Origin of the sequence: Nocardia sp. NPDC059177 (assembly GCF_042755165.1) — a bacterium.
Lineage (GTDB): Bacteria > Actinomycetota > Actinomycetes > Mycobacteriales > Mycobacteriaceae > Nocardia.
In genome coordinates this window covers 56795-102124 of record NZ_JBHZBX010000023.1, presented here as the reverse complement: position 1 = coordinate 102124, position 45330 = coordinate 56795, and the positions used below count along the sequence as shown (strand labels likewise).

Sequence of the window (45330 nt, the reverse complement as noted above, 5' to 3'; positions counted from 1 at the left end):
ACTGCTCACCGAACCGGTCCACATCCCCTGAAAACGACACGGTCGCCGCAACCTCTCAGATCGAGAGTGTTGCGACGACCGCGTGAACCCAAGCACGTCGCCGGGCCCGTTTCAGTGTTCACCGCACGGCTGCCCCGGAAAGCCCGAAGGCCCCGGTCCAATGGACCAGGGCCTTCGGTGTGGAACTGCTACCAGAATCAGGCGTTGCCGGAGAGCTTCTCCCGCAGAGCCGCGAGCTGGGCATCGCTGGCGAGCGAACCGCCGGCGGACTCGGCCGGGCCGGAGGAGGCCTGCGAGCTGCCGCTCTCGGAGGAGTAGTTGCCCGAGGTGGCACCGCCGTTGGCGGCCTCGGCGGCAGCGTCGGCTGCCATCTTCTCCATCTGCGCGGTGTGCATCTTGTGGCGACGCTCGGCCTCGGCGTAACGGCCTTCCCACTCTTCACGCTGCTTGTCGAAGCCTTCGAGCCACTCGTTGGTGTCGGGGTCGAAGCCCTCGGGGAAGATGTAGTTGCCCGCGTCGTCGTAGCTGTCGGCCATGCCGTACTTCGACGGGTCGAACTCGGCGTGGTAGTCCTCGTTCGCCTGCTTCAGCGACAGCGAGATCCGGCGACGCTCCAGGTCGATGTCGATGACCTTGACCATCGCGTCGTCGCCGACGGCAACGACCTGGTCCGGGACCTCGACGTGGCGCTCGGCCAGCTCGGAGATGTGCACCAGGCCCTCGATGCCCTCTTCGACGCGCACGAACGCACCGAACGGAACCAGCTTGGTGACCTTGCCCGGCACGATCTGACCGATCGCGTGGGTGCGGGCGAACTGACGCCACGGGTCTTCCTGGGTGGCCTTGAGCGAGAGGGAGACGCGCTCGCGGTCCAGGTCGACGTCGAGAACCTCGACGGTGACCTCGTTGCCGACCTCGACGACCTCGGACGGGTGGTCGATGTGCTTCCAGGACAGCTCGGAGACGTGCACCAGGCCGTCGACGCCACCCAGGTCCACGAAGGCACCGAAGTTGACGATCGAGGAGACCACACCCTTGCGGACCTGGCCCTTCTGCAGCTGGTGCAGGAACTCGGAGCGAACCTCGGACTGGGTCTGCTCGAGCCAGGCGCGACGCGACAGGACCACGTTGTTGCGGTTCTTGTCGAGCTCGATGATCTTGGCCTCGATCTCCTTGCCGACGTACGGCTGGAGGTCGCGGACACGACGCATCTCGACGAGCGAGGCGGGCAGGAAGCCACGGAGGCCGATGTCGAGGATCAGGCCGCCCTTGACGACCTCGATGACGGTGCCCTTGACGGCCTCGTCCTTCTCCTTGAGCTCCTCGATCGTGCCCCACGCGCGCTCGTACTGCGCCCGCTTCTTCGACAGGATCAGGCGGCCTTCCTTGTCCTCCTTGGTGAGAACCAGGGCCTCGACCTCATCGCCCACGGAAACGACCTCGTTGGGGTCGACATCGTGCTTGATGGAGAGCTCACGGGAGGGGATGACGCCTTCGGTCTTGTAACCGATGTCGAGCAGGACCTCGTCACGATCGACCTTGACGATGGTGCCTTCGACGATGTCGCCATCGTTGAAGTACTTGATCGTGGCGTCGATGGCGGCGAGGAAGTCCTCGGCGGAGCCGATGTCGTTGACGGCTACCTGCGGCGAGGTGACGGTGGTGGGCATATGTGGGTTTGCTCCGGACGGATTGTGGTCGGTTGCGGACATTGGAACTTTCGGTACGCTGCGAGATCACCGCGACGAGGCGACGAAGGATACTCGGAAAGTATCGCACGTCGCACTTGCTGATGATCGAACTCAGCACGGGCGACTCCGTCATCGGATACTGTACGCACGCGACTCGCGCGCCTACAGGCCCCTCGAAAGACACTCGCGTGCCTCAGCGTACGCGACCCGCACAGAGCCGGGCAAACCACCCCCCGCGCCGCGCCGATACCCTGATCGTCGTGTCCGACGACGAACGCCACGCGCAGGCGAACGCGCTGCTGGGAACCTCAGCGACCACCCGAACCAAGATCGATTCCGCCGACAGCGAGCGGGCCAGCAGGCGCTGGTGGGACGCCGACGCCGATCAGTATCACCAGACCCACGCCGACTTCCTCGGCGTCGACTCCCCCGGCGGCGAGTTCGTCTGGTGCCCCGAGGGCCTGCACGAGGGCGATATGCACTTCCTCGGCGAGCTCACCGGCCGGTCGGTGCTCGAGATCGGCTGCGGGTCGGCGCCGTGTTCGCGCTGGCTGGCCGGCCAGGGCGCGCATCCGGTCGGGCTGGATCTCTCGCGCGGCATGCTCGCGCGCGGGCAGGCGGCGATGGCGCGCGGCGGTCCGCGGGTGCCGCTGGTGCAGGCGGGCGCGGAGGCGCTGCCCTTCGCCGACGCGTCCTTCGATCTGGCCTGCTCGGCCTTCGGCGGGGTGCCGTTCGTGGCCGATTCGGCGCTGGTGATGCGCGAGGTCGCCCGGGTACTGCGGCCGGGCGGGCGCTGGGTGTTCTCGGTGAACCATCCGATGCGCTGGATCTTCCTCGACGATCCGGGCGAGAAGGGTCTGCTCGCCCAGATCTCCTATTTCGACCGCACGCCCTATGTGGAGGCCGACGACGAGGGTGTGGCGACCTATGTCGAGCACCATCGCACCATCGGTGACCGGGTCCGCGAGATCGTCGGCGCCGGCCTGACCCTGCTCGACATCGTCGAACCGGAGTGGCCGGAGTGGCTGGACCGGGAGTGGGGTCAGTGGTCACCGCTGCGCGGGGAGATCTTCCCCGGCACCGCGATCTTCGTCACCGAGAAGCCTGCTTAGAACGCGGGCAGCGCCGCGAACTCGGGGGCGACCCGCACCTTGGGCACGGTGTCGGCGATCCAGCGGCGGGCCCGGGTCAAGGCGTGCTCGGGGAACACGGGGTCGAACCGGACGTCGTCGGACAGCAGGTAGGGCAGCCGCCCACGCAGGCCCGGCGCGTACGGGTGCGGCGGGCACATCTCGCTGCGATGCACCTGGGCGCCGATGGTGGTCTCCCGCAGCCCCGGGATGCCGGTTTCCGGGCAGATGATCTGGAACACCGCCGAGCACCGGTCCTTGGGCACCACGATCGAGGCGGCGAAGACGAGCTCGCGGCGCGGACCCGACAGCTGGGTCTTCTCCACGCGCAGCAGTGCGGGCAGCTGGTCGACCCACACCACGAACGCCTCGATGAGACAGCCGGTGCGCGCGTGATGCTCGGCGAGGCGCTTGCGCAGCCGTGGCAGGTCGTGCAGCCGGGCGGGCAGGTCTGGTCTGCCGTTGACATAGGTCAACGCGACGACATCACGAGTGGCCGGATTCCCCCAGGTCGTGTTGTCCAACTGCTGCATTCCAGGAATGTCGAACGAGATGGGCACCGATCCAACTTACCGGCGCGGTCCACTTCGGTTGTCCCGGTGCGCGACAGAGCGCGTCGTCGCGGCGGAATCGCGCACACGCGCCGAAGTAGGCAGGCCAGGATTCGTGACCGATCACAAACGCCGGCCGTGGACGCCGGGCCCCTACTGCTGCTTGGGTTTTCGGCCCACCTGGGCGAGGGCCAGGCGCAGGGCGTATTCGATCTGGGAGTTGACGCTGCGCAGATCGTCGGCCGCCCACGTGGCGATTGCCTCGTGGACGGCCGGATCGAGCCGCAGCAGGACCTTCTTGGGTTCCTTCTTCTGCGCGGTCATGAAGCCTCAGGAGTAGAGGGATCCGGTGTTGACGACCGGCTGGATGGCCCGGTCACCGCAGAGCACGACCAGCAGGTTGGACACCATGGTGGCCTTGCGTTCCTCGTCGAGTTCGACGGTGCCCGCTTCGGCGAGCCGGTCCAGCGCCAATCCGACCATGCCGACCGCGCCTTCGACGATCCGGGTGCGGGCGGCCACCACCTGGTCGGCCTGCTGGCGCACCAGCATGGCCTGGGCGATCTCCGGGGCGTAGGCGAGGTGGGTGATCCGGGCCTCGATGACCTCGATCCCCGCGGTGAGCGTGCGTTCGCGCAGTTCCTCGGTGAGTTCCTCGGCCACTTCGGCACCGTCGCGCAGGCTGGTGCGGGCGGCGTCGTGGGCGTCGTAGGGGTGGGTGGTCGCCAGATGGCGTACGGCCGCCTCGGACTGGGTCTCGACGTACTCCTCGTAGTCGTCGACGGCGAAGGCGGCCTTGAAGCTGTCGACCACCTTGTAGACGACCACCGCCGCGATCTCGACCGGATTGCCGTCGGCGTCGTTGACCTTCAGCTTCTGGGTCTCGAAGTTACGCACCCGCAGCGAGATCGACTTACGGTCGGCCAGCGGCACCACCGAGTAGAAGCCCGGGTCGCTGACCGAGCCGATGTAGCGGCCGAAGAACGTGACGACCTTGGCCTCGTTGGGGTCGACGATGATCAGCCCCGTGGCGAGCAGCAGCACGATCAGCACCGCGAGCGTCGCGGCCGCCGCGCCCACCCAGGCCAGTGCTCCCCCGTCGTGCTGGGTGGCGGCGATGAAGGCGACGACGGCCGCCGCGGCGAAGGCCAGGGTGAACAGCAGCCACCCCAGCAGCACGACGAATCCGTTGACGCGGAATGCGGACCGCAGTTCCATGACATCCTCCCGATATCTGAGTGATATCACCAAGATAGTAGAAATCGGGCGAATCGACAAGGCGCGGGCCCCTGCGGCTACGCGGGCGCGAGAGTGCGGTTGAAGCGGAACATGTTGTGCGGGTCGTACTTCGCTTTCGCCGCGACCAGCCGGGCGTAGGTCTCGGGCGCGTATCCCGCTGCGGTCTGCGCCGCGTTCGCCGCCGCGCCCGCACCGTAGAGGAAGGCGAGGCTGTGCCCGGCAGTCCACGGCGCCAGGGCTTCTCGCACTGCGGCCAGTCCGGCGGGGGCGGCGTCACCCACTCCGGCATCGGTGATGACCCGCACGACGTAGCCGGCCTCCCGGTGATCGACCGCGACTCCCGTGCCCCGGCGCAATGCCCCGCCGAGGTGACGGATATCGACGACCGCCTCGACCGGCCCACCGGGCGCGGTCAGGTCGCGCAGCGCCGCGAGCCCGTCGGCGGTGAGTTCCGTGAGCAGTGCGTTGGTCGCGGCGTAGGCGTGCGGGAAGTCCGGGTCGCTGTGGATGGTGTGCGATGCGGTGTAGGGCATGGTGCGCAGGTCGTCGCGCAGCCGGTCGCCGATCGCCCGCAGCGGGGCCACCAGGCGCTCGCCGTCCTCGGCCGGGCCGTGGAAGGCGATCCGGATCGAGGCGACGTGCCTGCCGCGCAAGGGTTCCGGCACCGGCGGGATGTCCGGGTAGGTGACGACGGCGATCGTCGAGGTGAGCGTGTCCGGCAGCGTCGCGGTCCACTGCCGCCAGGTCTCGAGCGCGGTGTCGACCAGCGGGGTGTCGAAGATCAGCTGGCCGCCGTAGACCTCGGTGACGGGCACCAGGTCGAGCTCGAGGCCGGTCACCACGCCGAAGTTGCCACCGGAGCCGAGCACGACGCCGAACAGTTCGTCGGCCGGGGTGAGGGTGCGCATCCGGCCGTCGGCGGTCACCAGCTCGATCGAGCGCACATGGTCTGCGGCATAACCGAATTCGCGAGCCAGCAGGCCGAGGCCACCGCCGAGCACGTACCCGGCGACGCCGACCGACGGCGAGGAACCGTTGAGCGGAGCCAGGCCGTGCACGGCCGCGGCCTCGACCAGCGCGCCCGCGCGGACCCCGGCACCGATGCGGGCGGTGCGGGCTCGCGGGTCGATCGCGATGGCGTCCATGCGCCGGGTCGTGATCAGCACGCCACGATCCGCCGCCACCGAGAGGCCGTGCCCGGTCGCCTGCACCGCCACCGGAAGTCCCTGCCGGGCGGCGTATTCCACCGCCGACCTGACGTCCTCGGCGTGTACCGCGCCGACGACCAAGGCGGGGCGGTGGGTGTAGGCGGTCTGGAATCCGGCGACCTCCTCGGCATAACCCGCGTCGGCGGGTGTGAACACCGGGCCGGTGACACGGAGGGATTCGATGGTCTGCGATGCGTTCTCGGCCATGCCTTCGACTGTGCCGCCGCGCCGATCAGAAGTACAACAGATAGTTCTTCTCGCAGCGATAACAGATCATTATGGCAAGTAGCTAGAATTGCCGGATGGAACTGCGGCAACTCCGGTACTTCGTCACCGTGGTCGACGAGGGCGGCTTCACGCGGGCGGCCGAGCGGCTGCACCTGACGCAGCCGGGCCTGAGCGCCCAGATCAGGCAGCTCGAACGTGAGCTCGGCCAGCGCCTGCTCGACCGTGGCGCCCGCACGGTGACGCCCACCGAGGTCGGGACCGCCGTGCTCGAACACGCGCGGGCCGCCCTGGCGGCGGCCGACCGGATCGGCGAGACCGTGCAGGAATTCGCCGGACTGCTGCGCGGGCACGTGCGGCTCGGGGTGATCTCCGGTGCGGCCACCGAGGAATTCGATGTCGCCGGCGTGCTCGCCGATTTCCACCACGACCATCCACAGGTCGCCATCAGCCTCACCGAGGACACCGCCGAGCGGATGCTGGCCGCACTCGAACGCGGCGAGCTCGACATCGCCCTGGTCGGATTGACCGGCGCCGCACCGGATCCCGACATCGGCCTCGAGGTGATCCTGGAGACGCCCCTCGTCGCCGCCGTCGCGCTCGACGCACCGGCCGACCCCACCGAGTCGGCGGGCACGATCACCCTGGCGGCGTTGGCCGATCGGCGGCTCATCTGCCTGCCGGTCGGGACCGGACTGCGCGGGGTCTTCGAACGCTCGTGCGCCGCAGCCGGTTTCACCCCGCACATCGCCTTCGAGGCAGCCGCTCCCCCCTTGCTGCTCCGGCTGGCCGCCCGTGGTCTCGGCACCGCGATCGTCCCCGCCCTCCCGCCCGCCGAGGCGGCCGTGTTCGGCGTGCGCGCACTCACCATCGTCGAACCACGAATCCACGGCCGCCTCGCCATCGCCTGGCGCACCGACCGTCCCGGCGGCCCGGCGGCGAAGGTGCTGCTCGGCCAGCTGCGGATAGCGCTCGGGCAGCGGGCGACGACCCCGGACCGCTTCACCTAGGACCGGCGGAGGTGCCCGGTGGCCGCCGCGCAAGGTCGGTGAACGCGATGCTGGCGCCGGTGGCGAACGGGTGGGGGTTTCCGGGTAGGCGACGAGCCAACGCCGGTTCTGACGCCTCGGGCGGCTGTGCCGACGACAGCTTCCCCATGCCGGGCTCGGTCGAGTCCCTGCGGGCTACCGCTCGGCCAGACCGAGGGGGAACGTGACGCCGGTGAGCTCCTCGGAGACGGCCCACAGGCGCTGCTGGACCGCGTCGTCGTGGGAGTCGGGGCTGGAAGTGACCAGCTTCGGATACCCGCGGATCTCCAGGCGATCGCCGGGGCCATAGTACTGCCCACCGGTGACGGCCAAGTCGGTGGCTGCGCGCAGAGTGGGCAGGGCACCCATTTCGGCCTTCTGGGTGAGCAGCGGCGCGAGCCAGGTGACGGGCAGGCGCAGCGCGGCGGGCGTATTGCGCATGAGTTCGGTATTGGAGACCCCGGGATGGGCGGCGACTGCGACGGTAGCGCCGTGTGATGCGAGCCGGCGCTGCAGTTCGTAGGTGAACAGCAGGTTGGCGAGTTTGGACTGGCCGTAGGCGCGGACGCGACTGTACGAGCGCTCCCACTGCAGGTCGTCGAAGTGGATAGCAGCCTGGATGCGGTGGCCGGTGCTGCTGACCGTGACGATGCGGGAGCCGGGAACAGGCAGGATCCGGTCCAGCAGCAGGCCGGTGAGGGCGAAGTGACCGAGGTGATTGGTGCCGAACTGCAACTCGAAGCCGTCGGCGGTGCTCTGCCGAGGCGTGTACATCACCCCCGCATTGTTGATGAGGAGGTCGATGCGCGGGTGGGCGGCGCGTAGGTCTGCCGCCGCGGACCGGATCGAGTCCAGAGAGGTCAGGTCGAGGGCTTGGACGGTGACGTCGCCGGTGATGCGGGCGGCCGCCTGCCTGCCCTTGTCGATGTCGCGGACGGCCAGAACCACCCCCGCCCCGCGTTCGGCGAGCATTCGGGCGGTCTCGAAACCCAGCCCGGTGTTGGCGCCGGTCACGATCGCCACCCGTCCGTGCTGGTCGGGGATGTGCTGCTCGGTCCAGTTGCCGCTCATGACGTACTCCTCGTCGTTAAGAACCATCGGTCTCTTATGGAGACAACCATAAGAGACCGACGGTCTACTGTCAAGGGACCGGTGGTCTCCAAGCTAGAGTGAGGGCGTGAGCTTTCAACGGGCACGCAACAAGGAGCAGCGAGAGATCCGCCGCCGGGCAATCCTGGACACGGCGGCGGCGATGCTCGACGAGATGCCAGTGGCCGAGGTGACCCTCAATGAACTCAGCAGGCGGGTGGGCCTGGCCAAGTCGAACGTCCTGCGGTATTTCGAGTCGCGCGAGGCGGTGCTGCTCGAACTGCTCGACATCTTCCTCGAGAGCTGGCTCGCGCAGCTGGCGAACGAACTATCCGCAGGCGTCGAGGCGCAGGCGGCGCCGCAAGCGCGGGCCGGTCAGCTGGCCGAGATTCTCAGCCGGTCACTGGCGGAGCGGGTGGTGCTCTGCGACCTCTTCGGCGCGAAGGGCGGCATCCTCGAGCACAACATCTCGGTCGAGGTGGTCAAGCGGCACAAGCGTTCATCCCTCACGTTGCTCGCGACCATGTCCGATCTCGTGCGCCGTCACCTGCCGGAGCTCGGCGACGAGGCACCCCTGTTCTGCCTGATGAGCCTGGTCTCAGCGGGTGCGCTGTCGGCCTACGTCCCACCGCCACCCAGCGTCCTCGCCGCCTACGCGGACGAGCCCGCCCTCGGCGTGTTCCACATGGAGTTGCGCGACGCCCTGCGGCACTCCTTCACCGCGGCACTCGTCGGCATGCTGCCGCGCGACTGAACCTGGCAGGAACCCGCTGCCACGCCGAGTCAGCCTTCAGGCCACGACATTTCGTCGCGCGGCGGCGAGGTTGGCGATCAGCTCCGCACGAGTCTGGGACTCGTGCGCAACCCAAGCGGGCTGGCCGGGACCGCTGCGCCAGGATTCGCGCAGCGGGCTGTTGTCGACGGTGTCGAAGCCGAACTGGTCATACAGTCGCGTCACGAGATTCACGGCTTCGGGAAAGTCGCTCGAGGCCGACAACGCCAGCCGGCCCGGAGTCCCCGCCGGCCTCCCCGCGGTGGTGATGCGGGGAGCCTGGATGTGAGTGAAAGCCTTGACTACCTTGGATGTAGGTAGGTGATCCTGGCGCAGCTCGTGAACTGTCTTCTCGCCCGATTCGACAACCGAGAACCGGCCATCGCGCCAGGCCATGTAATTGTTCGTGTCGAGCACGATCTTTCCCACGAGCTGATCGACGGGCATATTGTTGATCAGCTCGAGCGGCACGGCCACCACGACGAAGTCACCGGCAGCCGCGGCCCCGGCCGCAGTCGCGGCGCGCGCCGATGGGCCTAGTTCGGCGATCAGGCCTTGGAGAGTTTCGGGTCCGCGCGAGTTGGCGATGACGACGTCGTAACCGGTCGCGATGGCCGCCCGAGCGATCTGGCTTCCGATCTCGCCCGCGCCGATGATGCCGATCGTTGTCATGGGTGTCTCCCCTGTGGATGGCGGCAGCGGCAGTGGTGGGTGGTCAGCGCGTGAAGGCGCGTTCGATCATCGTCAACGCGGCGGCCTTGGCGAGGTGCAGCTCGTCGGGGCCGATGCCTGACTTGTATAGGAATTCGATTCCCTGCATCACGGCGATCAGCGCGCGAGCGGTCTGCTCCGCGTCGATGCCGGCATCGACGTCACCGGCTTCCTTCGCCTGGTTGATCTGTCCCATGAACAGGTCGAGCGTTCCGAAGTAGGCCTGGCAGGCCAGGGCTCGGACCTGCTCGTCCTGGGAGCTCAGGGCCGCGGCACTGTTGGCCATCAGGCAGCCTTGCGGCGGCAGATCCAGGCGGCCACCGTCGTCGAAGGTGACCGCAGAGGTGAGCCCGTGCCATGGACTCGGGTCGGCGTCCAGGGCGGCCGCGAGGCCCGCGGACTGCCGGGCGCAGTAGCCCTCCAGGATCCGGATGAACAAGTCGTGCTTGTTGCCGAACGCCCCGTACAGGCTCTGTGTTCCGACTCCGGTCGCGTCAGTGAGGTCTTGGACCGAGGTCGCCGCGTACCCGTCGCGCCAGAACCGTGCTCGCGCGACGGTGAGCACAGCCTGCTCGTCGAACTTTCTGGGCCTGGCCATGTCTCGAACGTACCAGTTATGGAGGGAACACTCAAGAATTGACAAGACCACGACTCCTCTGCAATTTTTGAGGGACCACTCCATAACTCGACGCAAGGACGACGCAACATGGTGGCAGGACCTCTCGAAGGCAAGACCGCACTGGTGACAGGAGGATCCCGGGGCGTCGGCGCCGGAATCGTCGCCCGGCTGGCGGCCGACGGCGCGCGGGTGGCATTCACCTACGCGAACTCCGAAGAACGCGCACAGGACGTGTCCGCCGCCGCGGCCGCGACCGGAGGCATCGTCTACGCCATCCGCGCGGACAGCCTGGTCGAGGACGATGTCGTGTCCGCGGTCGCGCAGACCGTCGACCGGTTCGGTGGCCTCGACATCCTGGTCAACAACGCCGGTGTCGGAAGTTTCACCGAGATCACCGACCTGACGATGACAGAGATCGACGCGATGCTGACGGTGAACGTGCGCTCGGCCATCGTGGCCATCCGAGAATCACTGGCACACTTGGGCGATGGCGGTCGGATCGTCAATATCGGCAGCATCAACGCCGATCGCATGCCTTTCCCCGGCGGGTCGATCTATGCCATGACCAAGGGCGCGTTGGCCAGCCTGACCCGTGGGCTCGCACGTGAGCTCGCCCCGCGAGGCATCACCATCAACAACATCCAGCCAGGCCCGGTCGACACCGACGCCAACCCCGCCGACGGACCGGCCGCATCGGCCATGCTCGGCGTGATGGCGGTAGACCGATTCGCGACTACGGCGGAGGTCGGCGCTTTTGTATCCTTCCTCGCCGGGCCCGACGCCGCCTACATCACCGGTACCAGTTTGAACATCGACGGCGGATTCGGCGGCTGACGTCGAGTTCGTCCAGATTCTCGCGCAGCACCCCTGCCCAGTTCAGCGCCGCGGCCCCTGGAGATCAGCTGCGCAAGGAGGCCTTCGCCCAGTCGTTGAAGGCTGTCCGCGATACACCCAGGTCCGCGGCGAACTCCGGACGCGCAGGCGCGGGATGCGCGCTCATGTACTGCTGCGCCTGAAACAGCGCCGGGTGCAGGCCCTCCACCCGAACCTGTTCCGGGTCGGCGGGAAGCTCGATGTCTGTGTCGAGGACTTCGGACAGGATTTGCGCGGCGTCGCGGAAGGTCAGGACGTCACCGGCCAGTTCGAGTTCGATCCCATGGAAACGATCAGGCTCTGCGAAAGCCTCGGCGGCGGCCGCTCCGATGTCCGCTACCGCGACGAAGGGATGCGCAATATCGAGGTCGACGGCGACGAACAGCCGGTCCGAGGTCAGGGCGTCGAAGTAGATCGACGGCCGGACAAAGTTCTCCATGAACGTGGCCGGCCTCAAGATCGTCCACTGCGGGAAGCCCGCGGCGCGCACAAGAGCCTCGACCTCGGCCTTGCTGCGGTAGTAGTGCCGCGTGAAGGAACCCCATCGCTGCTCGTCGAAATGCTCGACGTCGACTGTGCCGGTGCCTGACACCGAGCTGTGCACGAAGTGCCCGATCCTCGCCGCCTGAGCGGCCGTGACCAGGTTGCGCCCGTGGCGGACTTCGGAGTCACCCGTCGGGTCGGTCATGTCCGGCGTCTGCACCGAGAACACCGCGTGAGCGCCGTCGAGGGCCGCCGTCAACGACGTCACGTCGTCGAAGTCGCCGCGTACCAGAGTGGCGCCGAGATCGTCGAGGGCGGCGGCGTGCTCGGAGTCGGTGTCTCGCACCAGGGCGCGGACCGCGATACCGGAGGCCAGCAGCGCGCGGGCCGCGGCACCTCCTTGCTTGCCGGTTGCGCCAGTGACCAGCACGAACGACGGTGATGTAGACACAGTGATCCTCCGTTAACGATAAATGGGGTAGTCCCCCATTTTGTCTTTGGCTACGATATGGGGTGATTCCCCATTTGTCTAATGAGAGGTACGTGCCGATGGCGACGAGTGGGCCGAGGCCGCAGCGGGCAGACTGGCAACGCAATCACGAGCAGCTCGTCGCGACGGCCACGAAGCTCATTGCCCGAAGCGGAGCTCAGGTCTCCTTCGAGGAAGTGGCCCGCAGGGCCGGTGTTGGTTCGGCCACCTTGCACCGGCACTTCCCCTCCCGGCGCGCGTTGCTCGAAGAGGTCTTCCACGATGTCGTCGAGCGCCTTCGCCGACGGGGAGACGAGTTGTCCGCCGGTGACCCCCGGACGGGACTGTTCACCTGGCTCGAAGAGCTGACCATCTCCGCCGCGGAAACCCGCGGCTTGACCGTGGCGCTGGAGGCATGTGCGGATGACGTCGCGTCACCCGGCGACAGCTGCCACGGCATGGTGCGCGAGGCGACGGTGAGCCTGATGGATCGAGCGCTCGCGGTGGACGCGCTCCGGCCCGAGGTCGCCCCGGATGATCTACTGACCCTGGTTACGGCCATTTCCCTGGTGGCCGAAGGTGATTCCGCAGCGGCACGCCGCCTGCTTCGCCTCGCTCTCGACGGCGTACGCCCCTGAGCATCCCAACGAGACCCGGCTCACCCAGATCATTCTGAGCCGGACACGAAAAGAGCCCGCACTCAGCGGGCCCTCTACGTAGGCAGATCGCGGCATTTCCCCGAAGGCGCGAAGACGACCGACAGCGGTCACCGCCGCATCGAGCACGTCGTGACCTCCCATACCCCCGCTGGCCGCGATCCTGTGCGCCGACGGCTACGACCTCGAACGGCTGGTTCTCATTCCTGGCTCGAGAGCAACTGGACTGGCGCGACTTCGGCCCCGCCGACGCACTTGCATTCCGCGGCTACCTCCGGAATCCGCCCTTGGGCGCGGGGGCCGTGATCGCGATGGTCGGGCAGATGCCGAGGACCGGACCGCATGGTGCTGACCGGATGCGGAGTTTCAGTGCTTCTCGCTGTCGTGCGTCACCCGTCGGCCAGGCGTTGGATGGTGACACTCAGCCAGGCTTGGAGGTCAGCGGGATCGTCGAGTTCGGAACGCAGGACCCGGCGACGGGTCGAGACGCCGAGCACAAAGGCATCGATCGCTGCGGCGCGGCTGCGGGCGTCCGTGTCCTCCAGGCCGCTGTCGCGCAGGTAGCGGTGCAACGGTTCCAGCGAGTTCGTGTCGAGGAAGGCAGCCAGCGCCTCCGCCGCCTCCGGGCGTTCGCCGGACGCGCGTTGCAGCACGAGCAGCGGATCCTGCCCGGGTGAACCGAACCAGCGCTGGACGATACTCGCCGCCAGGCGAGAACCCAGCGCGGAACGGTCGCCGCCGAAGGAGTCCGAGACCGGGATTTCCACCTGGGTCGCGGCTAGGAAAAGCCCATCCTTGCCGCCGAAATAGCGCGTGATGAGGTTGGGCGACACCCCGGCCGCATCCGACACGCCTTTCACTGTGATCGCCGCGTAGCCGCGCTCGGCGAACTGACGTTGGGCGTGCTCCAGGATTCGTTGCCTGGTGGCAGCCGCACTGCGCGAGGTCATGTGTACGATCATACACCTCATGTGTACGCTGATACACATGAGTGACGCGATACGGGACCGACTCCAGCGGACGCGGCGTGTCACGAGCCCGTGGAGTAGCGATGGGACGCGTGGCATCAGCGGCACCCACCTCGACGAACTGCTCGAACGCTGGGCGAACGGGTACGAGTGGGACGTACACGAGCGCCGCATCAGCGAGTTCCCTTGGGCGACAGTACAAGCGGGCGACACCGACCTGCGGGTGATCCACCAGCGGTCCGCGAATCCCGACGCTCCGGTTGTCGTGCTCCTACATGGCTGGCCGGATTCGGTGTTGCGGTTCGAGCGCGTCCTCCCCCTGCTCGCGGACCTACACGTGGTGGTGCCCGCGCTGCCGGGTTTCCCGTTCGCGGCTCCGGTGACCATGTCCGGCATGTCGGTCAACCGGATCGCCGGGATCGTCGCGGACGCTCTGGATGAGCTCGGTTACTTGCGGTACACGGTATCCGGCGGCGACGTAGGTGGCACCGTCGCGGAAATCCTCGCGGCCGAACATCCCGACCGCGTGGCTGCCCTGCACCTCACGAATATCGCCCCGCGGCGTGCGCTCACGGCGGACCCGGCGAATCTCGCACCCGACGCGGCGGCCTACCTCGACCGGGCGGCGCAGTGGTTCCGGACCGAGGGCGGGTACATCGCGGAGCAGTCGACGCGGCCGAACACGCTCGCCGCCGCCCTCGGCGACTCACCCGCCGGCCTCGCGGCGTGGATCGTCGAGAAACTGGAGTCCTGGTCCGACGAATCAGCCTTCACCACGGACGAGCTTCTCACCTGGGTCACCGCCTACTGGATCACCGGCACGATCGGCACCTCGTTCGCCACCTATGTCGAACCGGTCACCCTCCCTGACCGGATCGACACGCCGACCGTGCTCTCAGTGTTCCCGCGCGACATCAAACCCGAGCCGCGAAGCTACGCCGAGGCATTCCTGAACGTTTGCGACTATGTGGAACACCCTGCCGGCGGCCACTTCGCAGCCTGGGAACAGCCCGCCGCTTACACCCGCGACCTACGCCGCGCGGTCGAGGTGGGCGGCTGAAACCGAGGTTACGGAGACTTCACCGACACCGTGAACGTGCGTGGTCCCGGCGCTGGCCACACTGCCTCGACCACAGGAGACAAATCCCACAATGCCTCAACTCAACGAGACTGCCTCGGATTCAGCCACCCGCGCGTCTCCGATGGGATGGCCGAACCTGCCGGGCTCGTATTGTTCACTGCCCCATTCGATCTCGATCCGTCCTGCGATGGGTGCGCATCGGCCGAGGGTGATCAGTAGATTCGACTATGCTCGAACTTGTTCATCCGACCCTGCCCATCGGGCAGAAGGGTCTCGTCGTCGCCGCGCCGCCGACGAAGTAGCGGGCCATTGCGCCTGCTACTCGCTGCGTTCATCTGACAACGTCGTCACCTATGGTGTTGTCGGCGTTCCGGGCATCAGAGCGAGAAGGCTTTCGGGGATAGCATCGCCGAAGGTTTCCTCGAGGTGCTTGGCTGTCTCGGTATCGGCCTGGCTCATCCGGGTGAACATGGCCTGCTCGTAGGTGTCGAGGCTTGCCTCGATGTCGTCGGGGTGGGCCGCGAGGGCGTTGGCGAGCTCGGCGCCGTCGCACATGGCCCAGTTCGCTCCCTCACCGTTAGGGGCCTGTAGGTGGGCGGCGTCGCCGACCAGGGTCACCCCGGGCGTCCGCTGCCACTGATGCCTCTCGGGCAGGGCGTAGTGCGGGCGCAGGACCGGTGGTGTGTCGGAGTCGGTTATCAGCGCGGTCAGTTCGGGTGCCCAGCCGTCGAACTCGGACGCGACGCGGGCGGCAGCCGCGGCCGGATCGGAGAAGTCGATGCCGTCGAACCACTCCAGTGGCCTAGTGAGCGAGACGTAGGCGTGCAGGGTGTCACCGCGTTCACGGTGCGCGTTGATCCCTCTGTCCGGTGCCGGGGCGAACATCGAACCGCCGCCGACCGCCTTCGCGGTGGCGGGGTGCCGGGTGTCGGCGTGGAACAGGTATGTCTCCACGAAGGATGTGCCGGCGTAGGCGGGGATCGCCGCTGATAGCAGCGGGCGGATGCGCGACCAGGCGCCATCGGCGCCGACCAGCAGGCTCGTGGTCAGGGTGCTGCCGTCGGCGAACCTCACCTCATGGCGACCGTCGCCGAGGCTCCTGGCGCTGGTGGCCCTGCAGCCCCAGCGAACGGTACCTTCGGGCAGGGCGTGGAGGAGTATTCGGCGCAGGTCCGCGCGCTGAGTTTCCGGGCGGCCCCCGGTGCCGTCGTCGGCTTTCTCGAACAGGACGCTGCCGTCCTGTGCCAGGGCGCGCATCGCCTGGCGTCCTTCGAGAGTGATCGCGCGGAACTCGTCCACAAGGCCCGCCGCCTGGAGGGCGAGCTGCCCGTTGTAGTCGTGGATGTCGAGCATTCCGCCCTGGGCCCGCGCTTGCGGGGAGGCTTCGGCTTCGTAGACCTCGGCAACGATGCCGTGGACGTGCAGGACACGGGCCAGTGTCAGTCCGCCGAGTCCGGCGCCGATGATCGTGACAGTTTTCAAGGTGACTCCCTCATGAGCAGGGCGATGTGTTCGCCGACCCGTTTTGGTGCAGTGCGCCAAGATGGACGATGATACGCCAATTTGGTGCACTGCTCCAACTTGGCACATTGCACCAAATATGGCATCGTCGATGTATGCCAACGCGAGCAAGCCGGTCCGAGCGGCGTAATCAGGTGCTCTCCCGGGAGCAGATCATCGAGGCCGCAATCGAGCTGCTCGATGCGGGCGGAGAGGGCGCGCTGACCGTCCGGGCGCTGAGTGAGCGTCTGTCCACCGGATCCGGTGCTATCTCCTATCACGTGGGCAAGCGAGACGATCTCCTGGACACAGCGACCGAGACGATCGTCACGGCCGCTCTGGCGACCAAGCCTGCCCGGGCGGGAGCAGATCCGGCGGACGAGATCCGCGTCGTTGCGCTGGCCTTGTTCGATGCGATCGCGGAGCACCAGTGGCTCGCTACGCGGCTGACTCTCCAGATCATCCGCAACCCGGTCGGCCTGGTGACAGTGGAGGTCTTCGAGCGGATCGGCCGGCAGGTGGATGCTTTGGGCGTGCCGCGAGCCCACTGGTTCGACGCTGCCTCGACGCTCGTGCACTACATCCTCGGGGCGGTCAGCCAGAACGCCCGCATCGAAGGCGACACCTCAGCGATCGATCCCCAGGCCGACCGCGAGGACTTCTTCGACGCGACCTTCGCGGCATGGCAGCGACTCGACCCCGAGGACTACCCGTTCATCCACGCCATTGCCGGCCAGGCAAGAGAGCACGACGACCGCGAGCAGTTCCTCACCGGTATCGCCATCGTCGTCGACAGCCTCACCCGCCTGTGCTGACCCGCCGCATCGAGCCGGGCACCCCACGCCTTGGTTTCAGAAGGGAAATCTCATGCACGACGTAGTAATCGCGGGCGCAGGCCCGGCCGGCCTGTTCCTGGCGAACGAGCTGGCGCTGTCCGGCTGTTCGGTCCTCGTACTCGAGCGGGACCAAGACCCCAACCCGGCGTTGAAGGCGCTCCCGCTCGGATTGAGGGGCCTGAACGCCGGGTCCGCCGAGACGTTCTACCGCCGCGGGCTGCTGGAGACGATGGTGAAGGCTTCCGGCGTCACCCCGGACAAGGTTGGCGCGGATCCTGACGCGGTCGAGGCGCCGGCTCCGCGGGAGCTGAGCCATTTCGCGGGCATGACGCTCGATGTTGCCGATATCGACACGGCCGCCCTCCCGTTCCGGCTGCCCAGTCCGGCGATGGAAGGCTTCATGACAAGCATGGAAGCGGTCGTGGCAGTGCTGGGCGAGCAGGCTTGCGCGCGCGGCGTGGAGATCGTCCGGGGTGTTCCCGTCACGGCCGTGAGCCAGGACGACGAAGGCATCCTCGCCACGGCGGGAGGGCAGCAGCATCGGGCGCGCTGGCTGGTCGGATGCGACGGCGGGCGCAGCGCAGTCCGCGAGCTCGCGGACTTCAGCTTTCTCGGCACCGAGCCGTTGTTCACCGGCTACGTCGCCCAGGTCACCTTCGCCGACCCCGAGCAACTGCCCCTCGGGTTCAATCTGACACCGAACGGCATGTATTTGCGCACGCCCCTCGAGGGGTATCTGGGCATGATGGACTTCGACGGTGGCACCTTCGACCGATCCCGGCCGCTGACCCGCGACCACCTCCAGACGGTGTTGCGCCGTATCTGCGGCACCGACGTGACGCTGGACGAGGTCCACCTCGCCTCCAGTTTCACCGACCGCGCGATGCAAGCGACGACCTACCGCAAGGGCCGCGTCCTGCTTGCCGGCGACGCCGCGCACATCCACTCGCCGCTGGGCGGGCAGGGGCTCAACCTCGGCATCGGCGACGCCATGAACCTGGGCTGGAAGCTCGCCGCCACCGTGCACGGACAAGCGCCCACAGGCCTGCTCGACAGCTACACAAGCGAGCGACACCCCATCGGCGCCGCGGTACTCGACTGGTCCCGAGCCCAGGTGGCAACGATGAAGCCGGGCCCCAACGCCCCCGCGCTGCGCCAGCTGATCCACGATGTGATGAGCACGCCCGACGGGACGACCCAGGTGTACCGCAGGACATCGGGCCTGTTCAACCACTACGACCTCGGCAATGAGCACCCGCTCGTCGGCCGCAGCGCCCCGGACTTCCGCTTCGACGACGGCACCCGCCTCGGCGACCTGCTGCACAAAGGCCAGGGCGTCGCGCTCGACTTCACCACCGACCGCGCGCTGCAGGGCGTGGCTCAGGTATGGGAGAGCCGGATCCAGTACGCAGCCGGTCCGGTGCGCAACAGCCTCGGGCTGGCGGCCCTACTGGTCCGACCGGACGGCGTCGTGGCATGGGCCAGCGGCACCCCCGATCACGACGCCTTCGACCATGCCGCCACCCAGTGGTTTACCACCCTGGACAACTAGAGCCATCGGCCAGTCCCGTGTAGGCCTCGAGTTCCGCCATCGCCGAGGTCGCGGCAGTTTTCTGGTCGGCCTCCACTGTGTACCGAGCGCGGACCTGGAAAACAGAAGACGTGGACGAGCCCCCTACTCCTTCCGGTGCAGCACGCGAGGCTGCCTGACACCGAACTCTTCGAGCACCACCCAATCTCGAGTACCGCCGTGACACCCATCAGCCGAAGGATGAACAACCGTGAACCGCGCCATCAACACCTTCTCCCGCTCCACAGGTTCGGACCCGAATGCCATGGCATGGGTTCGCACCTGGGGAGCTTCCCCGCAGGCGCCAGACAGCTCTGTCAGCTTCGTCGAACCGTTCGAGAACGCGACGCTGCGGCAAGTAGTTCGCATCAGCGGCGGCGGACACCACTTGCGTATCCGAATCAGCAACGAGTACGGAATCGCACCGCTGACCATCGGCGCCGCTCGTGTCGCCCTCGCGAACACCGACGGCGGCAGCCAGGACGGCAGTGACCGTGCGGTGACCTTCAGCGGCAGGCCGACCGCCACCGTGCCGGCGGGCGCGCCGATCCTCAGCGATCCCATCGATCTGCCGACTGACGCGCTGTCGCGGCTGGCCATCAGCCTGTACCTGCCCGGTAGAGTCGATAGCCCAACCTGCCACGGAGCCTTTCACACGCTGGGCTGGCTCATCACCGGCAACGGGACCACGCTCGCCTCACTACCTACCGACGCCGCTCTTTTGGCGGCGCAAGCCCTGATCACGGCGGTGGAAGTACAGCCTGACACACCGGTCAAGGCTATCGCCGTGATCGGTGACTCCCGCGTCGACGGAACCGGATCCACCCCCGGCGCGGACCGACGCTGGACCGATCTGCTCGCCGAGCGCCTGGCAGCCCGCAACGGACAGACGCGCTGCGTGGTCAGCCAGGGCATCAACGGCAACCGTATGCTCAACGACGGCATCGGCACCGCCGCCCTCGCCCGCTTCGACCGCGACGTCCTCGCCACGCCGGGACTCAGTCACGTGGTGATCGCCGTGGGCAACGACGTCATGTCCACCTTCGCCCCGCGCACCGAGGAGACCGCGGGATTGCTCTCGATGTTCCCCGGAGCGGCCGTCGATGTGGACGACATCATCGCCGCGCACCTCCAACTGGCGGCTCGAGCCCACGCGCACGGTGCCAAGGCGTATGCCGCGACCATCGCCCCCTATGGCGGCTCGGATATGTACACCCCCGAGGGCGACAAGGCACGCGAGCAGGTCAACACATGGATCCGCACGAGCGACGCCTTCGACGGCGTACTCGACTTCGATGCCGTCTGGCGCGACCCCGCCGACCCCCGCCGGATCCGCGGTGACCTGCACGAGGGTGACAACCTGCATGGCAGCGACGCCGGCTATGCCGCCCTCGCGGAATCCATCGACCTCTGCCTCTTCGATTGATCTCTGAGCCCCGAGGCGGGCTTCTTGTTCACGGAGGAGGCGCGGGCCGGACCACCGCGGTCCTGGCCCGTTCACGTCATGCCGGGATCGGATCTTCTCGCGACGCCGACGCCGACGACCTGCGCACCGGACCGCGTCCTGCCGGCTCCCGGACGAGCAGGTAGATGGGAAACGCGATGGGCGACAGCAGGATCGTGCCGATCAGCAGCGGCGCCATCAGCAGGGGATGGATGGCGCGGTCGCGGCTGTCGAGGTAGATCCAGCGGCCGAGGAACAGGTCCCAGGCGATGATCTGGGCCCAGAGTGCGGTCAGGACGGCGGGGTCGGCGACAGCGTCGGTGATCGCGGGCAGGGACGGGGAGGTCACCAGGGACCACATCGTGCCGAGGACCGGGACGGCGACGACGGCCCAGATCACCAGGGGCACCAGGGTGATCCACGGTGAGCCGATGATCGTGCGGGTCCAGTGCCAGGTGGGCGCCAGGATCATCAGCGCCCAGAACGGGACGGTGACGAAGAAGGACAGGTCGAACAGCGTGTTCATGCGGTGACTGCCTTTCGGGTGCCGATCGCGCTCGCGACCGAGATCAGGACGCCGGCGACGACGCCGGTGAGTATCGCGGCGGCCACGGTCAGGGTGGCCCGGTCGGGGTGGATCAGCGGCTGCCCGCGCAAGGCCTGCCAAGTGACCAGGGCGAGCACCGCCGCATAGCCGGCGGCCATGGTGACGACCAGGCCGACCCGCACGCGCAGCACCCGCAGCAGCGGGATCCGTGGTGCGACAAGCACCAGCAGCGCGGCGAACAGCGGCAGCACCTGCAGGGCGTGCATGCCGAAGAAGTGCGGGATCCGCAGGTCACCGGCGGTGGTACTCCACCCGGTCACTGGCATGCCGGGCGTGCCGTCGGGCGCGCCGACGGTGTGCGCGCCCGCGATGTCGGCCACCCCGGATTCGCGGTTCGGCATCAGATTGCCCAGCGCCAGCCCGACCAGCGTGATCGCGAGGCCGAGCCGGATCGACCAGGTGGTCGCCGCGTCCCCGATTCTGGTCAGCGAGAGCTGGGCGGCGACGACCATGGTGGCGAGGAAGAGCACGATGATGGTGCCGCCCATGATGATCCACAGGACGGCGTCGAAGCTCGTGGTCATGTTGTAGTGGCTGCGGGTGCCGCGCACCACCTGGCCGACGATGATCAGCTGTTCGATCGTGCCCGCGACGACGATCACCGTCGCCATCCACCAGGTGAGCCGGGATGCCTTGGGCCGCAACGAGATCAGCCACGCCAGCGCGATGCTGTAGAGCACGAACGACACCGCGAACTTGGTCGGCTTGAACCACGCGGCCGACCCGGCGACGACCCGGTCGTCGAGGAGCATCCCGACCACGGCGACGACGGCGAGCACGGCATTGACGGCGGCGAACCAGTGCAGGGGGCGATGCAGACGAGCCTGTCGCCGTGGCAGCGGATCGGGGGTTGTGTGGGCAGTCATGGTGAATCTCCCAAGATAGATAGCTGTACTATCTGTTATGGATAGTTAGACTATCCGCTACAGCGAAGGCGAGCAAGGGGGAACGCGGAAACGGAGGTGAACTGTGCGGATCTCGGAGTTGAGCGAGCGCAGTGGAATCGCGGTGGCGACGATCAAGTACTACCTGCGCGAGGGCCTGCTGCCCCCGGGCGAACGCACCAGCCCGAACCAGGCCAGCTACGGCGAAGACCATCTGCGCAGGCTTCGGCTGGTGCGCGCGCTGATCGAGGTGGGCGGCCTGCCCGTGGCCACCGTCGGCGAGGTCCTCGCCGCCGTCGACTCCCCCGACCTGCCGCTGTTCAGCCTGCTCGGCGTGGTCCAGGACAGCATCTCCGCCCCGATACCGCCCGCGGCCGACGCGGAGTGGGAACGCGCGGCGGCGACCGTGCGCGCGGAGATGGATCGGCGCGGCTGGGACATGAAACCCAGCCCCGTGGCGATCGACACGCTCACCTCGGTGCTCGTGCGGCTCGCGCAACTGGGCTACGCGGACTGGGGCGAAACAGCCCTGCCCAGCTATTTCGACGGCGCGCGGGTGATCGCGGAGAACGATGTGACGACCGCGCTGGCCGCGGGCGGGCGCGATGCCATCATCGACGCGGTCGTGGTACTGACGGTGCTCGGCGACACCGCACTGGCCACCATCCGCCGCATCGCCCAGGCGCAGGTATCACTGGAACGCCTGAGGGCGAATCCCGTCGAACCCGACTGACAACAGCGACTCGCTACAGGGTGGTCGGCTCGCCGAACACCGCTCCGCTGTCGTCGACTTCGGGTGTTCTGGTTTGCACGTAGGTGTATTGGCGGATGGTGGCCGGGCCCACGCAGTTGTCGACTTTGATGTGGAAGTCGCGGGTCACGATCTGCACCGTCTTGCCCGGGATGAGCGGCTTGCCTTCCCCGATATCGATGTTGGTGATGTCGCCGGGTTGCAGTTCCAGTTCCAGGAACAGACCCGGGTCCACCGCGATGGAGGGGAGGATGCCGTTGAACTCGAGAACCTGGCGCGATTCGGACTCCTGTACCTGCCCGGACTCCTGCGTACGCGACTGCACCCGCTCGCCGGAACTCGACTGCTCGACGGTGTCGGACTGCGCCTGCTCGGTCGCCTGCCGCTGCACCTGCTCCGTCGCGGAGTTCTGCTGCGGCCCCTCGAGCCAGAGTTCCGTGGTGGGATCGATGCCGGGGACCGCGGCAGCGAGCCTGGCGGCACAGCCGACGGAGTATCCGGTCTTGAGCACGCCCTCGGCCTGCCCGTCGAGCCGACCGTAGGCGACCGTGGAGACCAACGCTTCACGGCTGGTGGGGACGCCGTTCAACGGCGCGATGCGATAGATGACCTCGTCGTGTGTGCCGACGGTGAAACTGCCCATAGCCGACTCGAAAGTCTTCTCGTGCGGTGGCAGATCGACGGTATCGGCATGCGCGGTCGGCTGCGACAGTACGGCCAGCGCTGAGGCGACGTAACCCACTCTCCAGATGATTCGCGGCATGATCCGGACAATAGTGACTCCGGCGGCCGTTTCCCCTCGTCACGCGCGCGTGTGTCCCGACCGATGCGGCTTCTTGTTCAGAGCAGCCGGGACAGGAAGGTCTTGGTGCGTTCCTCCTGCGGGTTCGCCAGCAGCTCACGCGGCGGACCCGATTCCACGACGACGCCGCCGTCCATGAACACCAGCTCGTCGGCGACCTCGCGAGCGAAACCCATCTCGTGGGTCACCACCAGCATGGTCATGCCGGAATCCGCGAGTTCGCGCATGACGGTGAGCACCTCGCCGACCAGTTCCGGGTCCAGTGCCGAGGTCGGCTCGTCGAACAGCATCAGCTTGGGATCCATCGCCAGCGCGCGGGCGATGGCCACGCGCTGCTGCTGACCGCCGGACAGCTGCGCCGGGTAGGCGTTGCGCTTGGCCGAGAGGCCGACCCGTTCGAGCAGCTCCTCGGCCCTGGCGATCGCGTCGGCCTTGCGGATGCCGCGCACCTGGGTGGGCGCCTCGATCACGTTCTCCAGCGCGGTGCGGTGCGGGAACAGATTGAAATGCTGGAACACCATGCCGATGTCGCGGCGCTGGATCGCGGCGTCACGCGGGTGCATCTCGTAGAGCTTTCCGTTCTTCTCCCGGTAGCCGACGAGATCGCCGTCGACGTAGAGCCTGCCCGCGTTCACCTGCTCGAGGTGGTTGATGCAGCGCAGGAACGTCGACTTGCCCGAGCCCGACGGCCCGACCAGGCACAGCACCTTGCCCCGCTGCACCTCCAGCGAGACACCCTGGAGCACCTTCAGCGCGCCGAAGTTCTTGCACACCCGGTCGGCCAGCACCATCGGCGGTGCGGTCACTGCTGATTCGGTCATTTCGCCTTCACCGCCGCCTGGGCGGTGGCCAGTTCGGCGAGCTGCTTGGCCGTCAGCTGCCGGGTGGCACCGCGCGAGTAGTAGCGCTCCAAGTAGTACTGGCCGATCATCAGGACGCTGGTGATCGCCAGGTACCAGGTGGCACAGACGAGCAGCAGCGGAATCGGCTGGAAGTTGACGCCGTAGATGTCGCGGGCGCGGCCGAACAGGTCGGTGCTCAGCGGGATGGCCGTGACCAGCGAGGTGGTCTTGAGCATGCCGATCAGCTCGTTGCCGGTCGGCGGGATGATCACCCGCATCGCCTGCGGCAGCACGGTGCGGCGCATGGTCTGGGTCCACGACATGCCCAGCGCGACCGAGGCCTCCCGCTGCCCCTCACCCACGGAGTTGATCCCGGCGCGCACGATCTCGGCCATATAGGCCGCCTCGTTGAGACCGAGGCCGATCACCGCGAACAGGAACGCCGCCTGCAGCTGCTGCACGTCGAGGTGGAAGAACTGCGGCCCGAACGGCACCCCGAGGTCGATCTGCTTGTACAGCGAGGGCACCAGGCCCCAGAACACCAGCTGCACGAAGACCGGGGTGCCGCGGAAGATCCACAGATACACCCACGCCGTGGTGCGCAGGACCGGGTTCGGCGACAGCCGCATCACCGCGAGCACAGTGCCCAGGCCCACCGCGATGGACATCGCGAGCACGGTGAGTTCCAGGGTGACGATCGCGCCCTGGGTGATCCGGTAGTCGAACAGGTACTTGCCGTAGGTGTCCCAGCGATAGGCCGGGTTGGTGGCCGCGCCGTAGACGAACAGGCCGAGCAGGATCAGGATGAGCGCGGCCGCGATCCAGCGCCCCGGCCTGCGCAACGGGACGGCTTCGATGATCTCGGGTTCGTCCTGGACGGCCATGTCAGCTCACCGCGCCGTTGATCACCGAGGTCTTGATCCGCCCGTCCTGGACACCCCAGTTGGCGGTGATCTGGTCGTATTTGCCGGTGTCGATCAGATGCTGCAACGCCTTCTGCAGCGACACCGCCAGCGGCGAGGACTTCTGCACCGCCCAGCCGTAGGGCGCGGATTCGAAGATCGGGCCCGCCGCCTCGATCTGGCCGTCGGTCTGCTTGATCGCGTACGCCGTCACCGGCGAATCCGCGGACATGGCGTCGACCTGGCCGAGGACCAGCGCGTTGGTGGCCGCGCTCTGCTCGTCGAAGGCTTTCATATCGATCGGATCCTTACCCTCGGCGACACATTTCGCGCTCTTGGCGGGCACTTCCTCGGTGTGTTCGACGGTGGTCGCCTGCACGGCGACCTTCTTGCCACAGGCGTTGCCGGGATCGATGTCCTTGCCCACGCGCTGCGCCCACTGGATACCGGCGGAGAAATAGGTCGTGAAATCGACCTGCTGTTCGCGTTCGCGCGAATCGGTGATCGAGGACATGCCGACGTCATAGGTGCCTGCCTGGATCGCGGGAATGATCTTCTCGAACGAGGATTCGACGTAGTCGACCCGCAGGCCGAGGGTCGTGGCGACGGCGTCGAGCAGATCGACGTCGAAACCGACGATCCGGCCGCTCGCGTCCCGGTATTCGTTCGGCTGGTACGGCACATTGACGCCGACGACGATCTTGCCGGCCTGGCGGATCCGCTCGGGCACGGTCGCGGCGAGTTCGGCGACGGTCTCGACCCGCACCTTGGCGACATCGGCCGTATCGCCCTCGGTGTTGTGCACGCACCCGGCCGAGACCAGCGCGACGCCCACCACCGAACACAGCAGTCGCGCGGCGCGGCGACCGAGAACCAATCCACCTGACACAGGGCCTCCACCATTCGCCTCTACGCGGTCAGCGCCTTCTTGGCAATGTAGGCGAACCGGACGCAGCGTGGTGCGACAGTAACCGAAGATTCACCACCGGATACGGAAGAACACGCGTCAGCGCCGGTGCACGCGGGCGGTGACCTGTTCGGTGAATTCGCTGGTGGAGGCGAGGCCACCGAGATCGGCGGTGGCGACACCGGCCGCCAGCGTCGCCGCCACCGCCCGGCTGATCCGCTCGGCCACCTCGTGCACGCGCGGGTTCGCGTCGCGAACGGCCAACCAGCGCAACAACATCGCCGCCGACAACTGCAAGGCCACCGGATTGGCCCGGTTGTGGCCGGCCAGCCCCGGCGCCGCGCCGTGCACCGCCTGGGCCATCGCCTTGGTGTCGGAACAGTTCAGCGACGGGGCCATGCCGAGCGAGCCGCTCAGTTCCCCGGCCAGGTCGGAGAGGATGTCGCCGAAGAGGTTCTCGGTGACGATCACGTCGTAGTCGCCCGGCGCGCGGACCAGGTGCGCGGCCATCGCGTCGACGTGCGCGTCGTCGACCCGCACGTCGGGATACTGCGCGGCCACCTCGTAGCAGACATCGCGGAACAGGCCGGTGGTCATCGGCAGCACATTGGCCTTGTGCACCACGGTCACCCGCTTGCGCCTGCCCTGGGCCAGCCGCATCGCCTGATGCGCGATCCGTTCGCAGGCCTGCCGGGTGACCACCGCGACCGCCAGCGCCACATCCTCGGTCGGGCGGAACTCCCCCGAGCCGGCGAACATGTTGCGGTCGGCGTAGAAGCCCTCGCTGTTCTCCCGCACGATCACCAGGTCGATATCGGGTGCGGTGGCGCGCACCCCGGCGAACGCGGCCGCCGGCCGGATATTGGCGTAGAGGCCGAGGCGCTTGCGGATCGCCCCGCCCGGCGCGACCCGCATCTCGGCCGGATAGGAGGCATTGTCGTGTGGGCCGAGAATCCAGGCGTCGAGCTCGGACAAGGCGGCGAGGGTCTGCTCGGGCAGCGGGTCGCCGTAGGCGGCGATGGCCTCGTGCCCGATCGCCAGCGGCACCCAGGTCACCGGATCCAGGCCCGCCGCGCCGACCGCCTCGTCGACCACCGCGCGCGTCGCGGCGACCACCTCGGGGCCGATACCGTCACCGTCGATCACACCGAGCCGCAGGCTCGCCTTCGCACCGTTCACCCCTCCATCCTCGCGCCTGCCCGGCCCGGTTCGGGTGAGCGGGCCACGCGGACACGCCGCGGCGACTAGTTTCACAACCATGGTGCAGTCGGTGGAGTTGCTCTTCGACGAGCGCGGCGAGACCGAGATCCGCAGGCAGTGGGCGGCGCTGGCCGACGCCGGGATCAGCAGTCCCCGTGGCGGGACCCATCGCCCGCACATCACGGTCGCGGTGGCGCGCGAGATCTGGCCGCGCATCGACCACCAGCTCGAACGGCTGACCTTCACGCCGCTCCCGGTCCGGCTGGGCGGGGTACTGATCTTCGGGTCGCGCAGGCCGATCGTGGTGCGCGCGGTGGTCGTCACCGAGGAGCTGCTCGCCCTGCAACGCCGGATCGCCGAGGTGGTCGCGCCGTGCCCCGGCATCCCCGCGAATCTCGCGCCCGGCGCGTGGACACCGCATGTGACCCTGGCGCGCCGGGTACCGCCGGAACGGCTCGGCGACGCGGTGCGCGCGGTCACCGCCGACACCGACTGTCCAGCCGTTGTGGTGGGGATTCGCCGCTGGGACGGGGACGCGCGGGCGGAGCGGATCGTGGCCGGGGGAAGATAGGGCAAGGCCCCGGCGTTACAGCCGAGGACACCGACAAGGAGAGGACGTCATGGCCACCCAGACGCTGACCCAGCAGAACTTCGACGAAGTCATCACCGGAAACGACGTGGTCCTCGTCGATTTCTGGGCTTCCTGGTGCGGTCCGTGCCGCAGCTTCGCCCCCACCTTCGAGACCTCCTCGGACAAGCACCCCGACGTGGTGCACGGCAAGGTCGACACCGAGGCCGAGCAGGGGCTCGCCGCGGCCGCGAACATCCAGTCGATCCCGACCATCATGGCCTTCCGCGAGGGCGTGCTCGTCTTCGCCCAGCCGGGTGCGCTGCCGCCCGCCGCGCTCGAGGATCTGGTGACCCAGGTCAAGGGCCTGGACATGGACGAGGTGCGCAAGCAGATCGCCGAGCAGTCCTCCCCCGCCGAATAGGGCGCGAAACGTCAAGGGCCCGTTCACCTCTGGTGAGGTGAACGGGCCCTTTCGGCGTTGCCGGGGCCGATCAGCCCGCGAGCTTGCCGACGCAGGCGATCATGGCGCGCACGGTCGACTCGGCGCCACCGGCGGCCATCGCCGCGGCCCAGCCGCGCCGGCCGTCGAGTTCGCACTGGACGAAAGTGGCGATACCCTCGGCGGTCGGACGCTGATGGAACTGCAGGATCTCGAGGGGGTAGCCCTCGTCGTAGAGCGCGGAGGTCATGGCCGCGACCGGGCTACCGGTGGCGATGACGGTGCGCAGATGGTCGGCGAATTCCAGCGTGGCGGTGAAATCCGTTCCGGAACAAGTCCATTCGCCGAGGGTGATGGGACCCGCGAGCCGGGTGTACCGGTCGAGGAACTCGGCGGGGGTGAGGTCGGTGAGTTCGGTACGCAGCCCGCGGGGGGCGGCGGCGAACAGGGCGTGGTCCAGTGTGAGCAATGTCATTGCAGGTGAGGTCTTCCCGAAGATTGTCTTCGTTGGCAGGTGGGACCAGCAGAACGATGAAAATCAGCCCGCAGCGAGGGGGCCGGTCCGAATCAGACCCCGCTACGGCGGGTTACTACGAGAAGAATCTGCCGGGTAGCTGCCTGCGCGGTCTGCGCAGCAGCGACCGCGCGGTCGCGGTCAGCGACAAGCAGCGCGGCGAAGCGGTCGGCGGGATTCGGCACGTGGTCGAGAATAGGGCGATCGTCGCGAAACCGCAACCTTGTTACGACCCGGTCGTGTCTACTCGTGAGTACCGTCACCGCAGCTCAGACTCGGTGCCCCGGGCCGATCAGCTCGCCGGCGGTCCGGGCAGCGGTTCGACCGAGGCGAGGGCGCGTGCCGAGCCGTCGACATCGAGCTGGATACGCAGGCTGCCCGGCCGGGCACTGGTGCGCAGCACGACCTTGTCGCCCGTCATCACCGGCCCGACGTGCTCGACGATCGCCCGGTAGGGCAGCGTGTGATGCGCGGGGTGCGCGGCCAGGGATTCCTCGACCGCCTCCCAGTAGACCGCGTTGTTGACGTGCCCGAGCCGGTCGACGTCGGTGACCCGCAGCGGATACGCCACCGCCTCGATCTCCGGGTCGTCCAGCTCGGTGAGCGCGGCCTTCCAGCGCAGCCGGTGCTCGGTGGTGCTCGCCAGCATCGGCGCCATGAAGGCATCGCTCATCCGGGCAGGCCGACCGGCCACCGGGTCGATGTGGATCAGGAACGAGGCGGCCTCGATCCGCCCGCCGCGCTCACCGCGGAGCTGAATTCGCATGTCGCACCAACGATTCGAGAGCGCGTCGGCCCAGCGCCGCAGCCGCACCCGGTCACCGAACTCGATCGGCTCGTACACATCGATGACGGTGCGCCGCACGATCCAGGTCTGATGGGTGTCGCCGTCCTCGACCGCGTCCAGGTGATCGAACCCGATGTCCTGCAGGTACCGCGCGATCGCGTCGAGGCGCAACCGGTCGTCCCCGTCGGTGTCGCCCAGGCGCACCGGCCACGACGCCGCGAAGGCCTGCTCGATATCGGGGCACGCGGGCAACGGGGTCGCGATCACAGCGGTCATGGCCCGATGCTGCCACAGTTCGCCGCGCGGACCGGGGATCAGGCGCGTTCGGCGGCAGCCTTGATCCCGGCGACGTGCGCCGTCCACATCTCCCGCGAGTGCTCGGCGTCGGCCGCGGTCGCGTTGTTGTCCTGACTCAACGCCAGATGCGTCGAGGAACCGTCGCCGGTCAGCCCATAGCTGAGCGTGTGATAGTTCTCGGCCACATCGGGCAAGCCGCTGAGCGGGCTGTAGTGCGTGAGCTCGAGCAACCGGCCCGGTTCCACCGCGCGGACCTCCCCGCGGTCCTCGTAGGACCTGCCCTGGTACTCGCCCTGCCAGACGATCGAGCTCCCCGGCCGCCAGTCGGTGCGCACCTCGGCCCCGAACATGAAACGCCGGACTTCTGCCGGATCGGTCAGCACCGCCCACACCCGCTGCGGGGAGGCGGCGATGTCGACCTCCGCTGTCGCCACGAATCCGGTCATGACCTCACCTCCTGCCCTCCACCCTACGACCGGGTGCGGCCGCGGGGCTTGGACAAAGGCGTCACCGCGGCGGGGTCAGTGGGCGGCGGCGTCCCAGCTGCGGCCGGTGCCGACCGAGACGGTGAGGGGGACCGACAGGTCGATGGCGGCCGACATCTGCGCGCGAGCCAGGGCCTCGAGGGTGTCGCGTTCGCCGTCGGCGACCTCGAAGACGAGTTCGTCGTGGATCTGCAGCAGCATGCGCGAGCGCAGGCCCGCCTCGGTGATCGCCCGCTGCACATTGATCATCGCGACCTTGATGATGTCGGCGGCGGTGCCCTGGATGGGGGCGTTGAGGGCCATGCGTTCGGCGGCCTCGCGGCGCTGACGGTTGCTGGAGTCCAGGTCGGGCAGGTAGCGGCGGCGGCCGAACAGGGTTTGCGTGTAGCCGACCTTGCGGGCCTGGTCGACCACGTCGGAGAGGTAGTCGCGGATGCCGCCGAAGCGGTCGAAGTAGACGTCCATCTGCTCTTTGGCCTCGGCCGTGCTGATCTTGAGCTGGGCGGACAGGCCGTAGGAGCTCAGACCGTAGGCCAGGCCGTAGGACATCGCCTTGATCCGGCGGCGCAGCTCCGGGCTCACCTCGTGCAGCGGGATGTCGAAGGCCTTGGACGCGACGAAGGTGTGCAGGTCCTCGCCGGAATTGAAGGCCTCGATCAGGCCCGCGTCACCGGACAGGTGCGCCATGATGCGCATCTCGATCTGGCTGTAGTCCGCGGTCATCAGCTCGTCGTAGCCGGGGCCGACGACGAAGGTGTCCCGGATCAGGCGGCCGGTGTCGGTGCGGATCGGGATGTTCTGCAGGTTCGGCTCGGTCGAGGAGAGCCGGCCGGTGGCGGCGATGGTCTGGTTGAAGGTGGTGTGGATGCGGCCGTCGTCAGCGACCGCCTTGAGCAGGCCGTCGACGGTGACCTTGAGCCGAGTCGCATCGCGGTGGGCCAGGAGGTGTTCGAGGAAGGCGTGGCCGGTCTTCTCGAACAGCGATTCCAGGGCGTCGGCGTCGGTGGTGTAGCCGGTCTTGGTGCGCTTGGTCTTGGGCATGTCGAGCTCGTCGAACAGCACCACCTGCAGCTGCTTGGGCGAGCCGAGGTTGATCTGCTTGCCGATCACCGCGTAGGCGGAGTTCGCCGCCTCGGTGACCTGGTCGGCGAACTGACGCTGTAGTGATTCGAGTTTTCTGACGTCGACGGCGATACCGGCGTCTTCCAGCCTGCCGAGCACACCCAGCAGGGGCAGCTCCATCTCCTCGAGCAGGGCGGTCGAGGAGATCCGTTCGAGTTCGGCGTCCAGGGCATCGGCCAGGTCGGCCACGGCGCGGGCGCGCAGCATCTCCTCGCGGGCGATGTCGGCGGCGACGGTGTCTTCGTCGTCGAGCAGGGAAAGCTGGCCGTCGTCGCCGGTCTCGGCGCGCAGTTCGCGCTTGAGATAGCGCAGCGAGAGGTCGTCGAGGTTGAAGCTGCGCTGGCCGGGGCGCACCAGGTAGGCCGCCAAGGCGGTGTCGCTGGTGAGGCCCGCCAGGGTCAGGCCGCGGCCGCGCAGGGCGTGCTCGGCGGCCTTGGCCTCGTGTAAGGCCTTGGGCACGGCCGGATCGGCCAGCCAGATGCCGAGAGCGGCCTCGTCCTCGGGGGTCAGGGTGGTGAGGTCGAGGTAGCCGCCCTCGCCGTCGGCGGCGGCGAAGGCCACCGCGCGCGCGTCACCGTCGACCGGGGTGCCGGTGCCGACGATCGAGAGTCCGTGGCGCACACCGGCTTTCGCGTGTTCGGCCAGCCAGTCGGCGACCGTGCCTGCTTCGATGGTCGCGCCGCTGATCTCGAAACCGGACTCGGCTTCGGGTTCGGTCGAGCCGAGGGTGTCGAACAGGCGGTCGCGCAGGACGCGGAACTCCAGGTCGTCGAAGAGCTGGTGGATCTTCTCGCGATCCCACGGCGCCTGCGCCAGCTGATCGGGGGTGTAGGGCAGCGGGACCTCACGCACCATCTCGGTGAGCTGGCGGTTGAGCACCACGCTGGACAGGTTCTCGCGCAGCGAGTCGCCGACCTTGCCCTTCACCTGGTCGACCCGGTCGACCAGGGTGGCCAGGTCGCCGTATTCGCGGATCCATTTGGCGGCGGTCTTCTCGCCGACGCGGGGCACGCCGGGCAGGTTGTCGCTCGGGTCGCCGCGCAGGGCCGCGTAGTCCGGGTACTGGGCCGGGGTCAGGCCGTATTTGGCCTCGACTTCCTCGGGGGTGAAGCGGGTGAGGTCGGAGACGCCCTTGCGGGGGTAGAGCACGGTGACGTCGTCGGTGACCAGCTGGATGGAGTCGCGGTCGCCGGAGACGATGAGCACCCGGTAGCCCTGGGCCGCGGCCTGGGTGGTGAGGGTGGCGATCACGTCGTCGGCCTCGTAGCCGTCGATGGCCATCACCGGGATGCCGAGCGCGCCGAGCACGTCCTTGGTGAGTTCGACCTGGCCGCGGAACTCGTCCGGGGTGGCGCTGCGGTTGGCCTTGTATTCCGGGTACGCCTCGGTCCGGAAGGTCTTCCTCGACACGTCGAACGCCGCGGCCACGTGACTGGGCTTCTCGTCGCGCAGCAGATTGATCAGCATCGAGGTGAACCCGTACACCGCGTTGGTGGTCTGCCCGGTGACGGTCTTGAAGTTCTCCGCCGGTAGCGCGAAGAACGCGCGATAGGCGATCGAATGCCCGTCCAGGAGCATCAGCGTCGGCCGCTCACCCCCGTCGGAAGTGGTCGTTGTCGATGCCTGAGCCGTCGTCGGTGAACTCACCCGCATGAGTGTAGGGACACCCTCCGACAATGCCGCCCTCGCCGCGGGTGTCGCCCGGAAAACCCGGCCGGCCCCGCGCTCACACGGAGCACGGGGCCGGGCGACGGGTACCAGAACCGGTCAATCCACACCCAGGTAGGCCGACATCACCGCCGGGTCGGTGAGCAGGGCCGTGCCCGCGCCGGACTTGGTGACCTCGCCGGTTTCCAGGATGTAGGCGCGGTCGCTGCGGGTGAGGGCTTGCTGGGCGTTCTGTTCGACGAGCAGGACCGTGGTGCCCTGGCGGTTGATCTCGCTGATGATGCGGAAGATCTGCTGGATCACCATGGGGGCCAGACCCATCGATGGTTCGTCGAGCAGCAGCAGTTTCGGGCGGGCCATGAGGGCGCGGCCGATGGCGAGCATCTGCTGTTCACCGCCGGAGAGGGTGCCGCCGACCTGTTTGCGGCGTTCGGCCAGGCGGGGGAACAGTTCGAAGATCCAGTCCAGGGTCTGCTGGTATTCGGTCTTCTGCTCGAACGGCCTGCCGTAGCAGCCCATGTCGAGGTTCTCCAGGACCGTCATACCGGGGAACACGCCACGGCCTTCCGGTGCCTGGATGAGTCCCTCGACCACCCGGTCGTGGGCCTTCATCGCGGTGATGTCCTTGCCCTGGAACAGGATCCGGCCCGAGGTCAGCGGCAGCAGGCCGGACAGGGCGCGCATGGTGGTGGTCTTGCCCGCGCCGTTGGCGCCGAGCAGGGTGACCAGCTCGCCGGGCGACACCGACAGCGAGATCCCGTGCAGCGCTTCGATTCTGCCGTAGTTCACCACCATGTCGCGCACCTCGAGCAGCGGCTCGGGACTGGCGACGACGACATCGGTCACCTGCTCGTCGGCCGTCTCCACCACCACCGTGGCGGGCACGGGCGGTGGGGTCGCCCCTTCCGCGGCGGCCGACTCGGCCTCCTCGCGCACTTCCGCGACGGTGTCCGCGTCGGGCACGCCGAGATAGGCCGCGATCACCGCCGGGTCCTCGCGGACCTCGGCCGGCAGCCCGTCGGCGATCTTGCGCCCGAACTCGAGCACCACGATCCGGTCGGTCACGCCCATCACCAAGCGCATGTCGTGCTCGATCAGCAGCACGGTGTAGCCGTCGTCGCGGATCTTGCGGATCAGCTCCATCAGCGCCGACTTCTCGCTCGGGTTGAACCCGGCGGCCGGCTCGTCCAGGCACAGCAGCTTGGGTTCGGTGGCCAGCGCGCGGGCGATCTCGAGCCTGCGCTGGTCACCGTAGGAGAGGTTGCGGGCCTTCTCCACCGCGCGGGGCGCGATCCCGACGAATTCCAGCAGCGCCATGCCGCGTTCGATGGCGTCGCGCTCCTCTCTGCGGTGCTTGGCGGTGCGGAAGATCGCACCGGGCACCGAGGTGGTGTGCCGGGCATCGGTGCCGACGACCACGTTCTCCAGCGCGGTCATCTCACCGAACAGGCGCACGTTCTGGAAGGTGCGCGCGATCCCCATCCGGGTGATCTCGTTGCGTTTGGTCTTGGCCAGCGGCGTGCCGTCGAAGTGCACGCTGCCCGCGGCCGGTTTGTAGACACCGGTGATCGCGTTGAAGCAGGTGGTCTTGCCGGCGCCGTTGGGGCCGATCAGGCCGAGGATCTCGCCGCGGCGGATCTCGAAACTCACCCCGTCCAGCGCGGTCAGACCGCCGAACTTCACCGTCAGGCCGTCGGTGCGCAGCAGCGCGTCGCCGACCTCGGTGTCGATCGCGCGATGCGGCGCGACCACCTCGGCGACCGTCTCGGCGTCGCCGAGTTCGGGCAGGACCGCGGTGAGGTCGACCTCGCCCGCCGGTTCGACTTCCGGCGCGGGTTTGTACCCGGCCGACATGTCCTCGTTGTCGTACAGCGCGTCCCCTGCGCCCGGCCCCGTCATCGCCCTGCTCCGATCGGTTCGGCCGCCGGCTTGCGCACGACCGCCTGGTACACCTGTCTGCCGTAGGTGAGCAGTTTCTGCCGCACCGGGAACAGGCCCTGTGGCCGCAGAATCATCATCACCACCAGCGCGATGCCGAAGTAGAAGTACTTCAGGTCACCGAGGGTCTGCGCGCCGCCCTCGCGGAACAGCAGCACGCTGCCCGCCAGCAGCAACCCCAAGACCACCGCGACGATCGACACCGTGATCATCGCGCGTCTGACCCACACGCCGAGTGCGTCACCGCGCCACCGCCACAGCAGCCACAGCCCGACCAGCAGCGCGACGTCGAGCGCGAGCAGCAGGTAACCGGTCGACTCGCTCGACACCAGCTGCACCGACTGCAACCGCATCGGCAGATACGCGATGAGGAACGCGCCGACGATCACGCCGAGCTTGTTGCCCGAGCCACCGAGCACGACCGCGCACAGGAACAGCATCGACAGGATGATGTCGAACTGCTTGGGGTTCACGTAGGTGACCTGACCGGCGTACATGGCGCCGGACAGACCGCCGACGGAGGCGCCGATCACGAAGGCCCACAGCTTGAACTTGAAGGTCGGCACGCCCATGATCTCGGCGGCGTCCTCGTCTTCGCGGATCGCCACCCAGGAGCGGCCGACCCGGCTGCGTTCGAGATTGCCGATGATCAGCAGCACGACAACGACCAGCGCCATGCCGAGCCAGAACCACCAGGTGCCGTTGTTGGCGCGCTCCAGCGGGTTCGTGCTGTCGGTGTTGCCGAGGTTGCCCGGGGAGAAGTAGCCGCCGGGGTGCGCTTCGGATTCGCCGACCTCCGGGTAGGCGATCTTGGACAGGCCGAGGCTGCCGTTGGTGAGCTCCCCGAGGTTGTCGGCCATCAGGCGGACGATCTCACCGAAGCCCAGCGTCACGATCGCCAGGTAGTCACCGCGCAGGCGCAGTGTCGGCGCGCCGAGCACCAGGCCGGCGAACGCGGTCAGCGCGACCGCGATCGGCAGGCAGGCCAGCCACGCCCAGCTGGGGTTCAGCCAGCCCCCGTCGGTCTGGTTCCACGGGCTGTTCGGGCTGGTCAGCAGGCCGACGGTGTAGGCGCCGACGGCGTAGAAACCGACATAGCCGAGGTCGAGCAGACCGGCCTGGCCGACGACCACGTTCAGGCCGATGGCGATCAGCGCGTACATCGCGAACTGCGCCATCACGCCGCCGAAACTCACGCCGGGGGTATCGATCAGCGGCGGCGGGTACAGCGGCAGGATCGCCAGCGCCGCCACGATCGGGATACCGACCGCCCACTGGGCAGGCCGCGACAGCCCGTCCCACCAGCTGCGGATCGCGTCGCCGAGGCCACGCCGGTCCTGCTGCGCCGCAGGGGTTTTCGTCAGGTCGGTCATGCGCGTGCCCTCCCCAGGCTCTCGCCGAGGATGCCGGTCGGCCGGAACATCAGCACAGTCACCAGCAGCACGAAGGCGACCACGTCGCGCCATTCGGTGCCGAACAGGATCTGCCCGTACTGCTCGGCGACGCCCAGGAGCATGCCGCCCAGCAACGCGCCGCGCAGGTTGCCGATACCGCCGAGCACCGCGGCGCTGAAGGCCTTGATACCGAGGATGAAACCACCGGAGAAGATGATGCCGGTGGGGATGTAGAGGGTGTAGAGCATCGCGGCGGCACCGGCCAGCAGGCCGCCGATGAGGAAGGTCAGCACGATCACCCGTTCCCGCGAGACACCCATCAGGGTGGCGGTGTCGGGATCCTGGGCCACCGCGCGGATGGCCCGGCCGAATGTGGTCCGGTTGATGACGATCTCGGTGATCGCGGCGAGCACGATGGCCGCGGCGAAGATCACCAGCGCCACATTGGTGACCTCGGCGCCGAGGAAGCTGAACTGCACCTTCGGCTCCACCAGCCGGATGCCGGTCTGCGCGTTGGAGCCGCCGAGGCCGGGCTTGATCTTGGGCAGGATGTAGTGCACGAACTCCTGGATCACGAACGACATGCCGATCGCGGTGATCAGGAACGCCAGCGGTTTCGCGCCGCGCCTGCGCAGCGGGCGGTAGGCGACCCGTTCCAGCCCGATCGCGGCGATGCCCGAGACCAGCATGCCGAACAGCATCGCCACCCCGAGGTAGAACACCGTCAGCAGCACACCCTGGGAATAGGCGTTACCGCTGGGGGCGAAGCCGAGCAGCTCGAGGCCGACATAGGTGCCGAACATGCCGAGCATGAAGATCTCGGAATGCGCGAAGTTGATCAGCCGCAGCACGCCGTAGACCAGGGTGTAGCCGACCGCGACCAGCGCGTAGATCGAGCCGTAGGTGAGTCCGTCGACGGTCAATCGCCAGAATTGGTCGATCACCCCGGAAACGTTGAAATCGATGGACCCCTCGGCCAACAGGGTCACACCGAGCGATACCGCTGATGTCATGATCTCTCTCGCGTCAGGCGAGCGGTGCGCGTGGCATGGCCACGCGCACCGCTACACACTTTCGTGGGGACTACTTGACCTCGTACATCCAGATCTGGATGTTGGCCAGCTCGCCGGTCTCGCCCCACTTGTACTCACGGGCGACACCGGTGCCGGAGTAGTTGCGGACGAAGTCGACCAGCTCGGCGCGGGTCACCTTGCCCGAGTCGATGCCCTTGAGCAGGATTGTGGTCAGGTCGTAGCCCTCGACGGAGTAGACGCCGGGCGCCTGACCGTTGAGCGCCTTGTAGGCCGAGGCGAACTTCTCCGGGGCCGGGCTGCACGGGCACGACAGCAGCGCGCCCTTCGAGGAGGCGCCCGCCTGGCGGACGAACTCGGGATCGTTGGCGCCGTCGGCGGAGACGAAGGTCGCGGTCACGCCGCCGGAGCGCAGCTGCTGCACGAACGGCGCGGCCTCGGCGTAGTAGCCGGCGTAGAAGATGGCCTCGGGCGCGGCCGCGGACAGCTTCGACACCGCGGCCGAGAAGTCCTTGTCACCTTCCTTGACGCTGACCGCGCAGGAGGCGTCGGCGGCGGGGCCCGCGGCGGTGGTGAACGCCTGTGCCAGACCGGCACCGTAGTCGGTGTTGTCCTGCACGACGCAGATCTTCTTGTAGCCCTTCTCGCCGGTCAGGTAGTTGGCGACCGCGGGGCCCTGCGAGTTGTCGTTGCCCAGGCCGCGGAAGAAGGTCTGCCAGCCGTTCTGGGTCAGCGTCGGGTTGGTGGCCGAGGCGGTCAGCGTCGGCATGCCCGCCTCGCTGAGGACCTGGCCGGTGGCCTTGGTCTCCCCCGAGAAGGTCGGGCCGATCAGGCCGATGATGCTGGGATCGTTGACGATGGTCGGGATCACCTGGGTGGCGATCTGCGGCTTGCCCTCGGTGTCGAACTGCTTGACCTGGACCTGGCAATCCGGATTGGCCTTGTTGTGCTGGTCCAGCGCCAGTTTGACGCCGTTGATGATGTTGATGCCGAGCGCGGCGTTGCCACCGGTCAGCGGGCCTGCCATCGCGATGGTCTGCGGCGCGCACTTGGCCTTGCCGTCACCGGCGGGGTCGGCGGCAGCACCGGAATCGGTTTCCGCCACGGCCTTGCCCGCGGTATCGAGCTGGACCACCGGCTGGATGGAGAGATCGGTGCTGCCGCCACCGCCGCCGTCGGACGACTTGTCGCTGCAACCGGACAACACCAACGACGCCGCAGCTCCGATTACCAGAACTCCCCGCGTCGAACGACTGCGCCATGTCGAACTGAGCACGTCTCACCTCTATATCCTGTGCTCCCCGGGTCCACCGAGGGGGCCGACCACGTTCAGCCCGGACAGAACATATCGCCGGTTTGTTGGATCCGCATCACATTCGCACCATGTCGGACGCTTCATGTCCGGTCATAGTTCGCTTTATTGTTTCGCTTGCGTAAAGTTTTCCGGCTTTCGGTGCGCGCGGCGGAGACCTCACGTTCCGGCGTCACTGCGGGGTGAGGTTCTCCAGCACGACTTCGGCGACGGCCTTCATGGTGGTGCGCCGATCCATCGCGGTGCGCTGAATCCATTTGAACGCCTGCGGTTCCGAGAGCCCCTGGGTCTGCATGAGCACACCCTTGGCCCGCTCGACCAGCTTGCGCGTCTCCAGCCGGTCCGACAGATTCGCGACTTCGGTTTCCAGCGCGGTGATTTCGTGGAAACGGCTGGCCGCGAGTTCGATCGCGGGCACCAGATCGGATTTGGTGAACGGCTTCACCAGGTAGGCCATGGCGCCGGCGTCACGGGCCCGCTCGACCAGGTCGCGCTGGCTGAATGCGGTCAAGATCACTACGGGCGCAACACGTTTCGTCGCGATCTCGGCGGCGGCGTCGATCCCGTCGCGGCGCGGCATCTTCACGTCCATGATCACCAGATCCGGCCGCAACTCCTCGGCCAGCTCGACCGCCTGCTGCCCGTCACCGGCCTCGCCGACGACGTCGTAGCCCTCTTCCTTGAGCATCTCCACCAGGTCCATGCGGATGAGAGCCTCGTCCTCGGCGACGACGACACGTTTGGCGACCGCCTCACGCGCGACTCCTGCGCCCCCTGCATTCGTGCTCATAGGTACGACCCCTCTGGATTTCCGATGCCGATGTAGAGAGTACCTTTCCGAAACCGCGGGTGAACGCGAGTACGAGGACGTCGCGCGGGCCCCGCGACAGATACTCCCCCGCGGAGCGCGGTCCAATCCGCGCGTCCGCCGTGGTGCCGAGTGTGGGACTCGAACCCACACGTCCTTTCGGACAACGGTTTTTGAGACCGTCGCGTCTGCCAGTTCCGCCAACCCGGCGCACCGCGGTCACTATAGCGTCTCGGCGCGCCGCGACGCGAACCGCGGTCGAACCGGACCGGCGCCCGCATCGTATTACCGAGAAGACGACGCGGCGGAAAGGCACCGACATGCGGGTACACAGGACGACGGTCGACCTCGACGACTACCCCGACCTGGTGATGATCCTGCTGGGTATGCGGGTGCGCACCCCACGCGGCATGCTGCGCCTGCTCGGCGTCGGCCCCAAGCTCTACCGGTCACACGCCGACCGTCCCGACGGGTTGCTGCTGCACGAGGACGTGGTGTGGTCGATGTTCCCGCCGCACTGGGGCGCGCGGCAATACTGGCGGGATCTGGATTCGCTCGAGCGCTGGACCCGCTCGGACCCGCACCGGCAGTGGTGGGGACAATTCCTGCGTGATTCCGGCGGCACCGGTTTCTGGCACGAAGCCTACTTCCGCCGGGGCGGAATCGACGCGGTCTACGACGACATGTCCGCCGCGACCGGGCTGGCCCGGTTCGCGCCGGTGGTGCCCGCGCGCGGGCCGATGTTCTCCACCCGTGGCCGGGTCCAGGGCGCCGCACCGGCGGTCCCGCCGGTGGTCGAGGAATCGAATTATTATGCCGCCGACGAGTGATGATCGACACATATCACCGGTAGGTTTCCGATTGCTATCTCGCGGGTATCACGGTCACACGCAACAGATTTCCGCATGGTGATTCGTGTACGGAATTCAACCGTGAGGTGAATAAAAAGGTCCAGCTCTGTGATGGTTGCGAGCAAGGTCTATTGCGCGACAATCGAGCCGTTTACGGTAGCGATATGCACGTGCTGTTCGTCTGCAACTCCAATGTCTGCCGGTCGGTGATCGCCGAACGACTCACGTGGGCGTTCGCTGCGGACAACGGCCTACCCGGGCTCACCGCCGAGAGCGCGGGCACCCGGGCGCTGGTCGGTTTTCCGGCCGAACCACTGGCCGCGGAGACCATCGCCGGATTGGGCGGTGACATCGGCGGATTCAAAGCGCGCAAGCTGCGGCCCGAGATGGTCGATCGCGCCGATCTGGTGCTCACGATGACCGAATCACTGCGCGAACAGGTCGCCGAGCTGGCCTTCGGGGTCGCCGCGCGCACCTTCACCCTGGCCGAGGCGCACCGCATCGCCAAGGTCACCGGCGCGAGGTCCATCGACACCCTGCACCGCGCCCGCAACGACCTGGCCTATGTCGCGCGCGAGAACATCGCCGACCCGATCGGGCTGTCCGCCCAGGCCTTCATCGAAGTCGGCGACCGGATCGCCGAACTGCTGTTCCCGCTGCTGGCCGCGCTGGCGCCGCACGAACAGCGCGCGCACACCCGCGACGAAGCACCCGGCCTGGTCATCGCCCCCGACCACGCCCGCCCGCTGGCCGCCTTTCTCGCCGCCCAGCGCGGGCGCTGAGCGCAAGGGCTGTTCGCCGGGGCCGCACAGGGATTAGACTGCGGCGCGGACATGTTCCTTGCTGGTTCGACACACGACAGGAATCAGACATGCCGAAACGCATTTCGGATGTTTCGCTCCATGTGTATGTGACACCGGACATTCTCGACCGCATCGTCGTCGCGATCCGCGCGGTCCTCGACGACCACCTGCACGACCGTGACGTGTTCGCCTGGCGGTTCACCCTGCCCGTCGACGCCACCGACCCGATCCACGCCGAACTCGAATCACACTGGCGCGGTAGCCATCCCGACGCGGCACCGGGCGCCGAGGCCACCTACGAGATCGCCCTGAGCCTGGTCGGTGAACCCGCCGACCTCACCGACGACGACATCGCCGACCTCGAACACAGCCTGGCTCTCGCGGTCCACGGCGCGGCCCCGCAACAACCCGGCCACCCGGTACCCTTCCGCGTCCGCGCCGACCAGCGCACCGAACTCGACCACGAATATCGTTGAGACTCAGCGCGCCGGGAAATGCCGGATGACGCCTTCCTGGACGGTGGTGGCGATCAATTCGCCGGTGCGCGAATAGAATCGGCCGGTCGCCAGGCCGCGCGAGCCCGCCGCGACCGGCGACTCGGTGGCGTAGAGCACCCAGTCGTCGAACCGGAACGGGCGGTGGAACCACATCGAATGGTTCACCGTCGCCGCCAGGATCCGGTCCAGACCCCACGACAGCCCGTGCGTGGTGATGATCGAATCGAGCACCGTGGTGTCGGAGGAGTAGCCCAGCGCGGCCACGTGCAGCAGCGGATCGTCGGGCAGCGCGCCGTCGGTGCGCATCCAGACCCGGTTGTGGTTGAGCTTCTCGCCGGTGCCCTTGAGGATCCACGCCGGATCGTTGGTGTAGCGCATATCGATCGGGTGCGGGGCCTTGATGAACATCTCCAGCTTGTCCTCGAAGCCGGCGAAGCTCTCCTCCACCCGGGGCAGGGTCTCCGGATCGGGCACCTCGGGGCCCTCGTGGGCGTGCTCGAGACCCTTGCCCCAGTCCTGGAACGCGGCCAGCATGACGAACAGCTCCTGGCCGTCCTGGCTGGCGGTGACCGTGCGATTGGCGAGGGCACGCCCGTCGCGGTGCCGCTGCACGTGATACTCGATCGGCTTCTTCACATCACCACCACGCACGAAGTGCGCGTTGATCGCGTGCAGCGGACGCTCGCCCGCCGTACGTCCGGCAGCGACGATCGCCTGCGACACCAGCTGCCCGCCGAAGGTGCGGCTCCACACCTTCTCGGGATGGTTGCCGAGGAAGACGTCCTCGCCGATCGGCTCGAGGTCGAGCAGGTCCAGCAGCACCCCGAGATCGGGTGACTGCTCGCCGCGCACTGTCTCGACCTCGGTCGATCCGCCTGCCGAACTACTCACGACTAGTGGTCCTCCTCGCCGATGCGATGAACGTGGATCAGGTTGGTGGAACCGACGGTACCCGGCGGGGAGCCGGCCACGATGACCACCAGGTCGCCCTTGCGGTACCGATCCATCGACAGCAGCGCCTGGTCGACCTGGTGGATCATCGCGTCGGTGGAGTCCACCATCGGCACGATGAAGGTCTCGGTGCCCCAGGTCAGTGTCAGCTGACTGCGCACCTCCGGCAGCGGGGTGAAGGCCAGCAGCGGCAGCGGAGTGTGCAGGCGGGCCAGGCGGCGCACGGTGTCACCGGACTGGGTGAACGCCACCAGCGCCTTGGCGTTGAGCCGCTCGCCGATGTCACGCGCGGCGTAGGAGATCACGCCGCGCTTGGTGCGCGGCACGTGGGTCAGCGGCGGCACCCGGTGCGTCTCGGACTCCACCGCGGTGACGATGCGGCTCATCGTGCGGACCGCGTCGATGGGCCAGGCACCGACCGAGGTCTCGCCCGAGAGCATCACCGCGTCGGCACCGTCGAGCACCGCGTTGGCCACATCGGAGGCCTCGGCGCGGGTCGGGCGCGAGTTCTCGATCATCGACTCGAGCATCTGGGTGGCGACGATGACCGGCTTGGCGTTCTCGCGCGCCATCTGGATCGCGCGCTTCTGCACCAGCGGCACCTGCTCGAGCGGCAGCTCGACACCGAGATCGCCGCGGGCGACCATCACCGCGTCGAAGGCCAGCACGATCGCCTCGAGATTGTCGATCGCCTCGGGCTTCTCCAGCTTGGCGATGACCGGCACGCGGCGGCCGACCTTGTCCATGATGTCGTGCACCAGCTCGATGTCGGACGGCGAGCGCACGAACGACAGCGCGATGAAGTCCACGCCCAGCTTCAGCGCGAACTCGAGGTCCTCGATGTCCTTGCCGGACAGCGCGGGCACCGACACGTTCATGCCGGGCAGCGACAGGCCCTTGTTGTTGCTCACCGGGCCGCCCTCGGTGACCCGGCAGACGACGTCGTTGCCGTCGATGCGCTCCACCGTCAGGCCGACCTTGCCGTCGTCGACGAGCAGGCGGTCGCCGGCCTTGGCGTCCTGCGCGAGCTGCTTGTAGGTGGTCGACACGCGGTCGTGGGTGCCGTCGACATCGTCGACGGTGATCCGCACCTGCTCGCCGTTGGCCCACTCGGTGCGGCCGTCGGCGAAGCGGCCGAGGCGGATCTTGGGGCCCTGCAGGTCGGCGAGGATGCCGACCGCGCGGCCGCTCTCGTCGGAAGCCGCGCGGACCATCTTGTAGTTGTCGGCGTGGTCGGCATGGTCGCCGTGGCTGAAGTTCAGCCGGGCCACGTCCATGCCGCTGTCGACGAGTTCACGAATACGGTCCTGGGTGGCAGTGGCCGGCCCGAGGGTGCACACAATCTTCGTCCGTCGCATCACACCGCAAAGCCTAGCTGTTCCGCCTCCCCGAGTTTTTTCGCCGGTCGGTGGGTGGTGGCCGGATTCCTCGCCGGACCGGCGGTTATCGACGTGACCAGGGCCGGGCGTTCCCGACGAGTTACCCATGTGTTCACGAAATCAGTGTTCACCGGCGGGCGACGTGTCTGGAAAGTCTTGTTTCCAGGCGGGTTTGGCCGAAGCCGAGGATGAGACAGATGATCCAGTAGTAGACGGCGGCGACGCCGTAGAGGGCGAAGAAGTCGAAGGTGGGGGCGGCGGCGAGCTGGGCGGTGCGCAGCAGCTCGGTGACCAGGATCGTCGAGGCCAGCGAGGTGTCCTTGACCAGCGAGATCAGCGTGTTCGACAGCGGCGGCACCGCGATCCGGGCCGCCTGCGGGAACACGATGTACCAGAGGGTCTGCGGATAGGTCAGGCCCAGCGACTGCGCGGCCTCCCACTGGCCGTGCGCGACGCTCATGATCGCCGAACGCACCACCTCCGCCGCGTACCCGCCGACATTGAGGCTGAACGCGATGACCGCCGCCGGGAACGGATCGATGACGATCCCGAACTGCGGCAGCGCGTAGAACACGATGAACAGCTGCACCAGCAACGGGGTGCCGCGGATGATCGAGATGTAGAAGCGGGCGGGCAGCTCGAGCACCCGCCGCGACGACATCCTGGCCAGCGCGACACCCACCGCGATGGCCAGGCCGATGAGGAAACTGATCGCCGTCAGCGGCAGCGTCATGGTGACCGTGGCCTTCAGCATCGGCCACAGGTTGTGCCAGATCAGCTCCCTGGTCGCGGAATCCATCCGCTACTTGCTGACGTCGGTGCCGAAGTACTTCTCCGACAGCCGGGCCAGGGTGCCGTCGGCGCGCAGCTGCTCGAGCGCGCGGTCGATGTCGGCGATCAGCGCGGCGTCGTCCTTGCGGGCGGCGAAGGCCTGCTGACTGGTCTCCCCGGTCTTGCCGGCGATCTTGATGCCGGTGTCGCCGGTCTTCTTGGTGTACTCCCCGACCGCCAGGGTGTCGTTGACGGTGGCGTCGACCCGGCCTGCCTTCAGCAGCTGCACCGCCTGCACGAACCCTTCCACCGCTTCGACTTTCGCGCCCGCGTCCTCGGCGACCTGGCTCCAGTTGCTGGTGGCCGACTGCGCGGTGGTCTTGCCCGGCAGATCCGCCAGCGAGGTGATGGTGGCGTTGTCGGCCTTGGTGACGATCACGCCCTCGGAGGTGGTGTAGGGCTGCGACAGCGAGTACTTCGCGGCCCGCTCCGGATTGACGGTCACCTGGTTGGCGACCAGATCGAACCGCTTCGACTCCAGCCCCGCGAAGATCGAGTCCCACGGTGTCTGCACGAATTCGACCCGCTTGCCGAGCTTCTCGCCGACCGCGCGGGCGACCTCGACGTCATAGCCGGTGAGCGTGCCGTTTTCCTGATAGCTGAACGGCGCGTAG

The 45330-nt window shown here is 67.9% G+C and carries 47 protein-coding genes, 1 tRNA gene and 1 pseudogene (1 of these 49 running past the window's edge); 15 read left to right on the top strand and 34 right to left on the bottom strand.

Annotation, left to right across the window (positions count from 1 at the left end; translation table 11 throughout):
* Positions 1 to 197: 197 nt before the first annotated feature.
* A complete protein-coding gene (gene rpsA / locus ACFXK0_RS24840; protein ID WP_379413189.1) occupies positions 198 to 1670 on the bottom strand; it encodes a 30S ribosomal protein S1 in 1473 nt (490 codons plus the stop codon).
* Positions 1671 to 1951: 281 nt separating this feature from the next.
* On the opposite strand from rpsA, the gene ACFXK0_RS24835 reads away from it, so the two are divergent.
* Positions 1952 to 2803 (top strand): class I SAM-dependent methyltransferase, encoded by an 852-nt coding sequence (locus tag ACFXK0_RS24835; RefSeq protein WP_379413187.1) that lies wholly within the window; start codon positions 1952 to 1954, stop codon positions 2801 to 2803.
* Here ACFXK0_RS24835 and ACFXK0_RS24830 read toward each other — a convergent pair.
* From ACFXK0_RS24830 to ACFXK0_RS24815, 4 genes are all read right to left on the bottom strand, one after another.
* Positions 2800 to 3354, bottom strand: coding sequence for a hypothetical protein (locus tag ACFXK0_RS24830; RefSeq protein ID WP_379413186.1), 555 nt, complete (start codon positions 3352 to 3354; stop codon positions 2800 to 2802). The two genes, ACFXK0_RS24835 and ACFXK0_RS24830, sit on opposite strands and share 4 nt — an antisense overlap.
* Before the next feature lie 171 nt (positions 3355 to 3525).
* On the bottom strand, positions 3526 to 3696 hold the full coding sequence (locus ACFXK0_RS24825) for a toxin-antitoxin system HicB family antitoxin (RefSeq protein ID WP_379413184.1): 171 nt from the start codon (positions 3694 to 3696) through the stop codon (positions 3526 to 3528).
* Between the two features lie 6 nt (positions 3697 to 3702).
* On the bottom strand, positions 3703 to 4590 hold the full coding sequence (locus ACFXK0_RS24820) for an SPFH domain-containing protein (RefSeq protein WP_379413182.1): 888 nt from the start codon (positions 4588 to 4590) through the stop codon (positions 3703 to 3705).
* A 77-nt stretch (positions 4591 to 4667) separates the two neighbouring features.
* Positions 4668 to 6026 carry an FAD-binding oxidoreductase gene (locus tag ACFXK0_RS24815; protein WP_379413181.1) on the bottom strand — a complete coding sequence of 453 codons (1359 nt, stop codon included), beginning with the start codon at positions 6024 to 6026 and terminating at the stop codon, positions 4668 to 4670.
* A 95-nt stretch (positions 6027 to 6121) separates the two neighbouring features.
* On the opposite strand from ACFXK0_RS24815, the gene ACFXK0_RS24810 reads away from it, so the two are divergent.
* Positions 6122 to 7054 (top strand): LysR family transcriptional regulator, encoded by a 933-nt coding sequence (locus ACFXK0_RS24810; RefSeq protein ID WP_379413179.1) that lies wholly within the window; start codon positions 6122 to 6124, stop codon positions 7052 to 7054.
* 174 nt (positions 7055 to 7228) lie between these two features.
* Here ACFXK0_RS24810 and ACFXK0_RS24805 read toward each other — a convergent pair whose 3' ends face one another.
* Positions 7229 to 8170: an SDR family NAD(P)-dependent oxidoreductase gene (locus ACFXK0_RS24805; RefSeq protein WP_379413178.1), complete on the bottom strand. Its 942-nt coding sequence runs from the start codon at positions 8168 to 8170 to the stop codon at positions 7229 to 7231.
* Positions 8171 to 8249: 79 nt separating this feature from the next.
* On the opposite strand from ACFXK0_RS24805, the gene ACFXK0_RS24800 reads away from it, so the two are divergent.
* Positions 8250 to 8915, top strand: coding sequence for a TetR/AcrR family transcriptional regulator (locus ACFXK0_RS24800; protein WP_379413177.1), 666 nt, complete (start codon positions 8250 to 8252; stop codon positions 8913 to 8915).
* Positions 8916 to 8951: 36 nt separating this feature from the next.
* On the opposite strand, the gene ACFXK0_RS24795 is transcribed toward ACFXK0_RS24800, so the two are convergent.
* Both ACFXK0_RS24795 and ACFXK0_RS24790 read right to left on the bottom strand, forming a co-directional pair.
* Positions 8952 to 9605: an NADPH-dependent F420 reductase gene (locus ACFXK0_RS24795; RefSeq protein WP_379413175.1), complete on the bottom strand. Its 654-nt coding sequence runs from the start codon at positions 9603 to 9605 to the stop codon at positions 8952 to 8954.
* A gap of 43 nt (positions 9606 to 9648) precedes the next feature.
* Positions 9649 to 10242 carry a TetR/AcrR family transcriptional regulator gene (locus ACFXK0_RS24790; RefSeq protein ID WP_379413174.1) on the bottom strand — a complete coding sequence of 198 codons (594 nt, stop codon included), beginning with the start codon at positions 10240 to 10242 and terminating at the stop codon, positions 9649 to 9651.
* Between the two features lie 108 nt (positions 10243 to 10350).
* Between ACFXK0_RS24790 and ACFXK0_RS24785 the strand changes: the two genes are divergently transcribed.
* Complete coding sequence (locus ACFXK0_RS24785; RefSeq protein WP_379413172.1) at positions 10351 to 11097, top strand: SDR family oxidoreductase; 747 nt, start codon at positions 10351 to 10353, stop codon at positions 11095 to 11097.
* A 64-nt stretch (positions 11098 to 11161) separates the two neighbouring features.
* Here the strand turns inward: ACFXK0_RS24785 and ACFXK0_RS24780 are convergent, their stop codons facing one another.
* Positions 11162 to 12049: an NmrA family NAD(P)-binding protein gene (locus tag ACFXK0_RS24780; protein ID WP_379413170.1), complete on the bottom strand. Its 888-nt coding sequence runs from the start codon at positions 12047 to 12049 to the stop codon at positions 11162 to 11164.
* 119 nt (positions 12050 to 12168) lie between these two features.
* Between ACFXK0_RS24780 and ACFXK0_RS24775 the strand changes: the two genes are divergently transcribed.
* Positions 12169 to 12726: a TetR/AcrR family transcriptional regulator gene (locus ACFXK0_RS24775; RefSeq protein WP_379413195.1), complete on the top strand. Its 558-nt coding sequence runs from the start codon at positions 12169 to 12171 to the stop codon at positions 12724 to 12726.
* Positions 12727 to 13133: 407 nt separating this feature from the next.
* On the opposite strand, the gene ACFXK0_RS24770 is transcribed toward ACFXK0_RS24775, so the two are convergent.
* Positions 13134 to 13694: a TetR/AcrR family transcriptional regulator gene (locus tag ACFXK0_RS24770; protein WP_379413169.1), complete on the bottom strand. Its 561-nt coding sequence runs from the start codon at positions 13692 to 13694 to the stop codon at positions 13134 to 13136.
* A gap of 37 nt (positions 13695 to 13731) precedes the next feature.
* On the opposite strand from ACFXK0_RS24770, the gene ACFXK0_RS24765 reads away from it, so the two are divergent.
* A complete protein-coding gene (locus ACFXK0_RS24765; protein WP_379413167.1) occupies positions 13732 to 14772 on the top strand; it encodes an epoxide hydrolase family protein in 1041 nt (346 codons plus the stop codon).
* Between the two features lie 372 nt (positions 14773 to 15144).
* Here the strand turns inward: ACFXK0_RS24765 and ACFXK0_RS24760 are convergent, their stop codons facing one another.
* The gene (locus ACFXK0_RS24760; RefSeq protein WP_379413166.1) at positions 15145 to 16275 is read right to left on the bottom strand and encodes an FAD-dependent oxidoreductase; all 1131 of its coding nucleotides are present in this window, start codon (positions 16273 to 16275) and stop codon (positions 15145 to 15147) included.
* 134 nt (positions 16276 to 16409) lie between these two features.
* Between ACFXK0_RS24760 and ACFXK0_RS24755 the strand changes: the two genes are divergently transcribed.
* From ACFXK0_RS24755 to ACFXK0_RS24745, 3 genes are all read left to right on the top strand, one after another.
* Positions 16410 to 17108, top strand: a complete 699-nt coding sequence (locus ACFXK0_RS24755) for a TetR/AcrR family transcriptional regulator (RefSeq protein WP_379413165.1) — start codon at positions 16410 to 16412, stop codon at positions 17106 to 17108.
* 52 nt (positions 17109 to 17160) lie between these two features.
* Positions 17161 to 18681, top strand: coding sequence for an FAD-dependent oxidoreductase (locus tag ACFXK0_RS24750; RefSeq protein WP_379413163.1), 1521 nt, complete (start codon positions 17161 to 17163; stop codon positions 18679 to 18681).
* 229 nt (positions 18682 to 18910) lie between these two features.
* On the top strand, positions 18911 to 20125 hold the full coding sequence (locus ACFXK0_RS24745) for an SGNH/GDSL hydrolase family protein (protein ID WP_379413161.1): 1215 nt from the start codon (positions 18911 to 18913) through the stop codon (positions 20123 to 20125).
* Between the two features lie 76 nt (positions 20126 to 20201).
* Here ACFXK0_RS24745 and ACFXK0_RS24740 read toward each other — a convergent pair whose 3' ends face one another.
* Together ACFXK0_RS24740 and ACFXK0_RS24735 are read right to left on the bottom strand one after the other, a co-directional pair.
* Positions 20202 to 20669: an ABA4-like family protein gene (locus ACFXK0_RS24740; RefSeq protein WP_379413160.1), complete on the bottom strand. Its 468-nt coding sequence runs from the start codon at positions 20667 to 20669 to the stop codon at positions 20202 to 20204.
* A complete protein-coding gene (locus tag ACFXK0_RS24735; protein ID WP_379413159.1) occupies positions 20666 to 21616 on the bottom strand; it encodes a hypothetical protein in 951 nt (316 codons plus the stop codon). Before ACFXK0_RS24735 ends, ACFXK0_RS24740 begins: the two co-directional genes overlap by 4 nt.
* A 103-nt stretch (positions 21617 to 21719) precedes the next feature.
* On the opposite strand from ACFXK0_RS24735, the gene ACFXK0_RS24730 reads away from it, so the two are divergent.
* Positions 21720 to 22367 (top strand): MerR family transcriptional regulator, encoded by a 648-nt coding sequence (locus ACFXK0_RS24730; protein ID WP_379413158.1) that lies wholly within the window; start codon positions 21720 to 21722, stop codon positions 22365 to 22367.
* A gap of 13 nt (positions 22368 to 22380) precedes the next feature.
* On the opposite strand, the gene ACFXK0_RS24725 is transcribed toward ACFXK0_RS24730, so the two are convergent.
* From ACFXK0_RS24725 to ACFXK0_RS24705, 5 genes are all read right to left on the bottom strand, one after another.
* The gene (locus ACFXK0_RS24725; protein ID WP_379413156.1) at positions 22381 to 23148 is read right to left on the bottom strand and encodes an MspA family porin; all 768 of its coding nucleotides are present in this window, start codon (positions 23146 to 23148) and stop codon (positions 22381 to 22383) included.
* A gap of 77 nt (positions 23149 to 23225) precedes the next feature.
* Entirely contained in the window at positions 23226 to 23978 is a 753-nt protein-coding gene (locus ACFXK0_RS24720) for an amino acid ABC transporter ATP-binding protein (RefSeq protein WP_379413193.1), read from the bottom strand.
* 26 nt (positions 23979 to 24004) lie between these two features.
* On the bottom strand, positions 24005 to 24913 hold the full coding sequence (locus tag ACFXK0_RS24715) for an amino acid ABC transporter permease (protein WP_379413154.1): 909 nt from the start codon (positions 24911 to 24913) through the stop codon (positions 24005 to 24007).
* A gap of 1 nt (position 24914) precedes the next feature.
* Complete coding sequence (locus ACFXK0_RS24710; protein ID WP_379413153.1) at positions 24915 to 25820, bottom strand: ABC transporter substrate-binding protein; 906 nt, start codon at positions 25818 to 25820, stop codon at positions 24915 to 24917.
* A 117-nt stretch (positions 25821 to 25937) separates the two neighbouring features.
* Positions 25938 to 27017, bottom strand: a complete 1080-nt coding sequence (locus ACFXK0_RS24705) for an isocitrate/isopropylmalate dehydrogenase family protein (RefSeq protein WP_379413152.1) — start codon at positions 27015 to 27017, stop codon at positions 25938 to 25940.
* Positions 27018 to 27096: 79 nt separating this feature from the next.
* Here ACFXK0_RS24705 and ACFXK0_RS24700 point away from each other — a divergent pair, with 79 nt between their 5' ends.
* Both ACFXK0_RS24700 and trxA read left to right on the top strand, forming a co-directional pair.
* Complete coding sequence (locus ACFXK0_RS24700) at positions 27097 to 27609, top strand: 2'-5' RNA ligase family protein (protein WP_379413151.1); 513 nt, start codon at positions 27097 to 27099, stop codon at positions 27607 to 27609.
* Positions 27610 to 27658: 49 nt separating this feature from the next.
* Complete coding sequence (gene trxA / locus ACFXK0_RS24695) at positions 27659 to 28030, top strand: thioredoxin (RefSeq protein WP_379413149.1); 372 nt, start codon at positions 27659 to 27661, stop codon at positions 28028 to 28030.
* Between the two features lie 70 nt (positions 28031 to 28100).
* Here the strand turns inward: trxA and ACFXK0_RS24690 are convergent, their stop codons facing one another.
* The 12 genes and pseudogenes from ACFXK0_RS24690 to ACFXK0_RS24635 form a co-directional block, all read right to left on the bottom strand.
* The gene (locus tag ACFXK0_RS24690) at positions 28101 to 28523 is read right to left on the bottom strand and encodes a 2-keto-3-deoxygluconate kinase (RefSeq protein WP_379413148.1); all 423 of its coding nucleotides are present in this window, start codon (positions 28521 to 28523) and stop codon (positions 28101 to 28103) included.
* A 92-nt stretch (positions 28524 to 28615) separates the two neighbouring features.
* A complete protein-coding gene (locus tag ACFXK0_RS24685) occupies positions 28616 to 28747 on the bottom strand; it encodes a hypothetical protein (protein ID WP_379413147.1) in 132 nt (43 codons plus the stop codon).
* A 107-nt stretch (positions 28748 to 28854) separates the two neighbouring features.
* A complete protein-coding gene (locus ACFXK0_RS24680; protein WP_379413145.1) occupies positions 28855 to 29625 on the bottom strand; it encodes an acyl-[acyl-carrier-protein] thioesterase in 771 nt (256 codons plus the stop codon).
* A 38-nt stretch (positions 29626 to 29663) separates the two neighbouring features.
* Positions 29664 to 30092, bottom strand: coding sequence for an SRPBCC domain-containing protein (locus ACFXK0_RS24675; RefSeq protein WP_379413144.1), 429 nt, complete (start codon positions 30090 to 30092; stop codon positions 29664 to 29666).
* Between the two features lie 75 nt (positions 30093 to 30167).
* Entirely contained in the window at positions 30168 to 32906 is a 2739-nt protein-coding gene (gene polA / locus ACFXK0_RS24670; RefSeq protein WP_379413142.1) for a DNA polymerase I, read from the bottom strand.
* A 114-nt stretch (positions 32907 to 33020) separates the two neighbouring features.
* Positions 33021 to 33716, bottom strand: coding sequence for an ABC transporter ATP-binding protein (locus ACFXK0_RS24665; protein WP_379413192.1), 696 nt, complete (start codon positions 33714 to 33716; stop codon positions 33021 to 33023).
* A gap of 153 nt (positions 33717 to 33869) precedes the next feature.
* Positions 33870 to 34820: pseudogene (locus ACFXK0_RS24660) on the bottom strand (ABC transporter ATP-binding protein); the annotation flags it as partial.
* Positions 34817 to 36232, bottom strand: a complete 1416-nt coding sequence (locus ACFXK0_RS24655) for a branched-chain amino acid ABC transporter permease (RefSeq protein ID WP_379413141.1) — start codon at positions 36230 to 36232, stop codon at positions 34817 to 34819. The pseudogene ACFXK0_RS24660 and the gene ACFXK0_RS24655, both read right to left, overlap by 4 nt.
* Entirely contained in the window at positions 36229 to 37266 is a 1038-nt protein-coding gene (locus ACFXK0_RS24650; RefSeq protein WP_379413139.1) for a branched-chain amino acid ABC transporter permease, read from the bottom strand. Before ACFXK0_RS24650 ends, ACFXK0_RS24655 begins: the two co-directional genes overlap by 4 nt.
* Positions 37267 to 37336: 70 nt before the next feature.
* Positions 37337 to 38494, bottom strand: coding sequence for a branched-chain amino acid ABC transporter substrate-binding protein (locus ACFXK0_RS24645; protein ID WP_379413137.1), 1158 nt, complete (start codon positions 38492 to 38494; stop codon positions 37337 to 37339).
* A 274-nt stretch (positions 38495 to 38768) separates the two neighbouring features.
* Positions 38769 to 39386 (bottom strand): ANTAR domain-containing response regulator, encoded by a 618-nt coding sequence (locus tag ACFXK0_RS24640; RefSeq protein WP_379413136.1) that lies wholly within the window; start codon positions 39384 to 39386, stop codon positions 38769 to 38771.
* Positions 39387 to 39527: 141 nt separating this feature from the next.
* Positions 39528 to 39614, bottom strand: a tRNA-Leu gene (locus tag ACFXK0_RS24635).
* Positions 39615 to 39724: 110 nt separating this feature from the next.
* Here ACFXK0_RS24635 and ACFXK0_RS24630 point away from each other — a divergent pair.
* The 3 genes from ACFXK0_RS24630 to ACFXK0_RS24620 all read left to right on the top strand — a co-directional run bounded on the left by ACFXK0_RS24630 (position 39725) and on the right by ACFXK0_RS24620 (position 41534).
* Entirely contained in the window at positions 39725 to 40234 is a 510-nt protein-coding gene (locus ACFXK0_RS24630) for a monooxygenase family protein (protein WP_379413134.1), read from the top strand.
* Positions 40235 to 40419: 185 nt separating this feature from the next.
* Positions 40420 to 41037, top strand: coding sequence for a low molecular weight phosphatase family protein (locus tag ACFXK0_RS24625; protein ID WP_379413133.1), 618 nt, complete (start codon positions 40420 to 40422; stop codon positions 41035 to 41037).
* 89 nt (positions 41038 to 41126) lie between these two features.
* Positions 41127 to 41534: a hypothetical protein gene (locus ACFXK0_RS24620; RefSeq protein ID WP_379413131.1), complete on the top strand. Its 408-nt coding sequence runs from the start codon at positions 41127 to 41129 to the stop codon at positions 41532 to 41534.
* A 3-nt stretch (positions 41535 to 41537) separates the two neighbouring features.
* Here the strand turns inward: ACFXK0_RS24620 and ACFXK0_RS24615 are convergent, their stop codons facing one another.
* From ACFXK0_RS24615 to ACFXK0_RS24600, 4 genes are all read right to left on the bottom strand, one after another.
* Positions 41538 to 42407: an acyl-CoA thioesterase gene (locus tag ACFXK0_RS24615; protein WP_379413190.1), complete on the bottom strand. Its 870-nt coding sequence runs from the start codon at positions 42405 to 42407 to the stop codon at positions 41538 to 41540.
* 41 nt (positions 42408 to 42448) lie between these two features.
* A complete protein-coding gene (gene pyk, locus ACFXK0_RS24610) occupies positions 42449 to 43867 on the bottom strand; it encodes a pyruvate kinase (protein WP_379413130.1) in 1419 nt (472 codons plus the stop codon).
* A gap of 145 nt (positions 43868 to 44012) precedes the next feature.
* Positions 44013 to 44684: an amino acid ABC transporter permease gene (locus tag ACFXK0_RS24605; protein WP_379413129.1), complete on the bottom strand. Its 672-nt coding sequence runs from the start codon at positions 44682 to 44684 to the stop codon at positions 44013 to 44015.
* A gap of 3 nt (positions 44685 to 44687) precedes the next feature.
* Positions 44688 to 45330, bottom strand: partial view of an amino acid ABC transporter substrate-binding protein gene (locus ACFXK0_RS24600; RefSeq protein WP_379413127.1) — the 3' portion only. Its footprint extends 110 nt past the window's final position; only the last 643 of its 753 coding nucleotides appear in the window; its start codon lies off the right edge, out of view; its stop codon occupies positions 44688 to 44690.

What these genes read in the sequence shown, in the direction of transcription:
- ACFXK0_RS24775 (WP_379413195.1), top strand. Translation starts at nt 12,169, where the DNA reads ATGGCGACGAGTGGGCCGAGGCCGCAGCGGGCAGACTGGCAACGCAAT.
- ACFXK0_RS24640 (WP_379413136.1), bottom strand. Translation starts at nt 39,386, where the DNA reads ATGAGCACGAATGCAGGGGGCGCAGGAGTCGCGCGTGAGGCGGTCGCC.
- ACFXK0_RS24725 (WP_379413156.1), bottom strand. Translation starts at nt 23,148, where the DNA reads ATGCCGCGAATCATCTGGAGAGTGGGTTACGTCGCCTCAGCGCTGGCC.
- trxA (WP_379413149.1), top strand. Translation starts at nt 27,659, where the DNA reads ATGGCCACCCAGACGCTGACCCAGCAGAACTTCGACGAAGTCATCACC.
- ACFXK0_RS24795 (WP_379413175.1), bottom strand. Translation starts at nt 9,605, where the DNA reads ATGACAACGATCGGCATCATCGGCGCGGGCGAGATCGGAAGCCAGATC.
- ACFXK0_RS24810 (WP_379413179.1), top strand. Translation starts at nt 6,122, where the DNA reads ATGGAACTGCGGCAACTCCGGTACTTCGTCACCGTGGTCGACGAGGGC.
- ACFXK0_RS24675 (WP_379413144.1), bottom strand. Translation starts at nt 30,092, where the DNA reads ATGACCGGATTCGTGGCGACAGCGGAGGTCGACATCGCCGCCTCCCCG.
- ACFXK0_RS24715 (WP_379413154.1), bottom strand. Translation starts at nt 24,913, where the DNA reads ATGGCCGTCCAGGACGAACCCGAGATCATCGAAGCCGTCCCGTTGCGC.
- ACFXK0_RS24770 (WP_379413169.1), bottom strand. Translation starts at nt 13,694, where the DNA reads ATGACCTCGCGCAGTGCGGCTGCCACCAGGCAACGAATCCTGGAGCAC.
- ACFXK0_RS24625 (WP_379413133.1), top strand. Translation starts at nt 40,420, where the DNA reads ATGCACGTGCTGTTCGTCTGCAACTCCAATGTCTGCCGGTCGGTGATC.
- ACFXK0_RS24790 (WP_379413174.1), bottom strand. Translation starts at nt 10,242, where the DNA reads ATGGCCAGGCCCAGAAAGTTCGACGAGCAGGCTGTGCTCACCGTCGCG.
- ACFXK0_RS24655 (WP_379413141.1), bottom strand. Translation starts at nt 36,232, where the DNA reads ATGACCGACCTGACGAAAACCCCTGCGGCGCAGCAGGACCGGCGTGGC.
- ACFXK0_RS24805 (WP_379413178.1), bottom strand. Translation starts at nt 8,170, where the DNA reads ATGGTTCTTAACGACGAGGAGTACGTCATGAGCGGCAACTGGACCGAG.
- ACFXK0_RS24680 (WP_379413145.1), bottom strand. Translation starts at nt 29,625, where the DNA reads ATGACCGCTGTGATCGCGACCCCGTTGCCCGCGTGCCCCGATATCGAG.
- ACFXK0_RS24740 (WP_379413160.1), bottom strand. Translation starts at nt 20,669, where the DNA reads ATGAACACGCTGTTCGACCTGTCCTTCTTCGTCACCGTCCCGTTCTGG.
- ACFXK0_RS24650 (WP_379413139.1), bottom strand. Translation starts at nt 37,266, where the DNA reads ATGACATCAGCGGTATCGCTCGGTGTGACCCTGTTGGCCGAGGGGTCC.
- rpsA (WP_379413189.1), bottom strand. Translation starts at nt 1,670, where the DNA reads ATGCCCACCACCGTCACCTCGCCGCAGGTAGCCGTCAACGACATCGGC.
- ACFXK0_RS24820 (WP_379413182.1), bottom strand. Translation starts at nt 4,590, where the DNA reads ATGGAACTGCGGTCCGCATTCCGCGTCAACGGATTCGTCGTGCTGCTG.
- ACFXK0_RS24825 (WP_379413184.1), bottom strand. Translation starts at nt 3,696, where the DNA reads ATGACCGCGCAGAAGAAGGAACCCAAGAAGGTCCTGCTGCGGCTCGAT.
- ACFXK0_RS24830 (WP_379413186.1), bottom strand. Translation starts at nt 3,354, where the DNA reads ATGCAGCAGTTGGACAACACGACCTGGGGGAATCCGGCCACTCGTGAT.
- ACFXK0_RS24690 (WP_379413148.1), bottom strand. Translation starts at nt 28,523, where the DNA reads ATGACATTGCTCACACTGGACCACGCCCTGTTCGCCGCCGCCCCCCGC.
- ACFXK0_RS24720 (WP_379413193.1), bottom strand. Translation starts at nt 23,978, where the DNA reads ATGGTGCTGGCCGACCGGGTGTGCAAGAACTTCGGCGCGCTGAAGGTG.
- ACFXK0_RS24765 (WP_379413167.1), top strand. Translation starts at nt 13,732, where the DNA reads ATGAGTGACGCGATACGGGACCGACTCCAGCGGACGCGGCGTGTCACG.
- ACFXK0_RS24785 (WP_379413172.1), top strand. Translation starts at nt 10,351, where the DNA reads ATGGTGGCAGGACCTCTCGAAGGCAAGACCGCACTGGTGACAGGAGGA.
- ACFXK0_RS24630 (WP_379413134.1), top strand. Translation starts at nt 39,725, where the DNA reads ATGCGGGTACACAGGACGACGGTCGACCTCGACGACTACCCCGACCTG.
- ACFXK0_RS24620 (WP_379413131.1), top strand. Translation starts at nt 41,127, where the DNA reads ATGCCGAAACGCATTTCGGATGTTTCGCTCCATGTGTATGTGACACCG.
- ACFXK0_RS24665 (WP_379413192.1), bottom strand. Translation starts at nt 33,716, where the DNA reads ATGGTGGTGAACTACGGCAGAATCGAAGCGCTGCACGGGATCTCGCTG.
- polA (WP_379413142.1), bottom strand. Translation starts at nt 32,906, where the DNA reads ATGCGGGTGAGTTCACCGACGACGGCTCAGGCATCGACAACGACCACT.
- ACFXK0_RS24700 (WP_379413151.1), top strand. Translation starts at nt 27,097, where the DNA reads ATGGTGCAGTCGGTGGAGTTGCTCTTCGACGAGCGCGGCGAGACCGAG.
- ACFXK0_RS24815 (WP_379413181.1), bottom strand. Translation starts at nt 6,026, where the DNA reads ATGGCCGAGAACGCATCGCAGACCATCGAATCCCTCCGTGTCACCGGC.
- ACFXK0_RS24755 (WP_379413165.1), top strand. Translation starts at nt 16,410, where the DNA reads ATGCCAACGCGAGCAAGCCGGTCCGAGCGGCGTAATCAGGTGCTCTCC.
- ACFXK0_RS24605 (WP_379413129.1), bottom strand. Translation starts at nt 44,684, where the DNA reads ATGGATTCCGCGACCAGGGAGCTGATCTGGCACAACCTGTGGCCGATG.
- ACFXK0_RS24750 (WP_379413163.1), top strand. Translation starts at nt 17,161, where the DNA reads ATGCACGACGTAGTAATCGCGGGCGCAGGCCCGGCCGGCCTGTTCCTG.
- ACFXK0_RS24735 (WP_379413159.1), bottom strand. Translation starts at nt 21,616, where the DNA reads ATGACTGCCCACACAACCCCCGATCCGCTGCCACGGCGACAGGCTCGT.